At 71.8% G+C, this 56,660-nt stretch carries 49 protein-coding genes, 2 pseudogenes and 1 riboswitch (1 of these 52 running past the window's edge); of the genes and pseudogenes, 35 read left to right on the plus strand and 16 right to left on the minus strand.

Features of this window, described 5'->3' with window-relative positions; translation table 11 throughout:
* Positions 1-76: 76 nt before the first annotated feature.
* Entirely contained in the window at positions 77-475 is a 399-nt protein-coding gene (locus tag ABZ564_RS19170) for a secondary thiamine-phosphate synthase enzyme YjbQ (RefSeq protein WP_360857474.1), read from the minus strand.
* 103 nt (positions 476-578) lie between these two features.
* Here ABZ564_RS19170 and ABZ564_RS19175 point away from each other — a divergent pair, with 103 nt between their 5' ends.
* Positions 579-1,856 carry an NAD(P)-binding domain-containing protein gene (locus ABZ564_RS19175; RefSeq protein ID WP_360857477.1) on the plus strand — a complete coding sequence of 426 codons (1,278 nt, stop codon included), beginning with the start codon at positions 579-581 and terminating at the stop codon, positions 1,854-1,856.
* A 274-nt stretch (positions 1,857-2,130) separates the two neighbouring features.
* Here ABZ564_RS19175 and ABZ564_RS19180 read toward each other — a convergent pair whose 3' ends face one another.
* Positions 2,131-3,936 (minus strand): ABC transporter ATP-binding protein, encoded by a 1,806-nt coding sequence (locus ABZ564_RS19180; RefSeq protein ID WP_360857479.1) that lies wholly within the window; start codon positions 3,934-3,936, stop codon positions 2,131-2,133.
* Positions 3,937-4,125: 189 nt separating this feature from the next.
* Between ABZ564_RS19180 and ABZ564_RS19185 the strand changes: the two genes are divergently transcribed.
* The gene (locus ABZ564_RS19185; protein ID WP_360857482.1) at positions 4,126-4,569 is read left to right on the plus strand and encodes a MarR family transcriptional regulator; all 444 of its coding nucleotides are present in this window, start codon (positions 4,126-4,128) and stop codon (positions 4,567-4,569) included.
* 56 nt (positions 4,570-4,625) lie between these two features.
* A complete protein-coding gene (locus ABZ564_RS19190) occupies positions 4,626-7,559 on the plus strand; it encodes an FAD-binding and (Fe-S)-binding domain-containing protein (RefSeq protein WP_360857485.1) in 2,934 nt (977 codons plus the stop codon).
* An 80-nt stretch (positions 7,560-7,639) separates the two neighbouring features.
* Here the strand turns inward: ABZ564_RS19190 and ABZ564_RS19195 are convergent, their stop codons facing one another.
* Entirely contained in the window at positions 7,640-8,362 is a 723-nt protein-coding gene (locus ABZ564_RS19195; RefSeq protein WP_360857717.1) for a L,D-transpeptidase family protein, read from the minus strand.
* Between the two features lie 295 nt (positions 8,363-8,657).
* Here ABZ564_RS19195 and ABZ564_RS19200 point away from each other — a divergent pair, with 295 nt between their 5' ends.
* Both ABZ564_RS19200 and ABZ564_RS19205 read left to right on the plus strand, forming a co-directional pair.
* Positions 8,658-10,484 carry an ABC transporter ATP-binding protein gene (locus ABZ564_RS19200; RefSeq protein WP_360857488.1) on the plus strand — a complete coding sequence of 609 codons (1,827 nt, stop codon included), beginning with the start codon at positions 8,658-8,660 and terminating at the stop codon, positions 10,482-10,484.
* An 11-nt stretch (positions 10,485-10,495) separates the two neighbouring features.
* Entirely contained in the window at positions 10,496-12,307 is a 1,812-nt protein-coding gene (locus ABZ564_RS19205; protein WP_360857491.1) for an ABC transporter ATP-binding protein, read from the plus strand.
* Positions 12,308-12,353: 46 nt separating this feature from the next.
* Here the strand turns inward: ABZ564_RS19205 and ABZ564_RS19210 are convergent, their stop codons facing one another.
* The gene (locus tag ABZ564_RS19210; protein WP_360857494.1) at positions 12,354-13,145 is read right to left on the minus strand and encodes a metal-dependent hydrolase; all 792 of its coding nucleotides are present in this window, start codon (positions 13,143-13,145) and stop codon (positions 12,354-12,356) included.
* A 169-nt stretch (positions 13,146-13,314) separates the two neighbouring features.
* Here ABZ564_RS19210 and ABZ564_RS19215 point away from each other — a divergent pair, with 169 nt between their 5' ends.
* Positions 13,315-15,828 carry a DUF3516 domain-containing protein gene (locus ABZ564_RS19215; RefSeq protein ID WP_360857497.1) on the plus strand — a complete coding sequence of 838 codons (2,514 nt, stop codon included), beginning with the start codon at positions 13,315-13,317 and terminating at the stop codon, positions 15,826-15,828.
* A gap of 40 nt (positions 15,829-15,868) precedes the next feature.
* Positions 15,869-16,753, plus strand: a complete 885-nt coding sequence (locus tag ABZ564_RS19220) for an acyl-CoA thioesterase II (RefSeq protein ID WP_360857500.1) — start codon at positions 15,869-15,871, stop codon at positions 16,751-16,753.
* A gap of 4 nt (positions 16,754-16,757) precedes the next feature.
* On the opposite strand, the gene ABZ564_RS19225 is transcribed toward ABZ564_RS19220, so the two are convergent.
* Positions 16,758-16,970, minus strand: coding sequence for a DUF6011 domain-containing protein (locus ABZ564_RS19225; RefSeq protein WP_360857503.1), 213 nt, complete (start codon positions 16,968-16,970; stop codon positions 16,758-16,760).
* A gap of 68 nt (positions 16,971-17,038) precedes the next feature.
* On the opposite strand from ABZ564_RS19225, the gene ABZ564_RS19230 reads away from it, so the two are divergent.
* The 4 genes from ABZ564_RS19230 (at position 17,039) to ABZ564_RS19245 (ending at position 20,877) form a co-directional block, all read left to right on the plus strand.
* Entirely contained in the window at positions 17,039-17,737 is a 699-nt protein-coding gene (locus ABZ564_RS19230) for a hypothetical protein (RefSeq protein WP_360857506.1), read from the plus strand.
* A 170-nt stretch (positions 17,738-17,907) separates the two neighbouring features.
* Complete coding sequence (locus tag ABZ564_RS19235; protein WP_360857509.1) at positions 17,908-19,659, plus strand: cation:proton antiporter; 1,752 nt, start codon at positions 17,908-17,910, stop codon at positions 19,657-19,659.
* Between the two features lie 151 nt (positions 19,660-19,810).
* On the plus strand, positions 19,811-20,353 hold the full coding sequence (locus tag ABZ564_RS19240) for a GNAT family N-acetyltransferase (RefSeq protein ID WP_360857512.1): 543 nt from the start codon (positions 19,811-19,813) through the stop codon (positions 20,351-20,353).
* Positions 20,354-20,388: 35 nt separating this feature from the next.
* A complete protein-coding gene (locus ABZ564_RS19245) occupies positions 20,389-20,877 on the plus strand; it encodes a glutathione peroxidase (RefSeq protein ID WP_360857720.1) in 489 nt (162 codons plus the stop codon).
* Between the two features lie 20 nt (positions 20,878-20,897).
* Here ABZ564_RS19245 and ABZ564_RS19250 read toward each other — a convergent pair whose 3' ends face one another.
* Both ABZ564_RS19250 and ABZ564_RS19255 read right to left on the minus strand, forming a co-directional pair.
* Positions 20,898-21,296, minus strand: a complete 399-nt coding sequence (locus ABZ564_RS19250) for a hypothetical protein (RefSeq protein WP_360857515.1) — start codon at positions 21,294-21,296, stop codon at positions 20,898-20,900.
* A gap of 156 nt (positions 21,297-21,452) precedes the next feature.
* Complete coding sequence (locus ABZ564_RS19255) at positions 21,453-22,679, minus strand: acyl-CoA dehydrogenase family protein (protein ID WP_360857518.1); 1,227 nt, start codon at positions 22,677-22,679, stop codon at positions 21,453-21,455.
* Positions 22,680-22,847: 168 nt separating this feature from the next.
* On the opposite strand from ABZ564_RS19255, the gene ABZ564_RS19260 reads away from it, so the two are divergent.
* Positions 22,848-23,498 (plus strand): TetR family transcriptional regulator, encoded by a 651-nt coding sequence (locus ABZ564_RS19260; RefSeq protein ID WP_360857521.1) that lies wholly within the window; start codon positions 22,848-22,850, stop codon positions 23,496-23,498.
* Between the two features lie 19 nt (positions 23,499-23,517).
* Here ABZ564_RS19260 and def read toward each other — a convergent pair whose 3' ends face one another.
* The gene (gene def / locus ABZ564_RS19265; protein ID WP_360857524.1) at positions 23,518-24,063 is read right to left on the minus strand and encodes a peptide deformylase; all 546 of its coding nucleotides are present in this window, start codon (positions 24,061-24,063) and stop codon (positions 23,518-23,520) included.
* 369 nt (positions 24,064-24,432) lie between these two features.
* On the opposite strand from def, the gene ABZ564_RS19270 reads away from it, so the two are divergent.
* On the plus strand, positions 24,433-25,635 hold the full coding sequence (locus ABZ564_RS19270) for a right-handed parallel beta-helix repeat-containing protein (protein WP_360857527.1): 1,203 nt from the start codon (positions 24,433-24,435) through the stop codon (positions 25,633-25,635).
* Between the two features lie 48 nt (positions 25,636-25,683).
* On the opposite strand, the gene ABZ564_RS19275 is transcribed toward ABZ564_RS19270, so the two are convergent.
* Positions 25,684-26,850, minus strand: a complete 1,167-nt coding sequence (locus ABZ564_RS19275; RefSeq protein WP_360857530.1) for an alanine--tRNA ligase-related protein — start codon at positions 26,848-26,850, stop codon at positions 25,684-25,686.
* Between the two features lie 388 nt (positions 26,851-27,238).
* On the opposite strand from ABZ564_RS19275, the gene ABZ564_RS19280 reads away from it, so the two are divergent.
* The 5 genes from ABZ564_RS19280 (at position 27,239) to ABZ564_RS19300 (ending at position 31,724) form a co-directional block, all read left to right on the plus strand.
* Entirely contained in the window at positions 27,239-28,477 is a 1,239-nt protein-coding gene (locus tag ABZ564_RS19280) for a MurT ligase domain-containing protein (protein ID WP_360857533.1), read from the plus strand.
* Between the two features lie 34 nt (positions 28,478-28,511).
* Positions 28,512-29,240: a glutamine amidotransferase gene (locus tag ABZ564_RS19285; protein WP_360857536.1), complete on the plus strand. Its 729-nt coding sequence runs from the start codon at positions 28,512-28,514 to the stop codon at positions 29,238-29,240.
* A 167-nt stretch (positions 29,241-29,407) separates the two neighbouring features.
* Positions 29,408-30,433, plus strand: coding sequence for a 6-phosphofructokinase (locus ABZ564_RS19290; RefSeq protein WP_360857539.1), 1,026 nt, complete (start codon positions 29,408-29,410; stop codon positions 30,431-30,433).
* Between the two features lie 119 nt (positions 30,434-30,552).
* On the plus strand, positions 30,553-31,503 hold the full coding sequence (locus tag ABZ564_RS19295; protein ID WP_360857542.1) for a cytochrome c oxidase assembly protein: 951 nt from the start codon (positions 30,553-30,555) through the stop codon (positions 31,501-31,503).
* Positions 31,504-31,565: 62 nt separating this feature from the next.
* A complete protein-coding gene (locus ABZ564_RS19300; RefSeq protein ID WP_360857545.1) occupies positions 31,566-31,724 on the plus strand; it encodes a hypothetical protein in 159 nt (52 codons plus the stop codon).
* On the opposite strand, the pseudogene ABZ564_RS19305 reads toward ABZ564_RS19300, so the two are convergent.
* Positions 31,708-32,126, minus strand: a pseudogene (locus ABZ564_RS19305) (diadenosine tetraphosphate hydrolase). The gene ABZ564_RS19300 and the pseudogene ABZ564_RS19305 sit on opposite strands and share 17 nt — an antisense overlap.
* Before the next feature lie 906 nt (positions 32,127-33,032).
* On the opposite strand from ABZ564_RS19305, the gene ABZ564_RS19310 reads away from it, so the two are divergent.
* The 5 genes from ABZ564_RS19310 to ABZ564_RS19330 all read left to right on the plus strand — a co-directional run bounded on the left by ABZ564_RS19310 (position 33,033) and on the right by ABZ564_RS19330 (position 41,855).
* Entirely contained in the window at positions 33,033-34,574 is a 1,542-nt protein-coding gene (locus tag ABZ564_RS19310; protein ID WP_360857548.1) for an endo-1,4-beta-xylanase, read from the plus strand.
* Between the two features lie 173 nt (positions 34,575-34,747).
* Positions 34,748-37,504 (plus strand): glycoside hydrolase family 48 protein, encoded by a 2,757-nt coding sequence (locus ABZ564_RS19315; protein ID WP_360857723.1) that lies wholly within the window; start codon positions 34,748-34,750, stop codon positions 37,502-37,504.
* Positions 37,505-37,752: 248 nt separating this feature from the next.
* The gene (locus ABZ564_RS19320) at positions 37,753-39,816 is read left to right on the plus strand and encodes a glycoside hydrolase family 6 protein (RefSeq protein WP_360857726.1); all 2,064 of its coding nucleotides are present in this window, start codon (positions 37,753-37,755) and stop codon (positions 39,814-39,816) included.
* Positions 39,817-40,027: 211 nt separating this feature from the next.
* Positions 40,028-40,762, plus strand: a complete 735-nt coding sequence (locus tag ABZ564_RS19325) for a lysophospholipid acyltransferase family protein (protein ID WP_360857551.1) — start codon at positions 40,028-40,030, stop codon at positions 40,760-40,762.
* Between the two features lie 43 nt (positions 40,763-40,805).
* Complete coding sequence (locus ABZ564_RS19330) at positions 40,806-41,855, plus strand: NAD-dependent epimerase/dehydratase family protein (RefSeq protein WP_360857554.1); 1,050 nt, start codon at positions 40,806-40,808, stop codon at positions 41,853-41,855.
* 10 nt (positions 41,856-41,865) lie between these two features.
* Here the strand turns inward: ABZ564_RS19330 and ABZ564_RS19335 are convergent, their stop codons facing one another.
* Positions 41,866-42,495: a TetR/AcrR family transcriptional regulator gene (locus tag ABZ564_RS19335; RefSeq protein ID WP_360857557.1), complete on the minus strand. Its 630-nt coding sequence runs from the start codon at positions 42,493-42,495 to the stop codon at positions 41,866-41,868.
* 107 nt (positions 42,496-42,602) lie between these two features.
* On the opposite strand from ABZ564_RS19335, the gene ABZ564_RS19340 reads away from it, so the two are divergent.
* Positions 42,603-43,595 (plus strand): ABC transporter permease, encoded by a 993-nt coding sequence (locus ABZ564_RS19340; RefSeq protein WP_360857560.1) that lies wholly within the window; start codon positions 42,603-42,605, stop codon positions 43,593-43,595.
* Between the two features lie 68 nt (positions 43,596-43,663).
* Here ABZ564_RS19340 and ABZ564_RS19345 read toward each other — a convergent pair.
* A pseudogene (locus ABZ564_RS19345) lies at positions 43,664-43,762 on the minus strand (prevent-host-death protein); the annotation flags it as partial.
* 442 nt (positions 43,763-44,204) lie between these two features.
* Positions 44,205-44,401: riboswitch (cyclic di-AMP (ydaO/yuaA leader) on the plus strand.
* Positions 44,402-44,404: 3 nt separating this feature from the next.
* On the opposite strand from ABZ564_RS19345, the gene ABZ564_RS19350 reads away from it, so the two are divergent.
* Positions 44,405-44,878, plus strand: a complete 474-nt coding sequence (locus ABZ564_RS19350) for a C40 family peptidase (RefSeq protein ID WP_360857563.1) — start codon at positions 44,405-44,407, stop codon at positions 44,876-44,878.
* Between the two features lie 32 nt (positions 44,879-44,910).
* Here ABZ564_RS19350 and ABZ564_RS19355 read toward each other — a convergent pair whose 3' ends face one another.
* The gene (locus ABZ564_RS19355; RefSeq protein WP_360857566.1) at positions 44,911-45,342 is read right to left on the minus strand and encodes an ATP-binding protein; all 432 of its coding nucleotides are present in this window, start codon (positions 45,340-45,342) and stop codon (positions 44,911-44,913) included.
* A gap of 205 nt (positions 45,343-45,547) precedes the next feature.
* On the opposite strand from ABZ564_RS19355, the gene ABZ564_RS19360 reads away from it, so the two are divergent.
* A complete protein-coding gene (locus tag ABZ564_RS19360) occupies positions 45,548-46,408 on the plus strand; it encodes a helix-turn-helix transcriptional regulator (protein WP_360857569.1) in 861 nt (286 codons plus the stop codon).
* A gap of 25 nt (positions 46,409-46,433) precedes the next feature.
* Entirely contained in the window at positions 46,434-46,631 is a 198-nt protein-coding gene (locus ABZ564_RS19365; RefSeq protein WP_360857572.1) for a DUF397 domain-containing protein, read from the plus strand.
* Between the two features lie 13 nt (positions 46,632-46,644).
* Here the strand turns inward: ABZ564_RS19365 and ABZ564_RS19370 are convergent, their stop codons facing one another.
* Positions 46,645-47,787: an 8-amino-7-oxononanoate synthase gene (locus ABZ564_RS19370; protein ID WP_360857575.1), complete on the minus strand. Its 1,143-nt coding sequence runs from the start codon at positions 47,785-47,787 to the stop codon at positions 46,645-46,647.
* Positions 47,788-47,929: 142 nt separating this feature from the next.
* On the opposite strand from ABZ564_RS19370, the gene bioB reads away from it, so the two are divergent.
* From bioB to ABZ564_RS19390, 4 genes are all read left to right on the plus strand, one after another.
* Positions 47,930-49,156: a biotin synthase BioB gene (gene bioB / locus ABZ564_RS19375; protein ID WP_360857578.1), complete on the plus strand. Its 1,227-nt coding sequence runs from the start codon at positions 47,930-47,932 to the stop codon at positions 49,154-49,156.
* Positions 49,149-50,453 carry an adenosylmethionine--8-amino-7-oxononanoate transaminase gene (locus ABZ564_RS19380; protein ID WP_360857581.1) on the plus strand — a complete coding sequence of 435 codons (1,305 nt, stop codon included), beginning with the start codon at positions 49,149-49,151 and terminating at the stop codon, positions 50,451-50,453. The genes bioB and ABZ564_RS19380 overlap by 8 nt, the downstream gene beginning before the upstream one ends.
* A 3-nt stretch (positions 50,454-50,456) precedes the next feature.
* Positions 50,457-51,191: a dethiobiotin synthase gene (gene bioD, locus ABZ564_RS19385; protein ID WP_360857584.1), complete on the plus strand. Its 735-nt coding sequence runs from the start codon at positions 50,457-50,459 to the stop codon at positions 51,189-51,191.
* A gap of 113 nt (positions 51,192-51,304) precedes the next feature.
* Entirely contained in the window at positions 51,305-51,988 is a 684-nt protein-coding gene (locus tag ABZ564_RS19390; RefSeq protein WP_360857587.1) for a methyltransferase domain-containing protein, read from the plus strand.
* Positions 51,989-52,003: 15 nt separating this feature from the next.
* Here the strand turns inward: ABZ564_RS19390 and ABZ564_RS19395 are convergent, their stop codons facing one another.
* Together ABZ564_RS19395 and ABZ564_RS19400 are read right to left on the minus strand one after the other, a co-directional pair.
* Positions 52,004-52,375: a fic family toxin-antitoxin system, toxin component gene (locus ABZ564_RS19395; RefSeq protein ID WP_360857590.1), complete on the minus strand. Its 372-nt coding sequence runs from the start codon at positions 52,373-52,375 to the stop codon at positions 52,004-52,006.
* Positions 52,372-52,599, minus strand: coding sequence for an antitoxin (locus ABZ564_RS19400; protein WP_356715004.1), 228 nt, complete (start codon positions 52,597-52,599; stop codon positions 52,372-52,374). Before ABZ564_RS19400 ends, ABZ564_RS19395 begins: the two co-directional genes overlap by 4 nt.
* A 243-nt stretch (positions 52,600-52,842) precedes the next feature.
* Here ABZ564_RS19400 and ABZ564_RS19405 point away from each other — a divergent pair, with 243 nt between their 5' ends.
* From ABZ564_RS19405 to ABZ564_RS19420, 4 genes are all read left to right on the plus strand, one after another.
* Positions 52,843-54,126 carry a cytochrome P450 gene (locus ABZ564_RS19405; RefSeq protein ID WP_360857593.1) on the plus strand — a complete coding sequence of 428 codons (1,284 nt, stop codon included), beginning with the start codon at positions 52,843-52,845 and terminating at the stop codon, positions 54,124-54,126.
* A gap of 63 nt (positions 54,127-54,189) precedes the next feature.
* Complete coding sequence (locus ABZ564_RS19410; RefSeq protein ID WP_360857596.1) at positions 54,190-54,609, plus strand: GNAT family N-acetyltransferase; 420 nt, start codon at positions 54,190-54,192, stop codon at positions 54,607-54,609.
* 243 nt (positions 54,610-54,852) lie between these two features.
* Positions 54,853-56,190: a hemolysin family protein gene (locus tag ABZ564_RS19415; RefSeq protein ID WP_360857599.1), complete on the plus strand. Its 1,338-nt coding sequence runs from the start codon at positions 54,853-54,855 to the stop codon at positions 56,188-56,190.
* Positions 56,187-56,660, plus strand: partial view of a hemolysin family protein gene (locus ABZ564_RS19420; RefSeq protein WP_360857602.1) — the beginning only. 546 nt of this gene lie beyond the right edge of the window; the window shows 474 of its 1,020 coding nt (coding positions 1-474); the start codon lies at positions 56,187-56,189; the stop codon falls past the right edge of the window. Before ABZ564_RS19415 ends, ABZ564_RS19420 begins: the two co-directional genes overlap by 4 nt.

Raw genomic sequence — 56,660 nt, forward strand, 5'->3', positions numbered from 1 at the left:
AAGAACCCCAAGCCGTTCATCTGGACCAAGACCGCCGACGACATCCTCGACACCCTCGCCGCATACTGCACACGAATTAACGACTCAAGACACTAACCCTCGACTCCACCAGGCACACCGACTGCCACGTCCCCAGCTCCAGTCTCCCCGCGATCACCGGCAGCGTCGCATGCGGAGGCACCAGGGCCGGGACCACGTGGTCGCGGCCGTGGCCGGGAGTACCGTGGCGGTGTTGCCAGCGCTCGTCGGCCGGGAGCAGGGTGTGGAGAGCTGCCAGGAGGTCGTCGTCGCTGCCCGAGCCGGTCTCCAGGACGGCGATGCCGGCGGTGGCGTGCGGGACGAAGATGTTGAGCAGGCCGTCGCGGCCGGCGGCCGCCCGGGTGAGGAACTCCTCGCAGGCCGATGTCAGGTCGGTGACGGTCTCCGTCGAGCCCGTCGTGACCTGCAGGACGGTGGTGGTGAAGGCAGAAGACATAGGTCCCATCCTGCCGTGATCCACGGCCGAAACCGCTGAGCGACGGGCACGGGGGAAGTTCCGGGAGCCCGTTGCAGTTGGTAGAAGCGTGAACGATATCGGGATGCGGTCGGTGGACGTCGTGGTGATCGGCGCCGGGCAGGCGGGCCTGTCCGGCGCGTACCACCTGCGGCGCACGGGGCTGGAGCCGGACCGCGACTTCGTGGTCCTGGATCATGCGCCGGCGCCCGGCGGCGCATGGCAGTTCCGGTGGCCGTCGCTGACCTACGGCAAGGTGCACGGCATGCACGCGCTGCCGGGGATGGAGCTGACCGGTGCGGACGAGGAGCGGCCCTCGTCCGAGGTGATCGGCGCGTACTTCGACCGGTACGAGCGCACCTTCGGGCTGCGCGTGCACCGGCCGGTCGAGGTCAGCGCCGTACGCGAGGGCGAGGGCGGCCGGCTGCTCGTCGAGACCTCCGAGGGCACGTACGCGACGCGCGCCCTGATCAACGCGACGGGGACGTGGGACCGGCCCTTCTGGCCGCGCTACCCGGGGCAGGAGACGTTCCGGGGACGGCAGTTGCACACGGCCGGTTATCCGGGTCCGGCCGAGTTCGCCGGGCAGCGGGTGGTCGTCGTGGGCGGCGGGGCCTCCGGTACGCAGCATCTGATGGAGATCGCCGAAGTGGCGTCGGAGACCCATTGGGTCACGCGCCGGCCGCCGGTCTTCCGGGAAGGGCCGTTCGGGTCGGACCAGGGGCGGGCCGCCGTGGCCATGGTGGAGGAGCGGGTCCGGCGGGGGCTGCCGCCGCAGAGCGTGGTGAGCGTGACCGGGCTGCCCGTCAACGACGCCATCCGTCGCGCCCGGGAGTCCGGGGTGCTCGACCGGCTGCCCATGTTCGACCGGATCACACCGTCCGGCGTCGCCTGGGACGACGGCCGCGGTGTCGAGGCCGACGTCATCCTCTGGGCCACCGGCTTCCGCGCGGCCATCGACCATCTCGCCCCGCTCCGGCTGCGTGAGCGCGGCGGCGGCATTCAACTGGAGGGCACCCGGGTCGTACGCGACCCGCGCATCCACCTCGTCGGCTACGGGCCCTCCGCCAGCACCATCGGCGCCAACCGTGCGGGGCGCGCCGCCGTGCGGGCGATCGTCGAGCTTTTGGAGCGGGGGCCGGCGGAGGGAGCGCCGGGGTCGGCTCCGGCCGCTCCTCAGGCGTGGTCTGCGGCGAGGTGGGGCGACCGGGGGCGGGGTTCCCGGGGTCTCGTGCGCCAGGCGGGCATGCCGACCCGCCCCGGTCCCGGCTCGAGGGATGGTTCTCCACGACTCTCCCTCGTATCCACCACCACAGGAAGCGAACACACGAACATGGGAGCGGATGTTCGCTGGAACGCGTGATCGTTCCGGCAATCGTTGCTCCGGGGCCGCGCGGCGACGGATGATTACGGGGCGCAAGCGACGGGCTGCAGACCGCGACTGCGCTGTCCCAGAGATAGAGCATGCACAAGGAGAATCACCCGATGAACCTCATCACCAACCTGCTGGCCGGCGTCGTCCACTTCGTGGGTTGGCTCGTCTGATCACCGCTTCATCCGGCGCCGTCGTTCCCCGTCCCACGGGAGCGGCGGCGCCGTCGCGTGCGACAGGGGCGACGGCCGCCCGGGCCGGGCGGTCAGCCTGCCGCCGGAGCCATTTCCGTGTCCCGGCGGACCAGTGCCGCGTACCGTCCGTCACGCTGGAGCAGTTCCTCGTGGGTGCCGCGTTCCGCCGTGCGACCTCCGTCGAGGACGACGATCTGGTCGGCGTCACGGACGGTGGAGAGCCGATGGGCGATGGTGATCGTGGTACGTCCGGCGGAGAGGGCGTCGATCGCCTCCTGCACGGCGAATTCGGTACGGGTGTCGAGGGCGCTCGTGGCCTCGTCGAGGATCAGCACCGGCGGGTCGCGCAGGATCGTGCGCGCGATGGCCAGGCGCTGCTTCTCGCCTCCGGAGAAGCGGTATCCGCGTTCGCCGACGAGGGTGTCGTAGCCGTCGGGGAGTGAGGCGATGTGGTCGTGGATCTGCGCCGCGCGGGCCGCCGCCTCGATCTCCTCGTCGGTCGCGTCCGGCTTCGCGAAGCGCAGGTTCTCGGCAACCGAGGCGTGGAAGAGGTATGTCTCCTGCGAGACGACGCCGACCGCTCGGGCGAGGGTGTCGAAGTCGAGCTCGCGTACGTCGACCCCGTCGAGGGTCACCCGGCCGCCGGTCACGTCGTACAGCCGGGGCACGAGGTAGCTGAGGGTGGACTTGCCGGATCCGGTGGGACCGACGACGGCCAGTCCGGCCCCCGCGGGCACGGTCACATCGATGCCGCTGAGGGTCGGGCCGCTCTTCTCGTCGTAGCTGAAGTCGACGTTCTCGAAGCGGACCTCGCCGCGGATCTTCTCCAGGCGCACCGGGTTCTCCGGCTCCGTGATGTCCACGGTGAGGTCGAGGTACTCGAAGATCCGCTGGAAGAGCGCGAGTGACGTCTGCATCTGTACGCCGGTGGAGAGCAGGCTCACAGCGGGACGGAAAAGCCCCTGCTGGAGGGAGACGAACGCGACCAGGGTGCCGATCGAGACAGCGGGCCCGCCGGACTGCAGGGCCATGCCGGCCGCCCAGTAGATGACGGCGGGCATGGCGGCCATGACGATGCCGATCGTCGACATCCGCCACCTTCCGGCCATGCTCGCGCGCACTTCGAGGTCGACCAGCCGCTCGGACTCCTCGACGAAGCCCTGGGTGAGCGAGTCGGAACGGCCCATCGTGCGGCCGAGCAGGATGCCGCTGACGGAGAGCGACTCGGTGACGGTGGCGGCCATGGCGGCCATCTGTTTCTGACGCCGAGTGGTGATCCTCTTGCGCTCCCGGCCGACGCGACGGCTGATCCAGACGAAGAACGGCAGCAGGAGCAGCGAGACGACGGTGAGCCGCCAGTCGAGCGCGAGCATGGCGACGACGGTGGCGATGACCGCGGTGAGGTTGGAGACGAGGGAGGTCGCCGTAGAGGTGACGGTGGCCTGCATGCCCCCGATGTCGTTGGCGATCCGGGACTGCACCTCACCCGTGCGGGTCCTGGTGAAGAAGGCGAGAGGCATCCGCTGCAGCTGCGCGTAGACGGCGGTGCGCAGGTCGTGCATGACGCGCTGGCCGACGGTGGTGGAGATGAGGGTCTGCAGCACGCCGAAGACGCCGTTCATCACGGCGGTGAGGATCATGCCGAGGGCGAGCAGCGAGAGCAGTCCGGTCCGCCCCTGCGGGAGGGCGGTGTCCAGGATCTCGCGCAGCAGGAACGGCGAGGCGACCGACACCAGCGACGAGGCGCCGACGAGCAGTCCGACCATCGCGAGGCGCCCGCGGTAGGGGCGGAAGAGGCGGAGGATGCGGCGCAGCTCGGCGGGCGGCTGGGCGGCGTCCCGGGGCGGGGGCGTCCACGTGGGTTCGTCGGGTTTCATGGGCTCCTTCGTCGGACGTGCGGCAACGGGGCGGTACGGGTGCGGTCGCCGGAGGGGGCGCACGCCTTCAGATGTACGGGCAGGACCGTCCGGACGCGGGAATCGCAACCGTGACAGTCGAGCCGAATGAGAGCATAGCTCATTGTTACCCTCGCTCACAATGAACAAGGTCCTGGTACTGTCGCCCTCATGGATTCCCCCGACCCCGACGGCATGGTCGCCGAACAGCTGCTGCGGCTGACGCGCAGACTCCAGCGCATTCAGGGCCGTCAGCTGGAGCCGATCGGCATCACGCCCGCACAGTTCCGGCTGCTGCGCACCGTCGCGCACTACGACGGTGCGCCCCGTATGGCGGATCTCGCGCAGCGCCTCGACGTGGTCCCGCGCGCCGTGACGACCCTGGTGGACGCCCTGGAGGCGGGCGGCAGGGTGCGCCGCGTCCCCGATCCGAACAGTCGTAGGGTGGTCAGGATCGAGATCACGGACGAGGGAATCGCCACTCTCCGCTCGCTGCGCGACGCGCGCCGGGCGGCCGCAGAGGAGATCCTGGCTCCATTGACCGCCGACCAGCGCGAGGTGCTCGGCGGTCTGCTGACCGCCCTGGTCAACGGAATGCCGGAGCGCCGCTGCTGACCGCACGGGACGCGGCGCCGAGCCGTCGGACCGTCAAGCCGCCGAGGAGAACCACCATGCCGCTGCTGGAGCCGGACCCCGACACGCTGCGCCCCGGGGCGGTCCGCCCGCCCTTCCACGACCGCGTTCCCGACGCGCAGGCCGAGGGCACGCCGGAGACCCTGCGCGCCGAGCTGACCGCCCTGCTCGGCGCGCACAAGGTGCTCTGGAAGATCTCCGACCTGGTGAAGTACGCCTCCGACGCCAGCCCGTACCGGTTCGTGCCCCAGGTGGTCCTCGTCCCCGAGGACATCGACGACATCTCCGCGATCCTCTCGTACGCGCACGGCAGAGGCCGCAACGTCGTCTTCCGGGCCGCCGGCACCAGCCTCAACGGCCAGGCCCAGGGCGAGGACATCCTCGTCGACGTCCGGCGGAACTGGGCGGGCATCGAGGTCCTGGACGACGGCGCCCGCGCCCGTATCCGACCCGGCACGACGGTCGTACGGGCCAACGCCGCCCTCGCCCGGTACGGCCGGCTGCTGGGCCCCGACCCGGCCAGTGCCATCGCGTGCACGATCGGCGGAGTCGTCGCCAACAACGCCTCCGGTATGACCGCCGGCACCACCCGCAATTCGTACCGCACCGTCTCCTCGCTCACCTTCGTACTGCCCAGCGGCACGGTCGTGGACACCGGGGATCCGGCGGCCGACGAGGATCTGGCCCGGGCCGAGCCGCGCCTGTGCGAGGGGCTGCTGGCGCTGAAGGCGGAGATCGAGGCCGACCCCGCGCTCACGGCCCGCATCCGGGCCAAGTACGAGATCAAGAACACCAACGGCTACCGGCTGGACGCGTTCCTGGACGGCTCGACCCCGGTGGAGATCCTGCGCGGCCTCATGGTCGGCTCCGAGGGGACCTTCGGCTTCATCTCCGAGGTCGTCTTCGACACCCTGCCGCTGGACCGCCGGGTCTCCACGGCGCTGCTGTTCTTCCCCTCCCTGACCGCCGCGGCCGCCGCCGTGCCGCTGTTCAACGAGGCGGGTGCCATCGCCGTGGAGCTGATGGACGGCAACACCCTGCGCGCCTCCGTCAGCGTGCAGGGTGTCCCCGCCGACTGGGCCGGGCTGCCGAAGGAGACCGCCGCACTGCTGGTGGAGTTCCGGGCCCCGGACGAGGCGGGCCAGGAGGCGTACGAGCGGGCGGCGGCCGATGTGGTGCGGCGGCTGGAGCTGGTCCGGCCCGTCACCTCGGTGACCAACGAGTTCACCCGGGACGCCCGTACCATCTCCGGCTACTGGAAGGCCCGCAAGGCCTTCGTCACCGCGGTCGGCGGCTCCCGCCCCTCGGGCACGACCCTGATCACGGAGGACTTCGCCGTCCCGCCCTCCCTGCTGGCCGACGCCTGCGAGGCACTGCTCGCGCTCCAGGCCGAGCACGGCTTCGACGCCGCCGTCGCCGGTCACGCCGCGCACGGAAACCTCCACTTCCTGCTGGCCTTCGACGCGGCGCGCCCGTCCGACGTCGACCGCTACGCCGCCTTCATGGCGGACTTCTGCCGGCTGACGGTGGAGCGGTTCGACGGATCGCTCAAGGCGGAGCACGCGACGGGCCGCAATATCGCCCCCTTCCTCGAACTGGAGTGGGGCCCGCGGGCGACCGAGCTGATGTGGCGTACGAAGCAGGTCATCGACCCCGACGGGGTCCTGGCCCCGCGCATCGTCCTCGACCGTGACCCGAAGGCCCATCTGCGCGGGCTGAAGACCATCCCGAAGGTCGAGGCGGTCGCCGACCCCTGCATCGAGTGCGGCTTCTGCGAACCGACCTGCCCCAGCCACGACCTGACCACCTCACCGCGCCAACGCATCGTGCTGCGCCGGGAGATGATGCGCCAGCCCGACGGTTCGCCCGTCGAGACGGGTCTCGTCGACGCCTACGGCTACGACGCCGTGGACACCTGCGCCGGTGACTCCACCTGCAAGCTCGCCTGCCCGGTCGGGATCGACACGGGCGCCATGATGAAGAGCTTCCGCCACCAGCGGCACTCGCCGCGCGAGGAGCGGATCGCCGCGCTCGCGGCGAAGCACTTCCGCAAGGCGGAGACGGCGGCGCGGCTCGCGGTCGCCGCGGCGAGCAGAATCGACGACCGGCTGCTGCAGGGGGTCACCCGGCTCGCCCGCCGGGCGGTGCACCCCGATCTGATCCCCGAGTGGCTGCCGGAAATCCCCGGGGCGGCTTCCCGGAAACTGCCGCGCACCTCCAGGGCGGGGGCCGTCGCGGTCTACTACCCGGCCTGCGTCAACCGCATCTTCGGCAGCCCGGACGGCTATCGCGGCCCGTCCCTGCCGCAGGCCGTGGTCGCCGTGTCGGCCCGGGCGGGAAAGCCCGTCTGGATCCCGGACGATGTCAACGGGACCTGCTGCGCCACGATCTGGCACTCCAAGGGGTACGACTCCGGCAACGCCGTGATGGCCAACCGGATCGTGGAGGCCGCCTGGGGCTGGACGGCCGGCGGAAAGCTGCCGCTGGTCGTCGACGCCTCCTCCTGCACCCTGGGCATCGCCCAGGAGGTGGTTCCGTATCTCACCGAGGACAACCGGGAGTTGCACCGCGAGCTGACGGTGGTCGACTCCCTGGTCTGGGCGGCGGACGAGCTGCTGCCGGAGCTGACGGTGCTGCGGAAGTCCGGTTCGGCCGTGCTGCACCCGACCTGTTCCATGGAGCACCTGGACGATGTCGACCGGTTGCGCGCCGTCGCGGAAGCCTGCGCGCACGAGGCCGTGATCCCCGACGACGCCGCGTGCTGCGGATTCGCGGGCGACCGCGGGATGCTGCACAAGGAGCTGACGGCGTCCGCGACCGCGAAGGAGGCGGCCGAGGTGCGGCCCCGGGAGTACGACGCGTATCTCTCGGCCAACCGGATGTGCGAGATCGGCATGGACCGGGCGACGGGCCGTTCGTACCACTCGGCTCTGATGGAACTGGAGTGGGCGACCCGCCCGGGCCCCGCCTGAGCGGCCGCGGGCCCGCCCGGGCTGCGCACGCGGACCGGGCCGGCCCGCCCAGGCCTTACGCCCGCGCCGGCCCCGTCCCGTCAGGCGCGGAGGCTGGCGCGGTCGCCCATGACCACGACCGGGTGCTGCTTCGGGTCCAGGGTGCGCAGCAGCTTCTCCATGGCCTGCTTCGATACGCTCACGCACGCCGAGGTGCCGCTGCCGTGGTCCATGTGCAGCCAGATGCTGCCGCCCTTCGACTGGCCCTGGGGGCGCGTCGGGTCGTTGGGCGGCGTGCCCTTGACCCGGTTGTAGTCGATGGCGATGACGTAGTCGAAGTCGTGCCAGTGGGACTTGGCCCAGTAGTGGGGGGCCTGGATCGAGTCGGTCTGCGTGTAGGGGAGGCGGGCTCCGGGATCGGGCAGTACGCCGGCCGCGTCGCTGAGGGTGAAGACGCCGACGGGGCTGCGCTTGTCATCCTCGTGGTGGTCGGCCGTCCAGCCCTTCTTGCCGTTGTGGCCCTTCCAGCCGGCCACCTTGTCCCAGGTGGCGCCTGACTTGGTGTAGAGCACGACGGTGGAGTCCGCGGAGTTCTTGCCCGCGCCGTAGACGGCGACGACCTGGCGGGAGTCTGCCGGGATCTGCGACCGGAGCCGCTCGCCCACATCGGGGATGCGCTTCAGGTCGGTGTCCGGGGCCTTCGCACGGCCCTTCTCGGCGGCGGCCGACCGCTCGGCGGCTCCGCCCTTCTGGGGGTCGTGCCCGTCGCCGCAGGACGTCAGGGTCGTGAACAGGACACCACAGGCGGCCGCCGAGACCACCACTCGTACCGCACCGGCTATACGCATTCGTCCATGCTCGCACTTGGCGATGTGCGCGTTCGTCCGCCCCGGCCCGGCCCGGCGAAAGCGTGCCGAATCTTTACCCGCCCCGGCCCGCGCGGCCACAGGCCCCGAACCCTCTCCCCGGCATAAAACCGTTTGCCGCGTCCCCGGTGTTACGCGAGGCTTGCACGGTTTGGTTCCCCCGCCTGCGTACCCCCGCGGGTGACTCCGTGCTGCCCCGGCGCGCTTACGCGGCGCCTCGCGGGCCTGGTCTCTTCCGATCCTTTGGGATGTCATGCACATTCGCGATCTTCCGTATTCGGACCCCGGCGATCCCGACGTCCGTTCAGGCCCCCGCTTCCTGGTCTGGCTGGGCCGCAACCAGATCCGCGGGCAGCTCAAGTCCTTCTTCTGGGGACTGATGCACCAGTGCTCGATCGCGGGTTACCCGCTCACGGTGGGGCTCGCCGTCCAGGCGGTCGTCGACCGGTCCGGAAGCCGGCTCGCGCTGGCCGGCGCGCTGACCGCGCTCCTCGGTGTACTGACCGCGGTGAGCGACGCCATGGTCCACCGGAGTGCCGTCACCAACTGGATCACCGCCGCGGCCCGGGTCCAGCAACTGCTGGCCCGCAAGACCGCGGAGCTGGGTTCGCTCCTGACGCGCAGGGTCGCGGCGGGCGAGGTGGTGGCGGTGTCCACCGGTGACGTGGAGAAGATCGGCTGGTTCGTCGAGGCCCTCTCCCGCTTCCTGGCCGCCGCCGCGGTTCTCGTCGTCGTCAGCGTCGGGCTCCTCTTCTACCTCCCCTCCCTGGGCGTCCTCGTGGCGATCGCCATGCCGTTTCTCGCGCTGTCCGTCCTGCCGTTGCTGCCTCGCGCCACCAGACGGGCCGACGTGCAGCGCGAGAAGGGCGGCAAGGCCACCGAACTCGCCTCGGACACCGTGGCCGGCCTGCGCGTCCTGCGCGGTATCGGCGGCGAGGAGCTGTTCCTGGACCGCTACCGGCGCGCTTCGCAGGAGGTCCGCGAGGCCGCGGTGCACAGCGCCCGGATGTGGTCGCTGATCTCCGCGGTCCAGGTGCTGCTGCCGGGCGTACTGCTGCTGTCCCTGGTGATCCACGGCGCCGCACTGGTCCGGGACGGCGTGATCGAGGTCGGGCAGCTGGTGACGGTGTACAGCGCGGTGACGCTGCTGCTGTTCCCCCTCCGGCACGTGGAGGAGATCGCTCAGGCCTACTCCTTCTCACGGCCGTCCGCCGAACGTGCCGTGCGGGTGCTGTCGCTGCGCCGGACCGCTCGGACGGCCACGGTCACCACCCTCCCGTCCGGCGACCTGTACGACCCGGCCACCGGGCTGCTGGCCCCGCAGGGCCTGTTCACCGCCGTCGTCTGCGGCGACCCCGACGAAGCGGGCCGGCTGGCGGAACGGCTCGGCGGCCACACCCAGCCCGAGGCATCGGACGCCGACGCCCCCGAGCCGCCCTCCGTCCTGCTGGGCGGCGTGCCGCTGGACGAACTGGAGCCGGCCGCGGCGCGGACCGCCGTCCTGGTCCAGGACAAGGACCCGGTGCTGCTCTCGGGCACCCTGCGCGAACTGCTGGACGTGCCCTCGTCCGGGCGGGTGGAGGACGCGGCCGCTCTGTCCGCGGCGCAGTGCGACGACGTGCTGGCCGCACTGGCCCAGGCGTCCCCCGACCCGGACTGCGAGCCGCTGGACACCCGGATCACCGAACGTGGCAGGTCCCTGTCCGGCGGCCAGCGCCAGCGGCTCGCCCTGGCCAGGTCGCTGCTCACCGACCCGGACACCCTCGTCCTGGACGAGCCCACCTCCGCGGTCGACTCGCACACCGAGGCCCGGATCGCCGCCGGCGTCAAGGCGCTGCGCGCGAACCGTACGACCGTCGCCTTCTCCTCCTCGCCCCTGCTGCTGGACCTGGCCGACCGGGTGGCGCTGGTGAGCGGGGGCACGGTGGTGGCGGTCGGCACGCACCGCGAACTGATGCACGCCGAGGAGCGCTACCGGGCCGTCGTCGCCCGCGACACCGACGACGAGATGTCGCCCACGGCCGCACCGGAGCGGCACGAGGGCATCGGCGCGAACCAGGAAGTCGAGGAACGGGCATGAGAGGAGAGGCAATGACCGACATCGCCCCACCGCCCCGGGTACCACCCGCCCACGAGCCGCCCGCCTACGACCCGGCGGCCCCGAAGACGGCCACGACCCTGCCGGTCGCCGGCCCCACGACCGTACGGGCGTACGTCCTGGAGCTGCTGCGGCGCCACCGGAAGCCGTTCGTGGTGGTGACCCTGCTCAACACGCTGGCGGTGATCGCGTCGATCGTGGGTCCCTACCTGCTGGGCGGGCTCGTCGAGAACCTGTCCGACGGCGTCCGCGAGCTGCGTCTGGAGCGCACCGCCGTGATCTTCGCGCTGGCTCTCGTCGTTCAGACGGTGGCCACCCGGATGATGCGGCTGCGCAGCGCCATGCTGGGCGAGGAGATGCTCGCCGACCTGCGCGAGGACTTCCTCGTCCGGTCGGTGCGGCTGCCGCCGGGGGTGCTGGAGCGGGCCGGCACGGGTGATCTGCTGTCCCGGATCACCACGGACATCGACCGGCTCGCCAACGCCATGCGCGAGGCCGTGCCGCAGCTGACGATCGGCGTGGTGTGGGTGGGGCTGCTCGTCGCCGCCCTCACCGTCACCGCTCCCCCGCTCGCCCTGGCGGTGGTCGTGGCACTGCCCGTGCTGCTCATCGGCTGCCGCTGGTACTTCCGCCGGGGGCCCTCGGCGTACCGCTCGGAGGCCGCCGGTTACGCGGCGGTCGCGGCGGCCCTGGCGGAGACCGTGGACGCCGGGCGGACCGTGGAGGCGCACCGGCTGGGGGCGCGCCGGGTCGCGCTGTCGGACCTGCGCGTCAAGCAGTGGACCGCGTGGGAACGGTACACACTCTTCCTGCGGACGGTGCTCTTCCCGGTCATCAACATCACGTACGCGACGATCCTCGGCGCGGTCCTGCTGCTGGGCGGCTGGTTCGTGATCGAGGGGTGGCTCACCGTCGGCCAGCTCACCACGGGTGCGCTGCTCGCCCAGATGATGGTGGACCCGATCGGTCTGATCCTGCGCTGGTACGACGAGTTGCAGGTGGCCCAGGTGTCGCTGGCGCGGCTGGTGGGCGTCCGGGAGATCGAACCGGACGCGGGCGACACCACGGTCGCCCCGGACGGCCGGGAGGTGCGTGCCGACGAGGTGCGCTTCGGGTACGTGGACGGGGTCGACGTGCTGCACCGGGTGACGCTGGACGTCGCACCGGGTACGCGGCTGGCGCTGGTCGGCCCGTCGGGTGCGGGCAAGTCGACGCTGGGCCGGCTGCTGGCGGGGATCTACGCTCCCCGGACCGGCGAGGTCACGCTCGGCGGCGCGCGGCTGTCGCGGATGGCGACGGAGCACGTGCGGTCGCATGTGGCGCTGGTCAACCAGGAACACCACGTGTTCGTCGGCTCGCTGCGGGACAACCTGCTGCTGGCCCGTACGGACGCCGGGGACGCGGAGCTGTGGGCCTCGCTCGCCGCGGTCGACGCGGACGGCTGGGCGAGGGCCCTGGAGAACGGGCTCGACGCCGAGGTCGGCTCGGGCGGCCTGGTGGTCACCCCGGCGCAGGCGCAGCAGATCGCGCTGGCCCGGCTGGTGCTGGCCGATCCGCACACGCTGGTCCTGGACGAGGCGACGTCGCTGCTCGATCCCCGGGCGGCCCGCAACCTGGAACGGTCGCTGGCCCGGGTGCTGGACGGCCGTACGGTGGTGGCGATCGCCCACCGGCTGCACACCGCGCACGACGCGGACGTGATCGCCGTGGTCGAGCAGGGCCGGATCAGTGAGCTGGGCAGCCATGACGAGCTGGTGGCGGCGGACGGGGCGTACGCGGCGCTCTGGCGGTCCTGGCACGGCTGACGGTACCGGGGGCCGGTCCGCCGGCCCCCGGACGGAGGCCCGGGGCTCAGATGACGTTCATCGCGGCCGCCGCGCCCACGCCGCCGAGGACCATGAAGACCGGCATCAGCACCTTGATCTCCACCCAGCTGCCGGCCTTGAAGCGCATGGCCTTCGGCGGGCCGATCGGGTACCAGCGCTTGCGGCCCACCGGGATCGGCCACAGGATCGGGCAGCCCGAGACGGTCAGCGCGTCCCCGATGTCGTGGACGAGGGCGCCGAGCACGATCGGCAGCCCGAGCCACAGGTACTCCTGGCCGGGGCCGGTGAACAGCCAGTCCGCGCCGTGGCCCGGCTTGTCGAGGATGCCGGCGAGGATCCAGGCGCTGGTGGCCCCGAGCAGCCAGACCAGGACGTCGCTGGAGACCCGGGCGGCGCGCCAGAGCAGTCCCTCGACGGCGAGGACCAGGTGGACGAAGAGGATGCCGAGGACCGCCCAGCGGCCTCCGGTGATCGCCAGGGCGGAGGCACCCGCCCCGATCAGGACCGCCCACACCCAGGTGTGGGTGAGGGTGCGGTGGCCGCCGTTGCGGGTGGAGTCGCCCCGCATCCGGGTGGCCTTGTACACGGCGTGCGAGAGCTTGTCGACGATCTCGCACAGGCCGCGCGAGACGGGCCCGAAGGCGCGCGAGATGGTCGCCGACTTGTGGTCGAGGTCGGGGGCGAGCGCGGCACCCGCGGTGATCAGGGCTCCCACGACGAGGACGGGCCACGGCATGGTGTGGCCGGCGGCGGCCGCCGCGGCGCCCACCCCCAGCCAGGCCGCTGCCCCTGACAGAGAGTGTGCCGGTCCCATCATGACTGCTGAGCCCCCGTAGGTGTCGCCGAGTGCGCCAGGTGGTTCCCGGACGCGGGATCCGGCCACTGCCGTTGCGGCGCGGCCGAGTTGAGAGGGCAGCGTATCGTCCGTGATCTTCCGGCCGTCCTCCGGTTCCCTCATCGGGGCGGAAGACAGGCAAGATGGGGGCGTGACCCTTATTGATCAGCTGCCCCCGACCGACGATCCCGACGCTCTCTTCGAGGCCTTCTCGTCCTGGACCGAGACGCAGGGAATCACCCTCTACCCCGCTCAGGAGGAGGCGCTGATCGAGGTGGTCTCCGGGGCCAACGTGATCCTTTCCACGCCCACCGGGTCCGGGAAGAGCCTGGTCGCGGCGGGTGCGCACTTCACGGCCCTGGCCCAGGACAAGGTCACCTTCTACACCGCGCCGATCAAGGCGCTGGTCTCGGAGAAGTTCTTCGACCTGTGCAAGCTGTTCGGTACGGAGAACGTGGGCATGCTCACCGGGGACGCCTCGGTCAACGCCGACGCCCCGGTCATCTGCTGCACCGCCGAGGTGCTGGCCTCCATCGCGCTGCGTGACGGGAAGTACGCGGACATCGGCCAGGTCGTGATGGACGAGTTCCACTTCTACGCGGAGCCGGACCGCGGCTGGGCCTGGCAGATCCCGCTGCTCGAACTTCCGCAGGCGCAGTTCGTCCTGATGTCGGCGACGCTCGGTGACGTCCGGATGTTCGAGGAGGACCTGACGCGGCGCACCGGCCGCCCGACCTCGGTGATCCGCTCGGCGACCCGTCCGGTGCCGCTGAGTTACGAGTACCGCCTGACCCCGATCACCGAGACGCTCACCGAGCTCCTGGAGACCCGGCAGTCGCCGGTGTACATCGTGCACTTCACGCAGGCGGCGGCGGTGGAGCGGGCGCAGTCGCTGATGAGCATCAACATGTGCACCAAGGAGGAGAAGGAGAAGATCGCCGATCTCATCGGCAACTTCCGCTTCACCACCAAGTTCGGCCAGAACCTCTCGCGCTACGTGCGGCACGGCATCGGTGTGCACCACGCCGGCATGCTCCCCAAGTACCGCAGGCTGGTGGAGAAACTGGCGCAGGCGGGTCTGCTGAAGGTGATCTGCGGTACGGACACGCTCGGTGTCGGTGTCAACGTACCGATCCGTACGGTGCTGTTCACCGCGCTCACCAAGTACGACGGCACCCGGGTGCGGACGCTTCGGGCGCGGGAGTTCCACCAGATCGCCGGCCGGGCAGGGCGCGCGGGCTTCGACACGGCGGGCTTCGTCGTCGCCCAGGCCCCCGAGCACGTCATCGAGAACGAGAAGGCGGTCAAGAAGGCCGGTGACGACCCGAAGAAGAAGCGGAAGGTCGTCCGCAAGAAGGCGCCCGAGGGCTTCGTCGCCTGGTCGGAGACCACGTTCGACAAGCTGATCCAGTCCGATCCGGAGCCGCTGACCTCGCGCTTCCGGGTCACGCACACGATGCTGCTGTCCGTGATCGCCCGCCCGGGCAACGCCTTCGAGGCGATGCGGCATCTGCTGGAGGACAACCACGAGCCGCGCCGGGCGCAGCTGCGGCACATCCGCCGGGCCATCGCGATCTACCGGTCGCTGCTGGACGGCGGTGTGGTGGAGCAGCTGGACCAGCCGGACGCGGAGGGGCGCATCGTGCGGCTGACGGTCGATCTCCAGCAGGACTTCGCGCTGAACCAGCCGCTGTCCACGTTCGCCCTCGCCGCGTTCGAGTTGCTGGACCCGGACTCGCCCTCGTACGCGCTGGACATGGTCTCCGTGGTGGAGTCGACGCTGGACGACCCCCGCCAGATCCTGGCCGCGCAGCAGAACAAGGCGCGCGGGGAGGCGGTCGGGCAGATGAAGGCCGACGGGATCGAGTACGAGGAGCGGATGGAGCTGCTCCAGGAGGTGACGTACCCGAAGCCGCTGAGCGAGCTGCTGTGGCACGCGTACGACGTCTACCGGCGCAGCCACCCGTGGGTGGGCGACCACCCGGTGTCGCCGAAGTCGGTGATCCGCGACATGTACGAACGGGCCATGACGTTCACCGAGTTCACCTCGAACTACGAGCTGGCACGCACCGAGGGCATCGTGCTGCGGTATCTGGCTAGCGCGTACAAGGCGCTGGAACACACCATTCCGGACGACCTGAAGTCGGAGGACCTGGAGGATCTGATCGCCTGGCTGGGCGAGATGGTCCGTCAGGTCGACTCCAGTCTGCTCGACGAGTGGGAGCAGCTGGCCAATCCCGAGGTGGAGACGGCCGAGCAGGCACAGGAGCGGGCCGACGAGGTCAAGCCGGTCACGGCGAACGCCCGCGCGTTCCGGGTGCTGGTGCGCAACGCGATGTTCCGCCGGGTGGAGCTGGCCGCGCTGGACCGGGTCCGTGAGCTCGGCGAGCTGGACGCGGACTCGGGCTGGGACGAGGACGCGTGGGGCGAGGCGATGGACGCGTACTGGGACGAGTACGAGGAGCTGGGCACCGGCCCCGACGCGCGCGGCCCGAAGCTGCTGAGGATCGACGAGGACGCGCAGCACGGTCTGTGGCGGGTCCGGCAGACGTTCGCCGACCCGAAGGGCGACCACGACTGGGGCATCAGTGCGGAGGTCGACCTCGCCGCCTCGGACGAGGAGGGCCGGGCGGTCGTGCGGGTCACGTCCGTGGGTCAGTTGTGAGTGGATGCGCGACGTCGTCGCGTGAGTGGAGAGGAACGGCATGACGAACCCCGCCGAGAGCCTGGTCGACCTGCTCGACCTGGAGCGGATCGAGGTCAACATCTTCCGGGGCCGCAGTCCCGACGAGTCCCTGCAGCGGGTCTTCGGCGGACAGGTCGCGGGGCAGGCGCTGGTGGCGGCCGGCCGCACCACGGACGGGGAGCGGCCGGTGCACTCGCTGCACGCCTACTTCCTGCGGCCGGGCCGTCCCGGGGTGCCGATCGTGTACGACGTGGAGCGCGTCCGGGACGGCAGGTCGTTCACGACCCGCCGGGTGACGGCCGTCCAGCAGGGCCGGACGATCTTCAACCTGACGGCGTCGTTCCACCGGCCGGAGGAGGCGGGCTTCGAGCACCAGCTCCCGCCGGCCCGTGTGGTGCCCGACCCCGAGGAGCTGCCGACGGTCGCCGAAGAGGTGCGCGAGCATCTGGGCGGTCTGCCGGAGGCCCTGGAGCGGATGGCGCGGCGCCAGCCGTTCGACATCCGCTACGTGGACCGGTTGCGCTGGACGCGGGAGGAGATCAAGGACGCGGACCCGCGCAGCGCGGTGTGGATGCGTGCGGTGGGGCCGCTGGGCGATGATCCGCTGGTCCACACGTGCGCGCTGACGTACGCGAGCGACATGACGCTGCTGGACGCGGTCCGCATCCCGGTGGAGCCGCTGTGGGGGCCGCGCGGCTTCGACATGGCGTCGCTGGACCACGCGATGTGGTTCCACCGGCCGTTCCGGGCGGACGAGTGGTTCCTGTACGACCAGGAGTCGCCGGTCGCGACGGGCGGGCGGGGGCTGGCGCGCGGCCGGATCTACGACCGGGCGGGCAATCTGCTGGTGTCGGTGGTGCAGGAGGGCCTGTTCCGGCGGCTGGACGGCGCCCCGTCGGCGTAACGGCTCAGGTGCCGGGAAGTGTGTCCTGTTCGACCTCGTGCCGTCGGTGGCGGATGTGGGGCGGTGCGGGGTGCAGTCTGGCGTCGCAGGAGGGGCCGAGACCGGTGCGGCGGGAGGCCGTACCGGTGAGCGGGCGTCCGCACAGGCGGCAGCGCACGAGGCGGGGTCCGGTCGCGTCGGCGGTGCCGGGGAGCGGCTCGGCTTCTGGTGACTCCACGGCGTCATCCTCTCAGGCGGCAGGGCTACTGTTCGACTTCCCGATCACCACAACGGAGGAGTGCACAGGTGGCCACCGTCCTGAAAGTGAGTCCCGTCGCGGCGGGGAGGAAGGCACGGAAGGGCGCGCCGGCGACGGCTCCCGTCTCGCCCTTCAGCCATGTCGTCACCGTCAAGGACGAACCCCGCGGTGCGACGCGGGTGCTGGCCCATCTGGAACGCGAACTGCCGCCGGGCGGCATACCGGCCTACCTCGCCGCCCGCAGGACCGGGGCCCGCTCCTTCGTCCTGTGGGCCGACCCTGAGCGCCGCGCGCGCCTTGCGACGCTCGTCACCACCTCGGCCGGGGGCGGGGTGTCGGCGTATCAGGTGCTGGGCGGTCACGGGGAGGTGCTCGGCACCATTGTCCGCGAGAAGGCGTGCTCGGGCAGGGGTCTGCGGACCCGCTGGACGGTCGCGCAGACCGGCTGCCCCGAGGCCGCCGGCTTCAAGGGCCGGATCTTCTGGTGGTACGTGTGGTGGCTGCTGTTCCCCCTGTGGGTGGCCCTGGGGGTGGGCAGCCTGGTGGGAGGCGGCGGCGACCTGCCGCGCGGACCCCGGCGCATCTTCTGGCGGGCAGGCGGCGAGACCCCGCTGGAGTTCCGGGCGGACGGTGAGGTCGTCGTGCACGCGCCGTGGGCGGATCAGCGGCTGGCTGCGGCACTGGCGGCGCTGGTCACGTCGTTCGACAGCTGGCTGGGCACCCCCTGGGACGACAAGCGGGAGTGACGGAGCCGCTGGGGCCGCGGCACTGGACCGTCCGGGCGATCCCGGCCGCCGAGAACGCCCCTCGGCGCGAGCCCTCGCGGCCGTCGCGTGCGGTGGCGCGGAAGGTGGTCGCGCGCGCTGCTGTGCGGGTCGCGTCCGGCGCCCGGGGGCGCGCCGGAGGAGGCGGGTCGATGACGGCGGATCAGGTGTACGTGGGACTCGGGCTGATCGTGGTCCTCGCGGTCGGGTCGCAGTTGCTGGCGGGCCGGTTGCGGGTGCCGGCGCTGCTCGTGCTGCTGCCGGCCGGGTTCACCGCCGGGGTGCTCACCGACGACATCGATCCGGCACGGCTGCTGGGGGCCTCCTTCTCGCCACTGGTGTCGCTGGCGGTGGCGGTGATCCTGTACGACGCCGGCCTGGGGCTGGACCTGAAGCGGCTCAGGGGGCACAACCGGCGGGTGGTGATCCGGCTGCTGTGGCTGGGATCGCTGCTGACGCTGGTGTCCGCCGCGCTGTTCGCCGTGCCGGTGCTGGACATGTCGGCGCAGGCGGCGGTCATGCTGGCGGCGATCCTCGTCGTGTCCGGCCCGACGGTGGTGGGGCCGCTGCTCGCCTTCGTACGGCCCACCGAGCGGTTGCGGCGGATTCTCGTCTGGGAGGGCTCGCTGATCGATCCGGTCGGCGGCATTCTGGGGGCGCTCGTCTTCCACGGGGTCCTGGCGGGCGATCGGCCGGGGTTCGGCAGCGGGGTCGGCTACTTCCTGTCCAGCGCGGCGGTGGGCATGGGGGCGGGCGCGGCCGGTGCGGGGGTGCTGTGGCTGGTGCTGGGGCGGGTGCGGCTCAGCGAGGAGCTGGCGACGTCACTGCAACTGGCCGCCGTGGTCGGGGTGGCCGCCGCCTGTGACGCGCTGCGCGACGACACGGGGCTGATCTCCGCCGTCGTCATGGGGATGGCCATGGGCAGCCTGCCGGGCCTGAACCTGCCCACGCGCCGGCCGTTCTTCGAGACGCTGGTGTCCCTGATCATCGGGTTGCTGTTCGTCTCCATCTCGGCGACGGTGACCCCGGCGTCGCTGCAGCATGTGGTGCTGCCCTCGCTGGCGCTGGTCGCCCTGCTCGTCCTGGTGACCAGGCCGCTCATCGCGCACCTCGCGGCGGCCGGCACCGACGTATCGGCCCGGGAGAGGTGGTTCATCGGCTGGATGGCGCCCCGGGGCATCGTCGCGGCGGCCACCGCCTCCACCTTCTCGGCCGAACTCACCGCGCAGCACATCGGCGGTGCCGAGCGCATCCTGCCCGCGACGTTCGTGGTGATCGTCGCGACGGTCACGCTCTACGGTCTGACGGCGTTCCCCGTGGCGCGGCGGCTCGGGGTGCTGCGGCCGGCCCGGTCCCGTCCCCTGCTGGTGGGCGGGGCGCCCTGGGCGGTCGACCTGGCGTGTGCCCTGAGCACGGCGGGGCTCGACGTGCTGATGTGGGCGGGCGGGGACGAGGAGCGGGCGCGGATCGAGGCGGCCGGGCTGAAGCTGGCGCCCGGTGAGCTGTTCGCCTCCGCCACCGGCACCGGCGCGGAGCTGGAGGGGATCACCTCGGTGCTGCTGCTCACCGGGGAGGACGACTTCAACGCGCTGGCCTCGCTCACGCTCCGGGAGAGCGTCGAGGGGATGGTGGGCCGGCTCGCGCCGCCCTCCGCGAGCCATGGCGTGGTGGCCCCGTACGCGGGGGCCGAGTCCCTGTTCGGGGCGGGCCTCACCCGGCCCGAGATCGCCAGGAAGTACGAGGCCGGGGCCCGGGTGGTGACGCGGAGGGCGGACGGCCCGCCGGCGGCCGGCGAGCATGTGCTGTTCGTGGTGCGTCCGGAGGGCCGGCTCGTCCCGGTCACGGACAGCGCGCGCCCGGAGCCGGCTCCGGGTGACACGCTCGTACTGCTGAGGGAGGCGTGAGGCCCTGTCGGGCCTTCGCGCGGTGCGGCGGGCAGGAGGCGGCGCCCGGCCGCCCGCCGGCCGGCGGTTAGAATCGCGCCGCCGTATGCCGGTACGCGCGGGGACGGGCGTCGTCGGCGCTGATCCCCGTCGTTCCGTGGAAGGACCTCCCATGACCGAGATCGTCCCGGTGTCCGGGCCCGAACTGGTCACGTACGCCGATGAGCTGGCCGCCCTGCTGGTGGAGACCGTCGACGGCGGCTCGTCGGTGGGGTTCCTCGCGCCCCTGGACCGGGGCGCGGCCGCCGAGTGGTGGCGCGCCCGGGCCGCTTCCGTGGAGGCGGGGCAGCTGGAGGTGTGGGTCGCCCGGGACGGGGAGCGCATCGCGGGCACGATCGGTCTGGTCCGGGCACCGCTGCCCAACGCCCGCCACCGCGCGGAGGTGGCCAAGCTGATGGTCCGTCCGTCGGCGCGCGGACGCGGGCTCGGCCGGCAGCTGCTGGCCGCGGTCGAGCGCGCGGCGGCCGAGGACGGCATCACGCTGCTGGTCCTGGACACCGAGAGCGGCAGCCCGGCGGAGCGGCTGTACCGCGCGGCCGGCTGGACGGAGTGCGGGTCCGTCCCGGACTACGCGGCCGACCCGGCCGGGGTGCTGAAGCCGACGACCTTCTACTACAAGGCGGTCGGTCTCGTACCGGACGGGTCCCGGGGGTGAGAATGGCCCCGGAAGACACCGACGAGGAGACCTTCATGACGCTGTACGACATTCCGCTGCGCACTCTCACCGGCGAGCCGACCACGCTGGGCGCCTACCGCGGCCGGGCGGTCCTGCTGGTGAACGTGGCGTCGAAGTGCGGTCTGACCCCGCAGTACGCCGGTCTGGAGCGGCTCCAGAAGGAGTACGGGGACCGCGGGCTCACCGTGCTCGGTGTACCGTGCAACCAGTTCGGCGGCCAGGAACCGGGGAGCGCGGAGGAGATCGAGACGTTCTGCTCGACGACGTACGGGGTGAGCTTCCCGCTGCTGGAGAAGACCGAGGTGAACGGCGAGGGCCGGCACCCCTTGTACGGGGAGCTGACCCGGTTCGCGGACGCCGACGGCGAGGCCGGGGACGTGCAGTGGAACTTCGAGAAGTTCCTGATCTCCCCGGCGGGTGAGCCGGTGGCCCGTCTCCGTCCCCGCACGGAGCCGGATGCCCCGGAGCTGGTGGCCGCGATCGAGGCCCAGCTGCCCGCCTGACCGGCGGGCGGGTCCGCCGCTCAGGCGTGGCTCAGCAGCAGGGAGCCCTTGGGGTAGGTGGCATCGCCGCCCACGTTCGTCACCTGGACGCGGACGGGGGTGCCCTCCTTGAGGTTGCCGGTCTTCCACGGCGTGCAGTAGGGCGAGGTGTGGCCGCGGGTGGTGGCGGTGCGGTCCCAGGTGCCGTCGCGGCCGATGTCGAGCTTCACCTCGATGCTCCAGCCGTCGGCCGTCGTGTCGCAGGCGCGGATCGAGTCGCCGGGGGCGCTGCCGTACGGGTCGGCGTTCCACTCCCCGTATCCGCCGAAGGCCGCCTCGACCGTCCGGGGCGCGGCGGACGCCGTCGTCTGCCCGGTGAGGACGAGCCCGAACGCCGCGACGGCGACCGCCACGGTCCGTCCCGCATCGGACCCCAGCATGTCTGCTCCCTCCATCACCCGGTCACGATCTCCACGGGGAATCTACAGGTACATGGCAGGTGCACACCATCGTGACGGCGGACGCGGCCGGCCCCCGCCTCCCGGCAGTGCGCCGGGATACGGGGGCCGATGGTGTGCGCGGGTCGCGAGGCGCGGTCAGCGGATGGGCATGCCGGAGAGGGTGCGGGCGATGACCAGCCGCTGGATCTCGCTCGTGCCCTCGAAGATCGTGTAGATCGCGGCGTCCCGGTGCATGCGCTCCACCGGGTACTCGCGGGTGAAGCCGTTGCCGCCGAGGATCTGGACGGCCTGGGCGGTGACCTTCTTGGCCGTCTCGCTCGCGTACAGCTTGGACATGGAGCCCTCGGCCGATTCGAACGGCTTGCCGGTGGTGGCCATCCAGGAGGCGCGCCAGACCAGCAGCCGGGCCGCGTCGATCCGGGTCCGCATGTCGGCGAGCTGGAAGGCGACGCCCTGGTTGTCGATGATCGGGCGGCCGAACTGCGTCCGCGTCTTCGCGTAGTCGAGCGCCACCTCGTACGCGGCCCGGGCGGTGCCTACGGCCATGGCGCCGACGGCCGGGCGGGACGCCTCGAAGGTGGCCATCGCCGCGTTCTTCACGCGCTCGCCGCCGGTGGCGGCACGCTCGCGGGCGCGGGCGAGGCGCTGGTCGAGCTTCTCCTTGCCGCCGAGCAGGCAGTGCCCCGGGACGCGCACGTCCTCCAGGACGACCTCGGCGGTGTGCGAGGCGCGGATGCCGTGCTTCTTGAACTTCTGGCCCTGGGAGAGGCCGGGGGTGTTCGGCGGCACGATGAAGGAGGCGTGCCCCTTGGAGCCGAGCCCGGGGTCGACGACCGCGACCACCACGTGGACGTTGGCGATGCCGCCGTTGGTCGCCCAGGTCTTGGTGCCGTTGAGCACCCACTCGTCCTTGGCCCGGTCGTAGACCGCGCGGGTGCGCATCGAGGCGACGTCGGAGCCGGCGTCGGGCTCGGAGGAGCAGAAGGCCGCGACCTTCACGTCGTCGGCGTCCCCGTACATCTGCGGGATCCAGGTGCCGATCTGCTCCTCGGTGCCGTTGGCGAGGACCCCGACAGCCGCCAGGCCCGTACCGACGATGGAGAGGGCGATGCCGGCGTCGCCCCAGAACAGTTCCTCCATGGCCATCGGGATGCCGAGCCCCGTAGGATCGAAGAACTGCTGGGCGTAGAAGTCGAGGGAGTAGATTCCGACCTTCGCCGCCTCCTGGATGACGGGCCAGGGTGTCTCCTCACGCTCGTCCCACTCCGAAGCGGCCGGGCGGATCACGTCCGCGGCGAAGCCGTGGAGCCAGTCACGGACCTGCTTCTGGTCGTCGTTGAGCTCAAGCGTGAACTCGGCCATGTTCCCCTCCACGTGCTGCCGTCGAAACGCATCGTTACTAGCGGTAACAACAGTCTGTTACCGGCAAGTAGCCTCTGTCAACCACATGAGACGCCATCCGCACCCCGCCGGACAGGGTGTTACGTTGCGCAGGCACGACGGACAGCACGGTCAGGGGCGGGAGACGACATGGAGACCACACGACAGGCCGAGGGCCGGCGGAGCACGGCCGAGCGCCGCCGCCGCGAACTGCTCGAGGCCGCCGACCGCGTGGTACTCAGGGACGGCCCCGGAGCCTCGATGAACGCCATCGCGGCGGAGGCGGGGATCACCAAGCCGATCCTCTACCGGCACTTCGGCGACAAGGGCGGGCTCTACCGCGCCCTGGCCAAGCGGCACACCGACGCGCTGCTGAGCGCCCTGCGTGCCGCACTCGACGCCCCCGCCGACCGGCGCGACCGGGTCGAGTCCACGCTCGACACCTACCTCGCGGCGATCGAGGCCCGCCCCCAGGTCTACCGCTTCCTGATGCACCCGTCCGACGACGCGGCCCCCTCCCCCGAGCAGGGCTTCGACGTGGGCCGGCACTCCGCACCGCTGCTGCGCCGCCTGGGCGAGGAACTGGCCACCGTCATCGCCGAGCGGGTGGACCTCGGCCCGGACGGCGAGGCGATGGCCCGGATCTGGGGCCACGGCATCGTCGGCATGATGCACGCGGCGGGCGACTGGTGGCTCGGCGAACGCCCTTGCTCGCGTGAGCAGTTGGTCCGCAGCCTGGCCGACCTCCTCTGGGGCAGGCTGGCCGCGGCGGACGACCGCGCGGGCGGCCCCGGCTTCTGACGGATCGTCGACCCGCCGGTCAGCCGGCGCACCCCCACGGCGCCCGGCGGGCCGCGCGCAGCACCCGGGCCCGGCGCAGCCCGGTCAGCCGGTCGGTGTAGACCCGGCCGTCGAGGTGGTCGCACTCGTGCTGGAGGCAGCGGGCGAAGAAGCCGGTGCCGTCGATCCGCACCGGTTCGCCCGTCATCGTGACGCCCTCGACGACCGCGTGGTCGAAGCGCGGCGTACCGGCCTCCAGGCCCGGCAGCGAGAGGCAGCCCTCGGACCCCCGCACGGTGACCCCGTCCGCCTCCACCAGGACCGGGTTGACCACATGCCCGAGGTGGCGCACGTCCTCGTCGTCGGGGCAGTCGAAGACGAACACCCGCGAGGGCACCCCGATCTGGTTGGCCGCGAGCCCGACGCCCTGGGCCTCGTACATCGTGGCGTACATGTCCTCGACGAGCCGGGCGAGCGAGGGGCCGAAGTCCGTGACCGGTTCGCACGGCGCGTGCAGGACCGGGTCGCCGAGCAGGCCCATGGTGCGGACGATTCCGGAGCTGCCGGGGATGGGGCGGTTGCGCATGGCGGTCATCGTACGTTCCGCCAAGCCTCCGTCGACGCCGGACGGCCCGCCGGGCCTGCGTCAACACCCTTGTCACGGTCACCCGGGCGACCTGACGTCATGCGGAAGACCACGGCGGGGACGGCCGGCGCCCTTGCGGTGAAGGCCGTGCCACCGGTGCCGTGCGGACTTCGTGGCGGCGGAGGCGACGGCCCGTCCGCCGCGCCCGTACGCCCTCGCGCAGCCCCTCCAGGGCGTTCACATATCCGATTGCGAAACACATGCATGACCATTGACGTGCCCATGGCGCCACTCTACGGTCGATGGAAAGCGCTTGCACCACGCGGAGCGCCAGTCCCTTCGATTCACTCCCCCCACTTGGAGTCGACCATGCAACTCAAGCCCGTTCTCGCCTGTGCCGGCCTGCTGGCCGGCTCGCTCGTCCTCTCGGGCACCACCGCGCAGGCGTCCACCACCCCCCACAGGGCCGCCTCCGTACCCCTGGCGGCCACCGCGCTGTACGTGGCCCCGGACGGCACCGCCGACGCCGCCGGCACCGAGTCGGACCCCACCACGCTGGCCTCCGCGATCAGCCGGGTGAACGCCGGCGGAACGATCTACCTGCGCGGCGGCACCTACCGCTACGGGCAGACGGTCACCGTCCCGCCGGGCAACGACGGCACGTCGAGCGCCCGCACCACCATGGCCGCCTACCCGGGCGAGAAGCCGGTGCTGAACTTCTCGGAGATGAGCGAGGACCCGGCCAACCGCGGGCTCGCCGTGAACGGCGACTACTGGCACATCGACGGCCTCACGGTCGAGCACGCCGGCGACAACGGCATCTTCGTCGGCGGCAGCGACAACGTCATCGAGCACGTCGTGACGCGCTTCAACCACGACTCGGGCCTGCAGATCTCCCGCATCTCCTCCACCACCCCCGACGACGAGTGGCCCGCGAACAACCTCATCCTGAGCTCCGAGTCGCACGACAACGCCGACTCCGACGGCGAGGACGCCGACGGGTTCGCCGCCAAGCTCACCGCGGGCCCCGGCAACGTCTTCCGCTACACCGTCTCCCACAACAACATCGACGACGGCTGGGACCTGTACACCAAGACGGATACCGGCCCCATCGGCCCGGTGACCATCGAGGACTCCCTCAGCTACGACAACGGCACCCTCTCCGACGGAACCGTGAACGAGGACGGCGACCGCAACGGGTTCAAGCTCGGCGGCGACGACATCAAGGTCAACCACATCGTGCGGCGCAACATCGCCTACAACAACGGGCACCACGGCTTCACGTACAACAGCAACCCCGGCTCCATGACCGTGTCCGACAACATCGGCATCGACAACGCGGAGCGCAACTTCTCCTTCGACCAGGGCACTTCGGTGTTCCGCGGCAACACCTCCTGCCGCAGCGGCGACGGCTCCAACGACAAGACCGTCGGGAACGCGGACGGCTCCAACCAGTTCTGGTCCGGGTCGAACGGTTCGCGGTGCTCCGCGTACGACGGCGCCCTGGACTGGTCGTTCGCCTCCGACGGCCACCTGGTCGTGTCCTTCGGCGGGACCGTGGTCACTCCGTAACGCACGTCCGCGGTGCCGGGGGCGGGCGCCCCCGGCACCGCTTTCGGCTCACTCCTCCCGCAGGCCCGTGACCAGGTCGCGCGGCAGCCCGTGGGTGTCGTGGAGGTAGTGGAGGTCCTCCTCGGTCAGCGGCCCGCGGAACCGGGGCCGGGCCAGCACCCGCCGCCCGCGTTCCAGGAGCCGGGCGAACCGGAGCTCCTCGTCGGCCAGCACCCGCAGCACCCCGCCGGGGTCCGTCTCCTGACGGAAGTGGTCCAGGGTGTGCCGGACCAGCTCGGGCGGCAGATCGCCGATCGTGCGCGACGGGTCGTCGCGCCGGAGCACGGTCAGGACCCGTCGCAGCAGGCGGCGCAGCACGTACCCGCGCCCGGTGGCGGCCGGGCGGACCCCGTCGCCGAGGACGACGACGGCGGAGCGCAGGTGGTCGCAGACCAGCCGCAGCGAGGGTTCGTCCAGCGGCCACAGGGCCGGTACGAGCCGGTGCCAGGGGTCGAAGACATCGCACTCGAACACCGAGCGCCTGCCCTGGAGCAGCGAGGCCAGCCGCTCCAGACCGAGCCCGGTGTCCACATTGCGCCGCGGCAGCGGCACCAGTGATCCGTCGTCGAGCCGGCGGTGGCTCATCGTGACGTGGTTCCACACCTCCACCCAGCGGTCGTCCCCGGTGGGCGTGGACACGGGCGGCCCCTCGCCGCTCCACAGGAAGATCTCCGAGTCGGGGCCGCACGGCCCGGCCGGGCCGTTGGACCACCAGTTGTCCTCGACGGTCAGCTCCACGGGCACGCCCAGCCCCTGCCACATCCGCAGCGAGGCGGTGTCCCGCTCGGTGCGCTCGTCACCGGCGTACACCGTGGCGTGCAGCCGGCCGGGCTCGATGCCCAGGCCCTCGGTGAGCAGCCCGTACCCCCATTCCAGGCTGCGCGGCCCCTCGTAGTCGCCCAGCGACCAGCTGCCGAGCATCTCGAACATGGTCAGATGGGTGGCGTCGCCGACCTCGTCCAGGTCCGTGGTGCGCAGACACCGCTGCCGGTTGACCAGCCGGCTGCCGAGCGGGTGCGGGCGGCCCTCCAGGTACGGGGTGAGCGGGTGCATCCCGGATGTGGTGAAGAGCACGGGGTCGCCGGGCGGAGGCAACAGGGTGGAGCCGGTGACGCGGCGGTGGCCGCGCTCCTCGAAGTACTCGGTGAAGGTACGGGCCAGGTGTTCCGTGTCCATGGGGACGGCTCCTTCGCATGATCGCGGGAGGCGCCGGAGAACGGAACCGCTCAGTCACCCGGCCGCGGGAGAAACGCCGCGGCACCACCGACGGACCGTTTCCGGTCGCCGTGGGAAGGGAAAGTCAGACGGCGGCAACCGGCGAGCTGGTCGCTCGCGCGGTCGCGGTGGTGGTGATGCCGTTGACGTCCATGCGCCGACGGTAACGCTCCCCCGGCCGCCCGCGCACCCGGATTCCCGACGCCGGCGGGCCCGTGGAGAACGCGACGGCGCCCTCACGCGTCCTCCATTCCCGGGAAGTCCACGTGCCGGACGGTGCCGCCGTGCGGTCATAGTGCCGGACATCGATAGGCTGGGCGGCGGACCGATGCAAGGAGGATCTAGGACGATGGCAGGCAACACGGAGCCGTTGTCGCCGCGGGCCAAGCTGGCCGTGACGGCCGGCAAGGCCGCTGCGGCGGTGTCGCGGGCGGCCGGGCGGGGCAGCGGATCGGTGATCGGCGGCCGGGTGGCGCTCAAGCTCGACCCCGACCTGCTCGGGCGGCTGGCGCAGCACCTGGACGTGATCCTCGTGTCGGCGACGAACGGCAAGACGACCACCACACGGCTGATCGCCGAGGCGCTGCGCGCCGCGGGCCCGGTCGTTTCCAACGCGCTCGGCGCCAACATGCCCGCGGGCATCACGTCGGCGCTGGCCGGCGGCTCCGACGCGCAGTACGGCGTGATCGAGGTCGACGAGAAGTACCTCGCCGGGGTGGCCCGCGACACGACGCCCAAGGTGATCGCGCTGCTCAACCTCTCGCGCGACCAGCTGGACCGGGCCGCGGAGACACGGATGCTGGCCGAGAAGTGGCGTGAGGGGCTGTCCGGCTCGAAGTCCGTGATCGTCGCCAACGCCGACGACCCGCTGATCGTCTGGGCGGCCTCCTCCTCCCCCAACGTGGTGTGGGTCGCGGCCGGACAGGCATGGAAGGACGACGCCTGGTCCTGCCCGTCCTGCGGCGGGGTCATGCAGCGTCCGGGTGACGACTGGTTCTGCGGCGAGTGCGGTTTCCGCCGTCCGCCGCCGAGCTGGGTGCTGCACGGCGACTACGTGCTCGACCCGCACGGTTCGGCGTGGCCGATCCACCTCCAGCTCCCCGGCCGCGCCAACAAGGCCAACGCCACGAGTTCGGCGGCCGTCGCCGCGGTCTTCGGTGTGCCGCCCCAGGTCGCGCTGGAGCGCATGTACCAGGTGCAGGCCGTCGCCGGCCGCTACGACGTGGTGAGCTTCCTCGGCCGTGAGCTGCGACTGCTGCTGGCGAAGAACCCGGCCGGCTGGCTGGAGACGTTCTCGCTGATCGACCCGCCGCCCACCCCGGTGATCCTGTCCGTGAACGCGCGCGGCGCGGACGGCACGGACACCTCGTGGCTGTGGGACGTGGACTACACCCAGCTCGCGGGCCACCCGATCTTCGTGCTCGGCGACCGCAAGCTGGACCTCGCGGTCCGTCTCGAAGTGGCCGGACTCGACTTCCGGGTCTGCGAGAACCTCGACGAGGCCGTGCGCCAGGCCCCGCCGGGACGCATCGAGGTCATCGCCAACTACACCGCCTTCCAGGATCTGCGCCGCCGTGTCGGCAACTGACCCCGGCCCCGGGCCCCTCCGGAGAGGACGAAGCATGAGCAACAACAGCCTGCGGCTGGTGTGGGTCTACCCGGACCTGCTGAGCACCTACGGCGACCAGGGCAACGCGCTGGTGGTGGAGCGCCGGGCCCGTCAGCGCGGCCTCGACGTGTCGCGCGTGGACGTGCGCAGCGACCAGCCGGTGCCCACGTCGGGCGACATCTATCTGATCGGCGGCGGCGAGGACCGGCCGCAGCGGCTCGCTGCGGAGCGGCTGCGCCGCGACGGCGGGCTCAGCCGGGCCGCGTCCAACGGCGCGATCATCTTCTCGGTCTGCGCCGGCTACCAGATCCTCGGCCACGAGTTCATCAACGACCTCGGTGAGCGCGAGCAGGGTCTCGGTCTGCTGGACGTGGTCTCGACCCGCGGCGAGGGTGCGCGGTGCGTCGGCGACGTGCTCGCGGACATCGACCCGCGCCTCGGCCTTCCGCCGCTCACCGGGTTCGAGAACCATCAGGGCATCACGCACCTCGGGCCGACGGCGCGCCCGTTCGCCCAGGTGCGGTTCGGCCGGGGCAACGGCACGGGCGACGGCACCGAGGGCGCGTACAACGACACGGTGTTCGGCACCTACATGCACGGTCCCGTGATGGCGCGCAACCCCATGATCGCGGACCTGCTGCTGAAGCTGGCCCTCGATGTGAACGCCCTGCCGCCGACCGACGACCGGTGGTACGAGGCGCTGCGCGCGGAGCGCGTCGCGGCGGCCACACAGCCCGCCTGACCAGGTATTTCACCTGCCGTCCGATGAGGGGCGCCCGGCTCAGTTGAGCGGCGTCCAGCAGGCGGACGCCCGGTTCGGTCCCGCCACCCTGCGCCGGTAGGGTGGCGGGGATCCAACCGGACGACGTGGTCCGGTCGTCGGCCCACGTTGCAAAGGTTTCCCGGGCAATGCGAATTGGTGTGCTCACCTCCGGCGGCGACTGCCCCGGCCTCAATGCCGTCATCCGGTCCGTCGTCCACCGCGCTGTGGTCGACCACGGCGACGAGGTCATCGGCTTCCACGACGGGTGGCGGGGCCTCCTGGAGTGCGACTACCGCAAGCTCGACCTGGACGCCGTCGGCGGCATCCTCGCCCGTGGCGGTACGATCCTCGGCTCCTCCCGGGTCCAGCCGGCGCATCTGCGCGGGGGCGTCGAGACGGCCCGCGGCCACGTCCGGGATCTCGGCCTCGACGCGATCATCCCGATCGGCGGCGAGGGCACCCTCAAGGCGGCGAACCTGCTCTCCGAGGCGGGGCTGCCGATCGTCGGTGTGCCCAAGACCATCGACAACGACATCGCCTCCACCGACGTCACCTTCGGCTTCGACACCGCGGTCGGCGTCGCCACCGAGGCGCTGGACCGGCTGAAGACCACCGCCGAGTCGCACCAGCGCGTCATGATCGTCGAGGTCATGGGCCGCCACACCGGCTGGATCGCCCTGCACTCGGGCATGGCGGCCGGTGCGCACGCCATCGTCGTCCCGGAGCGCCCCTTCGACATCGACGAGCTGACCGAGGTGGTGGGCCGCCGCTTCTCGGCCGGCAAGAAGTTCGCCATAGTCGTCGTCGCGGAGGGCGCGAAGCCGCGCGAGGGCTCCATGGAGTTCGAGTCGGGCGCCAAGGACGTCTACGGTCACGAGCGCTTCACGGGCGTGGCGACCCAGCTCTCCGTCGAGCTGGAGCAGCGCCTCGGCAAGGAGGCCCGCCCGGTGATCCTCGGCCACGTCCAGCGCGGCGGCACGCCGACCGCGTACGACAGGGTCCTCGCGACCCGGTTCGGCTGGCACGCGGTGGAGGCGGCGCACCGCGGTGAGTTCGGCATGATGACGGCGCTGCGCGGCACGGACATCACCCTGGTGCCCCTCGCCCACGCGGTGGAGACGCTGAAGACGGTTCCCGCCGCCCGGTACGCCGAGGCGGAGTGCGTGCTCTGAGCCGACGCCCCGACCCGAGACCGCCCCCGGCCGCATCCGCGGCCGGGGGCGGTTCTACTCTGGTCGGGACAACCAGCACGAAACGGGGACGTCCCGGCGTTCCCATCGGGAGTGAACAGATGGATCACAGCGGGCACGGCATGGACATGGACCTGCCGCCGTTCACGCTGGGACGCGGGCTCCATTTCTCCGCGGACCCGTTCTTCCTGGCCGGCTGCGTCCTGGCCGTGCTCCTGTACGGGTACGGGGTGCTGCGGCTGCGCAGGCGCGGCGACGAGTGGCCGGTGAGCCGCACGGTCCTGTTCGTGGTCGGTGTGCTGACCATCGCGCTGGTGATGTGCACCCGGCTCAACGACTACGGCATGGTCATGTTCAGCGTGCACATGGTGCAGCACATGGTGATCAGCATGCTGTCGCCGATCCTGCTGCTGCTGGGCGCACCCGTGACGCTCGCGCTGCGCGCCCTGCCGGTCGCGCCACGGGGGACGAAGGGGCCGCGCGAGTTGCTCCTGATGCTGCTGCACAGCCGGTACATGAAGATCGTCACGCATCCCGCCTTCACGATCCCGCTGTTCATCGCCAGCCTCTACGGCCTGTACTTCACCCCGCTCTTCGACTACCTGATGGGCTCGACGGCCGGGCACCTCGTGATGATGGTGCACTTCCTGGCGGTCGGCCTGTTCTTCTTCTGGCCCATCATGGGAGTCGACCCGGGGCCGCACCGGCCCGGTTATGTGATGCGGATGCTGGAGCTGTTCGCCGGGATGCCGTTCCACGCGTTCTTCGGGATCGCCCTCATGATGGCCTCCACGCCGATGGTGGAGGTGTACGAGAACCCTCCGGCCTCGCTCGGCATCGACGCCCTGTCCGACCAGAGCGCGGCGGGCGGCATCGCCTGGGCGTTCAGCGAGATCCCCTCGGTGCTGGTCCTGGTGGCCCTGGTGTTCCAGTGGTACCGCTCGGAACAGCGGACGGCGAAGCGCTCGGACCGGGCGGCGGACCGCGACGGTGACCAGGAGCTCCAGGCGTACAACGCGTATCTCGCGTCGTTGCAGGCGCGCGGACAGTAGCGGCGGACCCTCCTTCCGGGTGACGATGGCATCCACGGCCGCGAGCCTAGGAGGGTGCGCGCATGTCCGGATCCACGAAGACGATGGGAATACTCACCGCCGGTGCCCTGGTGGTGGTGACCGCCTACACGGTGGCGCTGGGGAGCAACGGCTGGCTCTGGTTCGGCTGGGTGGTGCTGGGGTTGATCACGATCGGCATGGTGGCTACGCAGGAGTCCTGAGGCGGTCCGGTTCCTCGCGGATCGCCTCGCGCGGCGCGGCGTGCCGGGGGGCCGGCGTGTGAGCCTCGCCGCTCCACCGCTCGGGCGGGTACAGCCATACGGGCTTTCCCACGCGTTCGGGCGGTTCTCCGTCGAAGCGGGGCCACACGTGCGCGGGCAGGAACGGATCGGTGCTCCCCAGGATTTCCGGTTGACGCGCCGGAAGGCCGGGTCGAGGCGGCGGCAGGCCCGTTCGACGGCCTCGCCCAGTCGATCCATGTCGGCCAGGAACACCGGCCGCCGGGTGCGCGCGAGCTCGGACAGCCGCTGCACGGCGGGGTCGTCCACCAGCAGCACCGAGCAGCCCGGCAGGAACCGCGCCTCCCCGATCACGGCGGACCCCGCCTCCAGCCTCCGGAGCACCGTCGGGTTCTCACCCCTGAGCGCGCTGCCGACGCGGTCCTACCGCCAGCCGTCCGTCATGGGCGACGACTGCAGCCCCATCACCTCGCGGGTTTTCCGCGTCCCGGACGCCTCCGGACCCGTGGACTGGAGCGCTCCCACGCGCCTGGCCGGGCCCGGCCGGCTGCGATTCCGGCAGCGTTACACCGAGGTGAACCAGCGCATACGGCGACCGGCCGCCGCCCGCTCCTTCCGGGCGGCCGGACCCCGTGGCCGCCCCGCCCGCCGCGCGGGGTCTCCCTCACGGTGCCGCGTAGACCTTCGCGGCCGACGGCGGTGATGCGAACATCGCAAACGCCCCGTCGACCGCCGTCGCCCCTGCCCCTCCCGTCACTCCCCGTCCGCCTCGTCGGGCGGGCGGCCGCCGTCGCCGGACCGGCGCGCACCCGGCCGGGGGTTCCCCTCGCTCCTGCCCCAAGCCCCTGCCCTGGTACTTCGCCGCCACCCGGTGCGCTGGGGAACCCGTCGCCGCGGCGGGGGCGCGCCTCACCCTGGGTGAGCGCGCGTGCGCACATCCGAGGTCGGCATCCGGCCCCCCGGCGGCCCCCGCATGCGTTTGCGAACACCCTGCGAAGGCACCGCCGGGCATCACCACCTGCCCGGTCGCAACCTGTTACCCGCCGTCAACTCCACCGCGCGGAGCATCCGTTCGACGTATGGCCGTGTTCACACGCCCGTAAGCCAGTTGTGCTTCAACCCTTGACAGGTGCCTGTCGCCACGCCACCTTGGGAGCGCTCCCACAATCAAGACTTGCACACTCCACCCCCTCCCTTCTCCCCCAATGCCATCAGGCGGCAGGGGCGTTACGGGGCGCAGCCGCGCTCCCCGTGATGTTCCACGCTGCCCGGCAGAGGAAGGCGTTTGTCATGAGCTTGGTGAAGCGCTGTAGGCCCGGCCGCACCCGAGGACTCCCCGCCCTCGTGGTCGGCGCCCTGGCCCTTGCCACCGGCCTGGTGGGCGGGCCGGCGTCGGCCGCCCCGCAGGACACACTGCACGACCTCGCCGCCGCCCAGGGCAAGTACTTCGGCTCCGCCACCGACAACCCGGAACTCCCGGACGCGGCCTACGCGGCGAAACTGGGTTCCGAGTTCGGGCAGATCACCCCGGGCAACTCCATGAAGTGGGACACCACCGAACCCACCCGGGGCCGGTTCGACTTCACCAAGGGCGATGTGATCACCGACTTCGCCCGGCAGAACGGCCAGACCGTGCGCGGCCACACCCTGGTCTGGCACAGCCAGCTGCCCGGCTGGGTCGGCTCACTGCCGTCCGCGCAGGTGGAGACGGCCATGACCGACCACATCACCGCGGAGGCCACCCACTACCGCGGCGAGGTCGCCGCGTGGGACGTGGTGAACGAGCCGTTCAACGAGGACGGCACCTTCCGCACCAGCCCGTTCTACAACGCGATGGGCAAGGACTACATCGCCAAGGCCCTGCGCGCGGCACACGCCGCCGACCCGGACGCCAAGCTCTACATCAACGACTACAACGTCGAGGGCAAGGGTGCGAAGAGCGACGCCCTGTACAGCCTCGTGAGCGACCTGCTCGACGAAGGCGTGCCGCTCGACGGGGTCGGAATGCAGGCCCACCTGGCGATCCAGTACGGCTTCCCGTACCAGATGCAGGCGAACATGCAGCGGTTCGCCGATCTCGGGCTGGACGTGGCCGTCACCGAGCTTGACGTGCGCATGCAGCTCCCGGCGGACAGCGCGAAGCTGGCCACCCAGTCCTCGTACTACGCGCAGGTGGTCGACGCCTGCCTCGCCGTCGAGCGCTGCGTCGGCATCACGGTCTGGGACTACACGGACAAGTACTCCTGGGTGCCGAGCACCTTCCCGGGCGAGGGCGCGGCCAACCTGTACGACGACAGCCTGGCGCCCAAGCCCGCCTACGCCGCCGTGCGCACCGCCCTGGGCGACGAGGGCGACGGCGGCGGGGACGACGGTGGCACACCGGGCACGCTGAAGATCCAGTACCGCGCCAACGACAGCTCGGCCGGCGACAACCAGATCAAGCCCGGCCTCCAACTCGTGAACACCGGCAGCGCCCCGGTCAGCCTGCCCGCGGTAACCGTCCGCTACTGGTTCTCCGGCGACAACGGCGCTACCACGTACGGCAGTTGGTGCGACTGGTCCCCGATCGGCTGCTCCACGATCACCCACCGGGTGGCCGCGGCGAGCAGCCCGAAGGCCGGCGCCGACCACTATCTCGAAGTCGGCTTCGCGAGCGGCACCCTGGCCCCGGGCGCCTCGACCGGCGAGATGCAGCTGCGCCTGAGCAAGACGGACTGGTCGAACTTCGACGAGTCGGACGACTACAGCCACGGCACCGGCACCTCGTACGCGGACGCCTCGAAGGTCACCGTGTACGTCGGCGGCGAGCTGGTCTGGGGCATCGAGCCCTGATCCCGGGCGGGGCCACGCTCAGGCCCCGCACCCCCCTTGCCTGAACCCTCCCGCAGAACCGCCGCACCACCGTCCCCACCGCGCCCCTCCTCCCTTCCCCCCTGACGACACCCGCCACTGGAGGATTTGTGTCGATATCACGTAGAACGTTCAGCAGCGCCCTCGGCGGCAGCGTGCTGGCCCTCGGTCTGACGCAGGGCACCGCGATCGCCAGGCCCGCCTCGGCGCAGGCCGGCACCGGATCCCGTACGGCCGCCGCGGCCGACGACCCGTACACCCAGGCCTTCCTCACCCAGTACGGCAAGATCAAGGACGCCGCCAACGGCTACTTCAGCCCCGACGGTCTCCCGTACCACTCGGTCGAGACCCTGATGGTCGAGGCGCCGGACCACGGCCACCAGACGACGTCGGAGGCCGTCAGCTTCTGGATGTGGCTGGAGGCGGCGTACGGCAGGGTGACGGGTGACTGGGCGCCGTTCAACGCGGCCTGGGCGGTGGCGGAGAAGACCATCATCCCCCAGCACGCCGACCAGCCCACCAGCGACTCGTACAACCCCTCGGCGCCCGCGACCTACGCGGCCGAGCACCCGCTGCCGAGCGGTTACCCCTCGGCGATGAACGGCTCGGTGCCGGTGGGCAAGGACCCGCTCTCGGCCGAACTCGCCTCGTCCTACGGGACGATGGACGTCTACGGCATGCACTGGCTGATGGACCTGGACAACGTCTACGGCTACGGCAACAAGCCGGGCACGGGCGGCGAGTCCGGGCCGGGCGCCGGCGCCTCCTTCATCAACACCTACCAGCGCGGTGCGCAGGAGTCGGTCTGGGAGACCGTGCCGCAGCCGACCACCGACCTCTTCAAGTACGGCGGCCCCAACGGATATCTGGACCTGTTCGTCGGGGACTCCAGCTACGCCAAGCAGTGGAAGTACACCAACGCGCCGGACGCCGACGCCCGCGCGGTGCAGGCGGCCTACTGGGCGTACCGCTGGGCCTCGGAGCAGGGCAAGGAGAGCCAGGTCGCCGCTTCGGTGGCGAAGGCCGCCAAGATGGGCGACTACCTCCGCTACGCCATGTTCGACAAGTACTTCAAGCGGATCGGCGACTGCACCGATCCCAACTCCTGCCCGGCCGCCTCCGGCAGGGACTCCCAGCACTACCTGCTGTCCTGGTACTACGCCTGGGGCGGGTCCGCCGGCACCGGCGGCGGCTGGGCCTGGCGCATCGGTGACAGCGCCTCGCACCAGGGCTACCAGAACCCGCTCGCCGCGTGGGCGCTGTCCAACGTCCCCTCGCTGACCCCGAAGTCGGCGACGGCCAAGTCGGACTGGTCCAAGAGCCTGACCCGGCAGCTGGAGTTCCTGACCTGGCTCCAGTCCAGCGAGGGCGCCCTCGCGGGCGGCTGCACCAACAGCTGGGAGGGCAGTTACAGCGCGCCCCCGGCCGGCACGCCCACCTTCTACGGGATGGCGTACGACTGGCAGCCGGTCTACCACGACCCGGCGAGCAACAACTGGTTCGGCTTCCAGGCCTGGGGCATGGAGCGCGTCGCCGCGTACTACTACGTGACCGGCAACGCCGCCGCCGAGGCCGTCCTGTCGAAGTGGGTCGCCTGGGCGTCGAGCGAGACGACCATCGGCTCCGACGGCAGCTTCCGCTTCCCCTCCACCCTGAACTGGACGGGGCAGCCGGACACCTGGAACGCGGCCTCGCCCGGGGACAACGCCGGTCTGCACGTCTCCGTCGTGAACTACGCCAACGACGTCGGCGTGGGCGCCGCGTACGTCAAGACGCTCACCTACTACGCCGCCAAGTCGGGTGACGAGGACGCGGCGGCGCTGGCCAAGGCGCTGCTGGACGCGATGGCGCTGAACACCACGGACAAGGGCATCTCGGTGCCGGAGACCCGGCTGGACTACAACCGGTTCGAGGACGAGGTGTACATCCCGTCCGGCTGGTCGGGCACCATGCCCAACGGCGACCCGATCCGGCCCGGTGCGACCTTCATCGGCATCCGCAGCTGGTACAAGGACGACCCGGACTGGCCGAAGGTGCAGGCGTACCTGGACGGCGGCGACGCGCCCACCTTCACGTACCACCGCTTCTGGGCGCAGGCGGCGCTCGCGCTGGCCTTCGCGATCTACGCGGAACTGCTGGTGGAGGGCGGCGGCGAGCCGGGCGGCGACACCGAGCCGCCGACCGCCCCGGCGGGCCTCACGGTGACGGCGACCACCAAGGACAGCGTCTCGCTCTCCTGGTCGGCTGCCACCGACAACGTCGCGGTGACCGGCTACGACGTGTACCGCAACGGTGTCCTGGCGGGCAACGCGACCGGGCGGACGTTCACCGACACCGGGCTCGCCGCCGGCACCGAGTACACCTACGCGGTCGCGGCGCGGGACGCGGGCGGCAACACCTCGGCGCTGTCGGACGCGGTCCTCGCCACCACGAAGACGGGCGGCTCGACCGGCACCGGCGCGGTGAAGGTCCAGTACAAGAGCACCGACTCCTCCGCGACCGACAACCAGATCCGGATGGGCCTGCAAGTGGTGAACACGGGCAGCGCGCCGATCGACCTGTCGACGGTGAAGGTCCGGTACTGGTTCACCGCGGACGGCGGACCGAGCACCTTCGGCACCTACTGCGACTACGCGGCGCTCGGCTCCTCCACCATCACACACACGGTGGTGGCTGTGTCCAGCCCGAAGACGGGTGCCGACCGGTGCCTGGAGGTCGGGTTCACCGGCGGCGCGGGCACGCTGGCCGCCGGCGCCTCCACCGGCGAGATCCAGCTGCGGCTCAACAAGAGCGACTGGTCGAACTTCAACGAGAGCGACGACTACAGCCGGGCCACCAACACCTCGTACGCGGACTCCACGAAGGTCGGCGCCTACGTGGCCGGTTCGCTGGCCTGGGGTGTCGAGCCGTGACAGCGCGTCAGCGCCGCCCGCTCCCCGGGCGGCGCCCCGTGACCGGCTGATCCGCCGGTCACCCCACCACTCCCGATGGCGGGTCTACCACTCACCCCGCTGAACCCGCCATCGGGCAGCACCCCCCATGAACCCGTCTGCGGGGACCCTCCGCAGGCGTACGAGAGGAGCACGGAGCCGCAATGAGTACCAGAAGCACCATCAAGCAAGGGCTGCGCAGGAGGCTGGCCGCAGTCTCCGCCCTGGCCATGGGCGCGGCCCTGGCGGTGGCCGTCCCCACCACCGCCGACGCTGCGGCGGCCCGGGTCGACAACCCCTACGTGGGCGCCAAGGCCTATGTGAACCCCGACTGGTCCGCCAAGGCGAAGGCCGAGCCGGGCGGCGCGGCCATCGCCGACACGCCGGCCTTCGTCTGGATGGACCGCATCGCGGCCATCGGCGGCACGCCCGGCGCGAGGAGCCTGCGCGAGCACCTGGACACCGCCCTCGACCAGGGCGCGAACCTGTTCCAGGTCGTCATCTACGACCTGCCGGGACGTGACTGTGCCGCGCTGGCTTCCAACGGCGAGCTCGGCCCCACGGAGCTCGACCGGTACAAGAACGAATACATCGACCCGATCTCCGAGATCCTCGCCGACCCGGCCTACGCCGCTCTGCGCATCGTCACCATCATCGAGCCCGACTCGCTGCCCAACATCGTCACCAACGCGGGCGGCACGGCCGGTTCGACCGAGGCCTGCGCGACGATGAAGGCGAACGGCAACTACGAGAAGGGTGTCGGCTACGCCCTGCACACCCTGGGTGCCATTCCCAACGTCTACAACTACGTCGACGCCGCGCACCACGGCTGGCTGGGCTGGGACAGCAACATGGGCCCGGCGGTGACCGAGTTCAAGAAGGCGGCCACCTCCGAGGGCGCCACCGTCGACGACGTCTCCGGCTTCATCGTGAACACGGCCAACTACTCGGCTCTCAAGGAGCCGAACTTCAAGGTCACGGACTCGGTGAACGGCACCACCGTGCGCCAGTCCAAGTGGCTCGACTGGAACTACTACGCCGATGAACTGACGTTCGCCCAGGCGCTGCGCACCATGCTGGTGAGCCAGGGCTTCAACTCCAACATCGGCATGCTGATCGACACCGCCCGCAACGGCTGGGGCGGCTCCGAGCGGCCGACCTCCGCGGGCCCGCTGACCAGCGTGGACGCCTACGTCAACGGCGGACGCGTCGACCGGCGCATCCACGCCGGCAACTGGTGCAACCAGAGCGGCGCCGGCATCGGTGAGCGGCCCACCAGCGCCCCCGAGCCCGGGATCGACGCCTACGTGTGGGCCAAGCCCCCGGGGGAGTCGGACGGCAACAGCGCCCCCGTCGAGAACGACGAGGGCAAGGGCTTCGACCGGATGTGCGACCCCACGTACACCGGTAACGGCCGCAACGGCAACAGCATGTCCGGCGCGCTGCCGAACGCCCCGCTCGCGGGTCACTGGTTCTCCGCGCAGTTCCAGGAGCTGGTCCGCAACGCCTACCCGCCGATCGACGGCGGCGGCGACAACGGCGGTGGCGACGACGACGACACCCAGGCGCCGACCGCGCCGACCGGCCTGACGTCCACGGCGAAGACCAGCAGCAGTGTCTCGCTGTCCTGGTCCGCGTCGAGCGACGACACCGGAGTGACCGGCTACGACGTGTACCGCGGCGCCACCAAGGTGGGCTCGACCACCACGACCTCGTACACGGACACGGGTCTGTCGGCCTCGACCGCCTACAGCTACACGGTCAAGGCGAAGGACGCGGCCGGTAACGTCTCGGCGGCCTCCTCGGCCCTCTCCGTCACCACCTCCGCGGGCGGTGGTACCGGAACGGGCTCCCTGAAGGTCCAGTACAAGAACAACGACTCCTCCGCGACCGACAACCAGATCCGGATGGGTCTCCAGCTGGTCAACACCGGCAGCACGGCGGTGGACCTGTCCACGGTGAAGCTGCGCTACTGGTTCACCCCCGAGTCCGGCGCCTCCACCTTCGGCACCTCCTGCGACTGGGCGGTCCTGGGCTGCGGGAAGCTGAGCCTGGCGGTGAAGGCGAACGGTTCGGCGGCCGGTGCCAGCCAGTACCTGGAGGTCTCCTTCGGCAGCGGCACGCTCGCGGCCGGCGCCTCCACCGGTGAGATGCAGCTGCGGCTGAACAAGAGTGACTGGTCCAACTTCAACGAGGCGGACGACTACAGCTACTCGGCGACCACCAGCTACGCCGACGCGTCGAAGGTCGGCGTGTACACCGCTGGTGCGCTCTCCTGGGGCACCGCGCCCTGAACACCCGCCGGATGATCCGGTGAACCTCTCCGGCCCCGCCACCTGTGTGGCGGGGCCGGACCCCTTCGCGCCCGCACGTGAGCGACGGGTTCGTGTCATGGTCGCCGGCCGGGCCGCGGCACGGGGCCGCGAGCCTGCGGCGTCGCCCTGCGAGCACGGGGTATATGTCTCCTCCACCGACCCGCTGTTTCCGCCAGACCGGGGAGAGACCGTGTTCTACTACGTCCTCAAGTACGTCGTTCTCGGGCCGGTGCTGCGGCTGCTGTTCCGGCCGGTCATCGAGGGCGCGGAGCACGTTCCGGACGACGGCGCCGCGATCGTCGCGGGCAACCACCTGTCGTTCTCCGACCACTTCCTGATGCCCGCGATCCTCAAACGGCGGATCACCTTCCTCGCCAAGGCGGAGTACTTCACGGGTCCGGGCGTGAAGGGCCGGCTGACCGCCGCCTTCTTCCGCAGCGCGGGCCAGATCCCGGTGGACCGGTCGGGCAAGGAGGCGGGGCGGGCCGCGATCCGCGAGGGCCTCGGTGTGCTGGGCCGGGGCGAGCTGCTGGGCATCTACCCGGAGGGGACCCGCTCGCACGACGGGCGGCTCTACAAGGGCAAGGTGGGGGTCGCGGTCATGGCCATCAGGGCCCAGGTGCCGGTGGTGCCGTGCGCGATGGTCGGCACCTTCGAGATCCAGCCGCCCGGCAGAAGGCTTCCCCGCGTCAAGCCGGTCACCATCCGCTTCGGCGAACCGCTGGACTTCTCGCGCTACGCGGGCCTGGAGAACGAGAAGGCGGCCGTCCGTGCGGTGACCGACGAGATCATGTACGCGATCCTGGATCTCTCCGGTCAGGAGTACGTCGACGAGTACGCCGCGAAGGTGAAGGAGGCGGCCCAGGCGCAGCAGCCGGGCCGGTTCCCGAAACGGCCACGCCGACAGCGGATTCGCAAGCGGTGAACGCCCCTGGTCAAAGGCGTGGGCCGGGCCTAGCGTGCGGGACATGGACAGAGGACACGCATGGGTACTCGGAGCTACGGGGCAGATAGGGCGGGCCGCTGTGCGCGCGCTGGCGCAGGACGGCTGGGAGGTGACGGCGGCCTCGCGCGGCGGGGGCCGTGACGAGACGTGGGACGAGGGGGTCCGGGCGGTCGCCCTGGACCGCGACGAGGAGGGCGCGCTCGCGGCGGCGCTCGGGCCCGGATGCGACGTCCTGGTGGACATGGTGGCGTACGGGCGGCAGCACGCCCGGCAGCTGACCGGGCTCGCGGACCGGATCGGCTCGGCGGTGGTCGTCTCCAGCGGCGCGGTGTACGAGGACGAGAAGGGCCGCAGTTTCGACACGCAGGGCGAACCGGACGGGTCGCCCCGTTACCCGGTGCCGATCCCGGAGTCGCTGCGCACCGTGGCGCCGGGCGAGGACACGTACGCGACCCGCAAGATCCGGCTGGAGCGCGATCTCCTCGCGGCGGGTGACGCGCTGCCCGTCACGCTGTTGCGGGCGGGCGCGGTGCACGGCCCGCACTGCCGCTCGCCGCGTGAGCTGTACTTCGTCAAGCGGGCACTGGACGGCCGGACCCGGCGCGTGCTGGCGTACGGCGGGGCGTCGCGCTTCCATCCGGTCCACGTGGCCAACATGGCCGAGCTGGTCCGGCTGGCCGCCGGCCGGCCCGGCTCCCGGGTGCTGAACGCCGCCGACCCGCAGGCGCCGACGGTCGCGGAGATCGGCGAGGCCGTGGACGCGGTGCTGGGCCGGAGCACGGAGACGGTGCTGATGCCCGGCGGCCCGTCCCCGGAGGGCGTCGGCTCGACGCCCTGGAGCGCGCCGCACCCCATCGTCTACGACATGGCGGCCGCCGAGCGGGAACTCGGCTACCGGCCGGTGACGGGCTACGCCGAGTCGCTGCCGGAGACCGTCGAGTGGATCGCCGGGCAGCTGGCGGGACGGGACTGGCAGGACGCGTACCCGGCCATGGTGCGGGCGTACGGGACGGGTCTGTTCGACTACGCGGCGGAGGACGCCTGGCTGGCGGAGCACACCCGGCAGGGGTGACCCGGGCGCGTCAGCCCGTCTTCGCCGGGTCCATCGACATCAGCCCGCGCAGGCCGTTCTCCAGGACCTCCGGGCTGGTGTCGCCGAACATGGCGAGCTGGGCGATGAACCCCTGGGCGGTCGCGATCAGGGCCCGGGCGACGTGCTCGTCCGGCACGTCCGCCCGGAGTACCCCGGCCTCCCGGTACAGCCCGACCAGCTCGGTCCAGGTCCGGCGGAGGCCCCCGAACGCCTCGTTCAGGGTCGCCGCCAGCCGCTCACTGCGCAGGGTCTCGGACCACACCTGGACGATCAGTCCCGCGTACGCCTGCGGCTCCAGCCCCCGTCGTGCTTCGAGGCCGTCCACGAACAGGCTCCGCGTCACCCGGCCGATCAGGACGTCCGGGGTGGGGACGGGGGTGTCCCGGGCCGCCCCCTCGAAGGCCCGGCGGACTCCGTCGACGGCCTCGGTGGCGATGGCCGCGATCAGGTCCTCCTTGCCTTCGAAGTAGCGGTAGACCGCCCCCGCCGACAGGCCGGCCTCCTTGAGCACGTCCTGCATCGAGGTGCCGTGGAAGCCGTCACGGGCGAAGCAGCGCGCGGCGCCCTCGAGGATCTGTCTGCGGCGGGCGTCGAGGTGCGCCTGGGATACACGGGCCATGCGGCCAACATAAAACGAACATTCATTCTTGACAAGGAAGCAGGGCGGAGCGACAGTGGGAGAGAAGTAAAACGAACGATCCTTCTCTTTGAATCGAGGCACGTCCCATGTCCCTCACCCCGAACCGCCGCATGGTGGGGGTCGTCCTGCTGGTACCGCTGGTGGTCACCCTCGCCCTGTGGGCCTTCGCCTGGCCCGCAGCCCGGACCGCGCCGCGCGACCTGCCGGTCGGGATCGCCGGCTCCGCACCGGCCGCGGACCGGCTCCAGCAGCAGTTCGAGGAGCGCGACGGTGCCTTCGAGGTCCACCGCTACGACTCCGGGACCGCGGCGCGGAAAGCGATCGAGGACCGGGCCGTGTACGGCGCGGTCGTCGTGTCCGAGAAGGGTCCCGAGCTACTGACGGCGAGCGCGGGCGGCACGGTGGTCGCCCAGCTGCTGCGCGAGGCGGTGACCGCCGCGGCACCGGCCGGCTCCGCGGTGCCGGTCACGGACGTGGTGGCCGCGCCCGCCGCCGACCCGAGGGGCGCCGTGCTCGGCGCGAGCATCATGCCACTGGCCATCGCGGGGGTCGCCGCCGGTGCGGCCGTGACGCTGCTGAGGGTGCGCGGCGCCCGAGCCGGGGTGGCGCTGCTCGGCGTGGCCGCCGTGGTGGGGCTCGCGGGCACCGCGGTGACGGACAGCTGGCTCGGCGCCCTCACCGGCGACTGGTGGGCCGAGGCCGGATCGATCGCCCTGACCGTGCTCGCCATCGGCGCGCCGGTGGCGGGGCTCGCCGCCCTGATCGGGGCACCGGGCATCGGCATCGGCGCCCTGCTCATGGTGTTCCTGGGCAACCCGTTCTCCGGAGTCACCAGCGCCCCCGAGCTCCTTCCCCGGCCGATCGGCGCGCTCGGTCAGCTGCTGCCGCCCGGCGCGGGCGGATCACTGCTGCGATCGGTGGCGTTCTTCGACGGCGCCGCGGCGGGCGGGGCGGCTCTGACGCTCGGCGCGTGGGCGGTGCTCGGACTGGCCGCCGTACTCATCGGCGGCCGCCGCGGGATCGCGGCGCCGGACACCTCGCCGGTCGCCGCCGGGCGGGAGCCCGTGCCGGCGGGCTGATCCTCCCGCACACCACCGTCGTGCGCCCCCGTCCCAGCGGACGGGGGCGCACGGTTGCGTACGAAGGGTCAGTCGTCCCGCCCGTGGTGCCCGCGATGCTCCGCGGCGATGCCGAAGCGGTGCCGTTCGCCGGGAGCGGACGGGGCGGCGCCGATCGAGGAGACCGAACGGGGACGCACTCGCGCTGATGCACCGGCGCGGTGAAACACACCTCCACAGCACCACGTTGACCCGGGCGCTCCGGGTGCTGGACGGCGAGCGGCGGGCGGCCCGGGTCACCCTGCCGCCGGCTCCCCCGAGTTGACGCACCCGGTCATGACGACACGCCCGACGGGTGCACAGGATTTCCTCGCTCGTTCGGCGTAGGCGTTCCCCCTCACGAGCGACGGCTCGATTTGCCTGTCCGTGATGCGCGCGGGGCGGCTTCCTCCGCGACGCCGCTGGTACCGGCATGGCCGCGGGAGCGGGGCAGGGCGGTGGAACGGCGCCTGTCCACCTGAACGGGCTATCCGTACCGGTCTTCACTTATGGCCGTTTCACCTCGGAAATCCGGCACGAGGTGAGTCAAGATCCCTGGGACGACAAGCCCCCGCCGCCGCGGCGGGGCGGTCCGGGCGGACGCCGAGTCCTGCCGCCGTCCGGATGCCTGGTCGACAGGAGTGGATCGGCAGGAGTGGAGGACCCGAGCACTACGGGACCGCCGGATCTCCGGCTGTCCCTCGGGGTGAAGCCGCCGCGCGCGGCCGGGCAACTTCGCCAGCCCGAACCCGACAGGTCATCCTTCACAGGCGGCTGACGAAGGGTTGCGCATGAGTGCGCAGGTTCATGTCCCGTCTCTGCTCGCCCGGGCCACGACGGCCTCGGTCATGACTCTCGCCGCCGTCGGCGGCACGCTGTTCGTCCCCGGCGCCGCGTCCGAGGCGCAGGCGGCCGGCCATGCGATGAAGGCGCTGAAGATCGCGGCGTCGAAGAAGGGGGCGCCCTATCGCTGGGGCGCCACCGGACCCGGCAGCTTCGACTGTTCGGGGCTGACGCTCTACTCGTTCAAGAAGGCCGGCAAGAAACTCCCCCGGACGGCCCAGCAGCAGTACAACAGGACCAGGCACATCTCGGCGTCCCAACGGCAACGAGGCGACCTGGTCTTCTTCCATTCCGGGCGCAGCGTCTACCACGTGGGCATCTACGCCGGCAGCGGGAGGATCTGGCACTCGCCGAAGGCCGGCGCCGTGGTCCGCCTGGAGAGGATCTGGACCAGGAGCGTCCACTACGGCCGGGTGAGCTGAGGCGTGCGCCTGCCGACCGGTCCCGGCCCGCCTCAGGGCTGGACGGGGACCTGCCACGGGAGGGCCACCCAGACGGTCTTGCCGCCGTCGGCGGTGGGTGTGACGGTCAGCCGGCCGCCGTACTCCTTGGCCAGCGAGCGGATGATGACCATGCCCCGCCCGTTGTCCTGCTGGACGGCGGCGGGCAGCCGCTGGGGCCGGCGGGGATGGCTGTCCGTCACACCGAGGCGCAGCTGCTCCTCCCGCTCCAGACGCAGGTCCACGGTGAAGGTGGGCGACTGTCCGAAGGTGTGCAGGACGGCGTTGGTGGCCAGCTCCGAGATGATGAGGCGCACGGTGTCGGCGGTCTCCGCGTCGTCGGGCAGGCCCCACTCCGCCAGGACCCGGGCCACGTACTTCCGGGCCGCGGAGACCGAGACCGGCTCGCTCGGCAGAGTGACACGTGCTTCTTGATGGTCTGCCATGGCGAGCCGTCCCTTTCCCACCCGGTACCGGGCCGGCGAGCGGTCCGGTTGTGCTTCGCGCCAGATTGCCATTGATGCTGCCCTCCGCGGCGGCGATCCACCAAGATATGCATATATCTGTCGCTCAAACCGGTGAACTCTCCCCGCCCGGCCCCGCACGGGCGCCACACTGTCCCCTCGACAGGCAGCGGGAGGGAGCCATCAGATGCAGCACGGCCCAGCGGTGCGGCGCCGCAAGCTCGGCGAGGAGCTGCGGAGTCTGCGTCACGCGTCGGGACTCACCAGCCGGGAGGCCGCGGGACTGCTCGGCTGGCACCAGTCGAAGGTGAGCAGGATCGAGACAGGTGTCAGCGGGGTGCGGCCGGATGACGTGAACCGGCTGCTGGACGCCTACGGCATGGACGATCCGAAGCTGCGCGAGGTCCTGGGCGCGCTCGCCGGCTCGGCGGGCGGGGGCGGCGCCGGCTGGTGGCACGCGTACCGGGGCCTGATCCCGCCGCAGTACCGCGACTTCATCAGCCTGGAGTCGCAGGCGCGCACCGCCCGCACGCTGGAGACCTCCGTGGTCCCCGGCCTGTTGCAGACGGCCGACTACGCCCGGGCGGTGACCCGGGCCTCCCTCGACGGGCTGCCCTCCGGTCAGCTGGACTCGCTGGTGGAGGTGCGGCTGACCCGGCAGGGGGTGCTGCGGAGCGATCCGCCGCTGCGGCTGAGCGCGGTGCTCGACGAGGCGGTGCTGCGCCGGGAGGTCGGTGGCCGAAGAGTGATGCGGGAGCAGCTGCGCCATCTCGCGCGGGTGGCGCAACTCCCCCACGTGCAACTCCAGTTGCTTCCGTTTTCGGTCGGTGGGTATGTGAGCCTCACCAGCCCTTTCGTCATCTTCTCTTTTCCGACCGCTTCCGACCTTGACGTAGTCGTTCTTGACCATCTGACGAGTAGCCTCTATCTGGAACGGAAAGAAGACCTTGCGGCGTACAGCTCGGCCTTCCGAACCCTTCAGGCGCACGCGCTGTCGCCGGAGCACACGCTGGACCTGATCGCCGCGATCGACCGCGACGATCGGTGACCCCCCACCGCCCGGAGGAAGCGTCATGTCCGATCGCCTCGCTCAGCACGCCTTACGGTGGCGGCGCAGCAGCCGCAGCACAGGGATGAACAACTGCGTGGAGACCGCGTCATTCGAGAGCGGACGGCTGCTGGCCGTACGCGATTCCAAGGATGTGTCCAGGACGCCCCTGGAGTTCTCCGCCACGGCCTGGACGTCCTTCGTCTCCGGCCTGAAACGCTGAAGCGGTCCGCGCCTCAGTTCCGGGGCGCGGTCCGCCGCACCGTCGCCACCGCCCACGCGACCTGCTCGTCCGTCAGGTCGGCGCGGGCGGTGAGCCGCAGCCGGGAGATGCCGTCGGGGACGGACGGCGGCCGGAAGCAGCCGACCGCCGTCCCGGCCGTCCGGCAGTCGGCGGCCCAGCGGACGGCGGCCTCGGGTGAGGGCGCCCGCACCGAGACGACGGCCGCGTCGGGCCGCACCGCGGTCAGACCGGCCGCCGTCAGACCCTCGTACAGCGCGGTGGCGACCGTGCGCGCCCTGAGCGCGCGTTCCGGCTCGCGGCGCAGCAGCCGCAGCGCGCCCAGGGCCGCACCGGCGGCTGCCGGTGCGAGTCCGGTGTCGAAGATGAACGTGCGGGCGGTGTTGACGAGGTGGTCGATGACCCGGGCCGGCCCGAGGACCGCGCCGCCCTGGCTGCCCAGCGACTTGGAGAGGGTGAGGGTGGCGACGACGCCCTCGTCGCCCGCGAGACCCGCCGCGGCGAGCGCGCCGCGGCCGCCGTCGCCGAGCACCCCGAGCCCGTGCGCGTCGTCCACGAGGAGCGCGGCGTCCTCCGCCCGGCAGACGGCGGCGAGCCGGTCCAGCGGCGCGGCGTCGCCGTCGACGGAGAAGACCGAGTCGGTGACGGCCAGTTTCCGGCCCCCGTGCCCGCGCAGCGTCTTGCGGACGGCCTCCGGGTCGGCGTGCGGGACGACGGTGGTCTCGGCCCGGGAGAGCCGGCAACCGTCGACGATGGAGGCGTGGTTGCCCGCGTCCGACGCGATGAGGGTGCCGCGGCCGGTGAGCGCGGTGAGGGCCGCGAGGTTGGCGGCGTAACCGGAGGAGAGGACGAGAGCGGCCTCGAACCCGCAGAACGCGGCGAGTTCGCGTTCGAGTTCGGCGTGAAGCGCGGTCGAGCCCGTGACGAGACGGGAGCCGGTCGCCCCGCCGCCCCAGCGACGCGCCGCGTCCGCGGCGGCGGAGGTCACCTCGGGGTGCCTGGTCAGGCCGAGGTAGTCGTTGCTCGCGAGGTCCAGCGGCTCGGCGTCGGCGCCCCGGGGACGCAGCCTGCGGACGAGCCCCGCGTCCGCGCGCCGGCGCGCCTCGTCGTCGATCCAGTCGAACGGGGTGGCGGGCATGAGCGATCCCTCTTGTAGGCAGCCCACAGACCCTAACCGCGGTCACACCAACGCACGGTGTGGCAATGCACACACCCTCCGTGAGATCCGTTGTCCGGTTCCTCCTTGGCTCCGGGCGGTGCGGTGCGTCAGGATCATCGCCATGGACCTCCTGAACACGCTGGTGGACAAGGGGCTGCGGCGCGAGCTGCCGACCCGTGAAGAAGCGCTCGCCGTACTGGCGACCCCGGACGACGAACTGCTCGACGTGGTGGCCGCCGCCGGCAAGGTACGCCGTCAGTGGTTCGGGCGGCGGGTGAAGCTGAACTATCTGGTCAATCTGAAGTCCGGGCTCTGCCCCGAGGACTGCTCGTACTGCTCGCAGCGGCTCGGCTCCAAGGCCGAGATCCTCAAGTACACCTGGCTGAAGCCCGAGGAGGCGTCGAAGGCGGCGGCGGCCGGGGTGGCCGGCGGCGCCAAGCGCGTCTGCCTGGTGGCCAGCGGCCGGGGTCCGACCGACCGGGACGTCGACCGGGTCTCGCAGACCATCGAGGCCATCAAGGAACAGAACGAGGGCGTCGAGGTGTGCGCCTGCCTCGGTCTGCTCTCGGAGGGGCAGGCCGACCGGCTGCGCTCGGCGGGAGCCGACGCGTACAACCACAACCTCAACACGTCCGAGGGGACGTACGGGGAGATCACGACCACCCACACCTACGCCGACCGCGTGGACACGGTGCACCGGGCACAGGCCGCCGGTCTTTCCGCGTGCTCGGGGCTGATCGCGGGCATGGGCGAGAGCGACGCCGACCTGGTCGACGTGGTCTTCTCGCTGCGCGAGCTGGACCCGGACTCGGTGCCGGTCAACTTCCTGATCCCGTTCGAGGGCACCCCGCTCGCCAAGGAGTGGAACCTGACGCCGCAGCGCTGTCTGCGCATCCTGGCGATGGTGCGGTTCGTCTGCCCGGACGTGGAGGTACGGCTGGCGGGCGGGCGCGAGGTCCATCTGCGCTCGATGCAGCCGCTCGCCCTGCACCTGGTCAACTCGATCTTCCTGGGCGACTACCTGACCAGCGAGGGCCAGGCCGGCCAGGCGGACCTGGACATGATCGCGGACGCCGGTTTCGAGGTGGAGGGGGCGGGTACGACGACGCTCCCCCGGCACCGTGCGGACGCGGCGGGCGGCTGCGGTTCGCACGCGGGTGGCCGCGGCCCGGAGGCGGAAGGCTGCGGTTCGCACGCGGGCGGCCGCGGGCCCTGCGGCGAGGCGCCGGAAGCGGAGACCACGACCGCCGCCGAGGATGCGCCGGAGCCGCCGGTACCGGGCGCCCGTACGGATCTGGTGGCGGTCCGCCGTCGCGGCGCGGGCACGGACCTCGCTCCCAATGCCTGAGCCGCTCTCCCCCGCCGTGCTCCGGGACCTGGACCGGGCACACGTCTGGCACCCCTACGGGCCCATGCCGGGCCGGCAGGAGCCGCTGGTCGTGGAGTCCGCGTCCGGGGTCCGGCTGCGGCTCGCCGAACCCTCCCACGGGCAGCGCGAGTTGGTCGACGGGATGTCGTCGTGGTGGTCCGCCGTGCACGGCTACAACCACCCGGTGCTGAACGAGGCGGCGCGCGGCCAGCTGGACCGGATGAGTCATGTGATGTTCGGCGGGCTCACGCACGAGCCCGCCGTCCGGCTGGCGGCCCGGCTGGTGGAGATCACCCCGGAGCCGCTGCGTCATGTCTTCCTCGCCGACTCGGGCTCCGTGTCGGTCGAGGTCGCCGTGAAGATGTGCCTGCAGTACTGGCGCTCGGCCGGGCGGCCGGCCAAGAAACGGCTGCTGACCTGGCGCGGCGGGTACCACGGGGACACCTGGCAGCCGATGTCGGTGTGCGACCCGGAGGGCGGGATGCACGAGCTGTGGTCGGGCGCGCTGCCCCGCCAGGTCTTCGCCGACGAACCGCCCGCCGGTTACGACGCGGAGCCCGACCCCGCGTACGCGGCGCACCTGCGCGGGCTGATCGGGCGGCACGCGGACGAGCTGGCCGCGGTGATCGTGGAGCCGGTGGTCCAGGGGGCCGGCGGGATGCGTTTCCACTCCCCCGGCTATCTGCGGGTGCTGCGCGAGGCGTGCGACGCGTACGGCGTGCTGCTCGTGTTCGACGAGATCGCGACGGGCTTCGGCCGTACGGGAAGGCTGTTCGCCGCCGATCACGCAGGGGTTTCCCCCGATGTGATGTGCGTGGGCAAGGCGCTGACCGGCGGTTATCTGACGATGGCGGCGACGCTGTGCACGAGCGGGGTGGCCGAGGGCATTTCGCGCGGCGAGGTGCCGGTGCTCGCCCACGGTCCGACGTTCATGGGCAATCCGCTCGCCGCCGCGGTGGCCTGCGCCTCCATCGACCTGCTGCTCGGCCAGGACTGGGAGCAGGAGGTCAAACGGATCGAGGCCGGGCTGGACGAGGGCCTGGCGGCGGCGCGGGAGCTGCCCGGGGTCCGCGATGTGCGGGTGCTCGGCGCCATCGGCGTGGTGCAGCTGGACCACGAGGTGGACATGGCGGCGGCGACCGCGGCGGCGGTGCGCGAAGGGGTGTGGCTGCGGCCGTTCCGGGACCTGGTCTACACCATGCCGCCGTATGTGACGGGTGACGACGATGTGGCACGGATCTGCCGCGCCGTGTGCGCGGCGGCGCGGGAGGGCTGAGACATGAGCGTTCTGGTGGTGACGGGCACCGGCACGGAGATCGGCAAGACGATCGTGACGGCGGCCGTGGCGGCGGCCGCCGCACCCCGTCGGGTGGCGGTGCTCAAGCCGGCCCAGACCGGCCTGGAGCCGGGCGAGCCGGGTGACGCGGCCGAGGTCGCGCGGCTGGCGGGCGGCCATGTGACGGCGGTCGAACTGGCCCGTTTCCCCGAGCCGTTGGCGCCCGCGACGGCTGCCCGGCGGGCCGGGATGCGGCCGGTACGCCCGTACGAGGTCGCCGAGGCCGCCGAGAAGCTGGCCGCCGGCCACGACCTGGTCCTGGTCGAGGGCGCGGGCGGGCTGCTCGTACGCTTCGACGACGAGGGGGCGACCCTGGCGGACGCGGCCCGGCTGCTGGCGGCCCCGGTCCTGGTGGTCGCCCCGGCCGGTCTCGGCACGCTGAACTCCACGGCCCTGACGGCGGAGGCCCTGAGGGCCCGGGGTCTCGACTGCCTGGGAGTGGTCATCGGCAGCATGCCGGCCGCGCCCGGCCTGGCGGCGCGCTGCAATGTGGCGGACCTGCCGGTCGCCGCCGGGGCTCCCCTCCTCGGTGTCGTCCCCGAGGGCGCCGGCTCGCTCGCACCGGCGGACTTCCGCGCGCAAGCGGCGGACTGGCTGGCCGGACCGCTGGGGGGACACCGGCCGCTGGGCCGAGGAACCGGGGCGACGGCCTTCGCCCGGCCCTCGCCGCGCGGCTGAGCGGCCTGGACCGGGGCAGAATCGAAGGAGCCGAACCTTTCCCGGCCGCGCGGGCCGAGCGGGGCGCACGCCGCCGCCGACGCGGGCGAGCCGGCCCTTCGAGGAGGTCCGCCATGCGGCTGCGGAGTACGAGAACCCCCAGGGACGCGGTGCACCACCCCGTCTTCGCGCGCTGCTACGCCCGGATGAGCGTGGCCGCCGAGTCCGCCGCCGGTCTGGCCGCGATCCGGGCGGAGCTGCTGGCCGGGCTCACGGGGCGGGTCATCGAGGTCGGCGCCGGGAACGGCCTGAACTTCGCCCACTACCCGCCGGCGGTCTCGGAGGTGGTGGCGATCGAACCCGAGCGCACGCTGCGCCGGCTGGCGGTGCGCTCGGCGGTGCGCGCGGGCATGCCGGTGGACGTGGTGCCGGGGACCGCGGAGGCGCTGCCGGTGAAGAGCGAGGCGTTCGACGGGGCCGTGGCCTCGCTGGTGCTGTGCACCGTACGGGATGTGGAGCGGTCGCTCGCGGAGATCCGGCGGGTGCTGCGGCCGGGGGCCGAGCTGCGCTTCTTCGAGCACGTCCGGGCCGACGGGCGGGCCATGGCCGCGACCCAGCGCGCGCTGGACCGCGCCTTCTGGCCCCGGGTGGCCGGGGGCTGCCACACCTCGCGCGACACGCTCGCCGCGATCGCGGCGGCCGGTTTCACGGTGGAGTCGTACCGGCGGGTCAACCTGCCCGAGCGCGGTATCCGGCTGCCCACCTCGTCCTGTGTGCTGGGCGTGGCGCGCGGGCCCGCGACGGCGGGGCGGGGGTAGGGCTCCGGGACGCGGTCACAGGCTCCACCGGCGCAGTTCGTCGGCGATGGCGCGGACGTCCGCCTCGCCCTTCTTGGCCAGGAGGGCCAGGTCTCGCACCTGCTCGGGCGAGGTGACGACCTTGATGCCGGACGCGACCAGATAGCCGTAGGCGACGGCGGAGGCGAACATGGCGTTGGAGCGCTCCAGCGCCGGGAGGTGCAGGAGCAGTTGCAGCAGGGCCGCGGCCCTGGAGTGCGGATCGCTGTAGACGGGGCTGCCGAAGATCTCCGCCTCGTGACGCGCGACGGCCGCGACCAGGGCGCCCCAGTCGGTCACCTGCGGATCGCCGGGCGTCTTGTGCTCCGCGACCATGAGAAGCCAGGAGAGTTGGATCCGGAGGTTCAACGGGTGCCTTCGCGCTCCGGGCCGAACTCCTCGGCGAACACCGATTCGTACTGCTTCATGAAGTCCGCCGCGGCCTCGACGAAGGTGTGTCCCACCTCGCCCGCGTCCTGTTTGACGAGCTCCTCTATGTAGCGGTTCACGCTGATCCCCCTCTGGAGCGCGCGCTGCCTCGCGGCCTCCGCGGTCGCCTCGTCCACTCGAACGTTCAGCTGCGTCTTGGGCACCTCCTCACGCTAGCGCGCGACCGCTAGCACCAGCAAGAGGAGAGGCGGGGTGCGGTATCCCGGGGCCGTGGCGGGCACCCGTCGCGCCCGGGTGTCACGGACATATTCCGCACCCCGGCCTCCCGGCGCTCGAACAGGTGGTCATAATTCCTGCTCAGGTAGCCGAAGTCACCGCAGTCGGCCACGTCCTGGCGCCGAACGCGCGCCAACCGACCAGATCTCGCGACGACTCATGGAGTGACATTGAGTACGACGACGTTCCGTTCCCGCATCACCGCCCGGCTCGGACGCGGCTATCTGGCGCGGATCCAGAAGCACGGACTCAGGTCCTCCACCATCAAACTGCTCCCCGAACAGCTGCTGATGCCGCTGCGCAGGGAGGGGCTCGATCCGGTGCGGCGGCTCGCCGACGTCCGGGCGAGCGCTCCGGTGAGCAGGGTGGCCCTGCCGTTCGGCATGGACGCCTGGGTGGTCACCGGCTACGAGGAGTCAAAAGCCGTACTCGGCTCCATCGAGGGCTTCAGCACCGACTTCGCCCATCTGGCGGGCAACGCGGGCATAGCCGCCGAACACAGCCCCGGCGGGCTGGGGTTCAGCGATCCGCCGGTGCACACGCGGCTGCGCCGCATCCTGACCCCGGAATTCACCATGCGCCGGCTGCGCCGCCTGGCGCCCAGGATCGACGCCATCGTCACGGAGCGGCTGGACGCGATGGCCGCCGCGACGGGGCCGGTCGACCTGGTGCACGCCTTCGCGCTGCCCGTCCCCTCCCTGACCATCTGCGAACTGCTCGGGGTGCCCTACGAGGACCGCGACGACTTCCAGAAGCTGGCCATGGACCGCTTCGACCTGTTCGCCGGGACGACCGCTCCGTTCGGCGCCATGTCCGCTTCGCTCGACTACTTCCGGGGCGTCGTCCGGGCGCAGCGGCGTGACCCCGGCGACGGTCTGCTCGGCATGATCGTGCGGGAGCACGGGGACAGCGTCGACGACGAGGAACTCGCGGGCCTGGCCGACGGGGTGCTCACCGGCGGGTTCGAGACGACCGCCAGCACGATCGCGCTCGGCGCCCTCGTCCTCCTGCGGAACCCGGAGGTGGCGGACCGGCTGCGCGCGGACGACGGTGTGACGGCGCCCTTCGTGGAGGAGGTGCTGCGCTATCTGTCGGCCGTGCAGATGGCCTTTCCCCGGTTCGCCCGCGAGGACATCGAAATCGCCGGGGTGGTCATCCCGCGCGGCGACATGGTGCTCTGCTCACTGAGCGGCGCCAACCGCGACCCGGCATACGTCACGGACGACGGCCGTTTCGACGTGGACCGGGTCACTCCGGCCGGGCATCTCGCCTTCGGGCACGGCATCCACCGCTGCATCGGCGCGGAGCTGGCCCGGATGGAGCTGCGCTCCGCCTTTCCGGCCCTGGTCCGGCGGTTTCCCGAGATGCGGCTCGCCGTCCCGCCGCAGGATCTGGCCTTCCGCAAGCTGTCGATCGTCTACGGCGTCGACGCGCTGCCCGTACGGCTGCGCTGAGCCGTCCCGTACGAGGCGGGAAACCGCTCGCGCGGGGAAGCGATCATCTGATTGGCTCGCCCCATGCGTGATCTCGGCATACGGTGCGCCACCCTTTCCGACATCGACTCCGTGTTGCGGTTCTGGCGCACGGCTGCGGAGGGCACGAGCATCAGCGACGACCAGGACGGGGTGGCCCGGCTCATCGACCGGGATCCGGAAGCGCTGCTGCTCGCGGAGCGGGAGGGCACGCTCGTGGGTACCGTCATCGCCGGTTTCGACGGCTGGCGGTGCTCCGCCTACCGGCTGGCCGTGCACCCGGACCACCGCCGGCAGGGCATCGCGACCGCGCTGCTGGACGCGGCGGACCAGCGCTTCGCCGAGCTGGGCGGCCGGCGCGTGGACGCCATGGTCCTGGAGAGGAACGAGCGTGCGCACCACGTCTGGCAGGCGGCCGGCTACCACCGCGAGAACCACTGGCGGCGGTGGGTGAAGCCGCTCTAGTTCCAGTGCCGCGGCAGCCGGGGTTCGCCTTGAGTGCCGCGGCACCAGGCGGGCACAGGGGCAGATGGGCGAAGCGATCGCACCAGTACGCCGCTTTGCCGGTCCTTTACCATGAGGATCCAGTCCTGCCCCTTCCGACGAGAGGTGTGAGCGTCCGCCCATGGGCGAGCCTCCCAGTAGCCGAAGCCGCCGACATCGCGCGGTCCGCCAGTCCCTGCCCGATCATGGGACGGAGGTGAACCGATGACCGAAGTGCTTCTGCTGTTCGTTGCGGTACTGCTCTCCCTCACCTGCGGCGCCTTCGTCGCGGCGGAGTTCTCGTTGACCACGGTCGAACGCGGCCAGCTGGAGAAGGCCGTCGAGCAGGGCGACCGCGGGGCCGCGAGCGCGATGAAGGCGGTACGCAGCCTCACCTTCCAGCTCTCCGGGGCGCAGCTCGGCATCACCGTCACCAATCTGGTCGTCGGCATGCTCTCCGAGCCGTCCATCGCGAAGCTCATCCGCGGGCCGGTGGAGGCCGTCGGCCTGTCGGCCGGTGTCGCGTCGTCCGTGGCGCTGGTCATCGGCACGGCCCTGTCCACGGTGTTCCTGATGGTGGTCGGCGAGCTGGTCCCGAAGAACTGGGCCATCTCCTCACCGCTCGCGGTGGCGCGGACCGTCGCCACCCCGCAGCGGGTCTTCACGGCCGTCTTCCGGCCCTTCATCAGCCATCTCAACAACACGGCCAACCGCATCGTGCGCCGCTTCGGGCTGGAACCCGCCGAGGAGCTGGCCTCCGCGCGCAGCCCGCAGGAGCTGGTGGCGCTGGCCAGGCACTCCGCGAAGGAGGGTGCGCTGGAGGCGGACACCGCCGAGCTGTTCGTCCGTACCCTCAGCCTGTCGGAGCTCACCACGGAGAACGTGATGACCCCGCGCGTGCAGGTCACCGCGCTGGAGGTCGGCGCGACCGCCGAGGACGTCGCCAACGCGACCCGCGCCACCGGCCTCTCCCGCTTCCCCGTGTACCGGGGCAGCCTCGACACAGTGGTGGGCGTCGCCCACATCAAGGACGTACTGGCGATCCCCGCCGAGCAGCGATCCCGCAAGCGGGTGTCCGAGATGCTGCGCGAACCGGTGCTCGTGCCCGAGACGCTGACCGTGGACCGGCTGCTCGACCGGCTGTCCGGCAAGCTCGCCATGGCGGTGGTGATCGACGAGTACGGCGGCACGGCGGGCGTCGTGACGCTGGAGGACATCGTCGAGGAGGTCGTCGGGGAGGTGCGCGACGAGCACGACCCGCACGAGACGCCGGACCTCGCCCCGGCCGGTGAGGACGCCGACGGGCGGGTCCTGTGGTCGGCGGACGGCGCCGCGCGCACGGACCAGCTGGAGGCGATCGGGCTGCGCGTGCCGGACGGCCCCTACGAAACCCTCGCGGGCCTGATCGCCACGGAGGTCGGCCGCATCCCCTCCGTGGGCGACTCGATCGAGCTGGCCGGCTGGCGGCTCGACGTGGTGGACGCCTCCGGGCGCCGCGCGGCCCGGGCGCTGCTGCACGCACCGCCGACCGGTTCCCACCTGCCGTCGGAGGACGAGCGATGACCGCCGTACAGCTCTTCATCGGCCTGCTGACGCTGGTCGTGAACGCCTTCTTCGTCGGCGCGGAGTTCGCCCTCATCTCGGTGCGCCGCAGCCAGATCGAACCGCAGGCAGAGGCGGGGAACCGGCGGGCGCGCAGCGTCATCTGGGGGCTCGAACACGTCTCGGCGCTGCTCGCGGCGGCGCAGCTGGGCATCACGCTGTGCACCCTGGTCCTCGGTATCGTCGCCGAGCCGGCGATCGCGCATCTGCTGGAGCCCGTCTTCGACGCGGTGGGCGTGCCGCACGGGCTGGTCCATCCGATCTCGTTCGTGATCGCGCTGTCGGTGGCGACCTATCTGCACATGCTGCTGGGCGAGATGGTCCCGAAGAACATCGCGCTGGCCGAGCCCGTGCGGTCCGTGCTGCTGCTCGGCCCGCCGCTGGTGGCGCTGGCCCGGGCGCTGCGCCCGGTGATCTTCGCGATCAACGCC

Origin of the sequence: Streptomyces sp. NPDC019224 (genome assembly GCF_040632605.1) — a bacterium.
Lineage (GTDB): Bacteria > Actinomycetota > Actinomycetes > Streptomycetales > Streptomycetaceae > Streptomyces.

Coding starts and splice junctions, on each gene's coding strand:
- bioB (WP_360857578.1), top strand. CDS start 47,930: ATGGACCTCCTGAACACGCTGGTGGACAAGGGGCTGCGGCGCGAGCTG.
- ABZ564_RS19210 (WP_360857494.1), bottom strand. CDS start 13,145: ATGATGGGACCGGCACACTCTCTGTCAGGGGCAGCGGCCTGGCTGGGG.
- ABZ564_RS19235 (WP_360857509.1), top strand. CDS start 17,908: ATGACGGCGGATCAGGTGTACGTGGGACTCGGGCTGATCGTGGTCCTC.
- ABZ564_RS19220 (WP_360857500.1), top strand. CDS start 15,869: ATGACGAACCCCGCCGAGAGCCTGGTCGACCTGCTCGACCTGGAGCGG.
- ABZ564_RS19270 (WP_360857527.1), top strand. CDS start 24,433: ATGCAACTCAAGCCCGTTCTCGCCTGTGCCGGCCTGCTGGCCGGCTCG.
- ABZ564_RS19240 (WP_360857512.1), top strand. CDS start 19,811: ATGACCGAGATCGTCCCGGTGTCCGGGCCCGAACTGGTCACGTACGCC.
- ABZ564_RS19370 (WP_360857575.1), bottom strand. CDS start 47,787: ATGCCCGCCACCCCGTTCGACTGGATCGACGACGAGGCGCGCCGGCGC.
- ABZ564_RS19335 (WP_360857557.1), bottom strand. CDS start 42,495: ATGGCCCGTGTATCCCAGGCGCACCTCGACGCCCGCCGCAGACAGATC.
- bioD (WP_360857584.1), top strand. CDS start 50,457: ATGAGCGTTCTGGTGGTGACGGGCACCGGCACGGAGATCGGCAAGACG.
- ABZ564_RS19365 (WP_360857572.1), top strand. CDS start 46,434: ATGTCCGATCGCCTCGCTCAGCACGCCTTACGGTGGCGGCGCAGCAGC.
- ABZ564_RS19180 (WP_360857479.1), bottom strand. CDS start 3,936: ATGAAACCCGACGAACCCACGTGGACGCCCCCGCCCCGGGACGCCGCC.
- ABZ564_RS19295 (WP_360857542.1), top strand. CDS start 30,553: ATGGATCACAGCGGGCACGGCATGGACATGGACCTGCCGCCGTTCACG.
- ABZ564_RS19280 (WP_360857533.1), top strand. CDS start 27,239: ATGGCAGGCAACACGGAGCCGTTGTCGCCGCGGGCCAAGCTGGCCGTG.
- ABZ564_RS19175 (WP_360857477.1), top strand. CDS start 579: ATGCGGTCGGTGGACGTCGTGGTGATCGGCGCCGGGCAGGCGGGCCTG.
- ABZ564_RS19360 (WP_360857569.1), top strand. CDS start 45,548: ATGCAGCACGGCCCAGCGGTGCGGCGCCGCAAGCTCGGCGAGGAGCTG.
- def (WP_360857524.1), bottom strand. CDS start 24,063: ATGCGCAACCGCCCCATCCCCGGCAGCTCCGGAATCGTCCGCACCATG.
- ABZ564_RS19185 (WP_360857482.1), top strand. CDS start 4,126: ATGGATTCCCCCGACCCCGACGGCATGGTCGCCGAACAGCTGCTGCGG.
- ABZ564_RS19355 (WP_360857566.1), bottom strand. CDS start 45,342: ATGGCAGACCATCAAGAAGCACGTGTCACTCTGCCGAGCGAGCCGGTC.
- ABZ564_RS19320 (WP_360857726.1), top strand. CDS start 37,753: ATGGGCGCGGCCCTGGCGGTGGCCGTCCCCACCACCGCCGACGCTGCG.
- ABZ564_RS19340 (WP_360857560.1), top strand. CDS start 42,603: ATGTCCCTCACCCCGAACCGCCGCATGGTGGGGGTCGTCCTGCTGGTA.
- ABZ564_RS19285 (WP_360857536.1), top strand. CDS start 28,512: ATGAGCAACAACAGCCTGCGGCTGGTGTGGGTCTACCCGGACCTGCTG.
- ABZ564_RS19275 (WP_360857530.1), bottom strand. CDS start 26,850: ATGGACACGGAACACCTGGCCCGTACCTTCACCGAGTACTTCGAGGAG.
- ABZ564_RS19415 (WP_360857599.1), top strand. CDS start 54,853: ATGACCGAAGTGCTTCTGCTGTTCGTTGCGGTACTGCTCTCCCTCACC.
- ABZ564_RS19330 (WP_360857554.1), top strand. CDS start 40,806: ATGGACAGAGGACACGCATGGGTACTCGGAGCTACGGGGCAGATAGGG.
- ABZ564_RS19255 (WP_360857518.1), bottom strand. CDS start 22,679: ATGGCCGAGTTCACGCTTGAGCTCAACGACGACCAGAAGCAGGTCCGT.
- ABZ564_RS19310 (WP_360857548.1), top strand. CDS start 33,033: ATGAGCTTGGTGAAGCGCTGTAGGCCCGGCCGCACCCGAGGACTCCCC.
- ABZ564_RS19350 (WP_360857563.1), top strand. CDS start 44,405: ATGAGTGCGCAGGTTCATGTCCCGTCTCTGCTCGCCCGGGCCACGACG.
- ABZ564_RS19205 (WP_360857491.1), top strand. CDS start 10,496: ATGACCGACATCGCCCCACCGCCCCGGGTACCACCCGCCCACGAGCCG.
- ABZ564_RS19250 (WP_360857515.1), bottom strand. CDS start 21,296: ATGCTGGGGTCCGATGCGGGACGGACCGTGGCGGTCGCCGTCGCGGCG.
- ABZ564_RS19190 (WP_360857485.1), top strand. CDS start 4,626: ATGCCGCTGCTGGAGCCGGACCCCGACACGCTGCGCCCCGGGGCGGTC.
- ABZ564_RS19170 (WP_360857474.1), bottom strand. CDS start 475: ATGTCTTCTGCCTTCACCACCACCGTCCTGCAGGTCACGACGGGCTCG.
- ABZ564_RS19290 (WP_360857539.1), top strand. CDS start 29,408: ATGCGAATTGGTGTGCTCACCTCCGGCGGCGACTGCCCCGGCCTCAAT.
- ABZ564_RS19245 (WP_360857720.1), top strand. CDS start 20,389: ATGACGCTGTACGACATTCCGCTGCGCACTCTCACCGGCGAGCCGACC.
- ABZ564_RS19260 (WP_360857521.1), top strand. CDS start 22,848: ATGGAGACCACACGACAGGCCGAGGGCCGGCGGAGCACGGCCGAGCGC.
- ABZ564_RS19410 (WP_360857596.1), top strand. CDS start 54,190: ATGCGTGATCTCGGCATACGGTGCGCCACCCTTTCCGACATCGACTCC.
- ABZ564_RS19380 (WP_360857581.1), top strand. CDS start 49,149: ATGCCTGAGCCGCTCTCCCCCGCCGTGCTCCGGGACCTGGACCGGGCA.
- ABZ564_RS19390 (WP_360857587.1), top strand. CDS start 51,305: ATGCGGCTGCGGAGTACGAGAACCCCCAGGGACGCGGTGCACCACCCC.
- ABZ564_RS19200 (WP_360857488.1), top strand. CDS start 8,658: ATGCACATTCGCGATCTTCCGTATTCGGACCCCGGCGATCCCGACGTC.
- ABZ564_RS19300 (WP_360857545.1), top strand. CDS start 31,566: ATGTCCGGATCCACGAAGACGATGGGAATACTCACCGCCGGTGCCCTG.